This is a genomic window from Phreatobacter sp., assembly GCF_022843985.1.
In the GTDB taxonomy this organism is placed as follows: domain Bacteria; phylum Pseudomonadota; class Alphaproteobacteria; order Rhizobiales; family Phreatobacteraceae; genus Phreatobacter.
Genome location: NZ_JALHMP010000023.1, coordinates 1 through 55,324, shown reverse-complemented (window position 1 = coordinate 55,324; position 55,324 = coordinate 1). Strand labels below are relative to the sequence as shown.

The window sequence follows — 55,324 nt, the reverse complement described above, 5'->3', positions numbered from 1 at the left end:
AGCCATTGGGCGCTGTCACAGGCGGTGAAGCCCATGGCCTCGGTCGCCCCGTAATATTCGTGGATGATCGGCCCCCACCAGCCGATCATCTCCTCCTTCACCTGCGGCGGGCAGGGAGCGGCGGCATGAACGGCGATCTCCAGCGAGGAGAGATCGTAGCGGGCGCGCACCGCGATCGGCAGTTTCAGCATGCGCGAGAACATGGTTGGCACGAGCTGGCTGTGCGTGACGCGGTATTTCTCGACCAGCGCCAGATAGGCCTCCGGATCGAAATGTTCCATGACGATGACCGTACCGCCGCGGCGGATGGCGAGGCCGACGGCAGCCTGGGGCGCGGAGTGATAAAGCGGGGCCGGCGACAGGTAGATCATGCCGTCGCGGTAGCGCCAGAGCTTGTCGAGGAAGGTGTAGAGCGGCAGCGGTTCGGAGGGCAGGTTCTCGGGCAGCGGGCGCAGGATGCCCTTGGGCCGGCCGGTGGTGCCGGAGGAGTAGAGCATGGGCGTTCCGAGCCATTCGTCGGCGATCGGCGTTGCGGGATGATGCGCCACGGCGCTGGCGAAGTCGGAATGGGCCTTATCCGCGGGGTCGCCGTCGACGATGAGGCAGAGCGTCACGTTCGGACACTGTTTCAGCGCCTGCAGCGCGACGTCCTTCTTGGCGCGGGAGGTGATCAGCAGCTTCGATTCGCTGTTGTTCAGGATGTAGGCGAGTTCGTCTGCCAGCAGGTAGGAATTGATACAGGTGTAATAGAGACCGGCCCTTTCGCCCGCACTGCAGGCCTCAAGATAGCGGGCGTTGTTCTCCATGAAGATGGCGTAGTGGTCGAGGCGCTGCAGGCCGTGGGCGCGGAACAGATGGGCGAGGCGGTTGGCCCGCTCCTCGAACGCGCGGTAGGTGACGCTCTCGCCGGAGCCGGCCATGACGAAGGCGGCGCGCTCCGGGTGGGCCTTGGCATGATGCCCGGGATACATCTGTTCGCTCTCTGGCAGGGGGCTGATCGACGGGGGAAGAGGCGGCGCGGTGACCCGCGCCGCCAGGTCTCTCCTCAGGAGGTGCTCTCGTTGGACAGCACGCTGCCGAAGAGCTCGAAGCTCTCGCCCTTGACCCGGGCGAGCTGCACCGACTGGATCGGATAGAAGTCGGTCGGGCTGGTGTTGACCTTGATGCCGGGCAGCAGCAGCGGCGATTCGAAAGCCCTGAGGTTGGCGGCTTCCTTCATGACGTTCTCGCGCGTCAGGTTGTCGCCGGCCTGCTTCAGCGTCTGCAGCAGCGTATGGGCGACGGAGAATCCGAAGTTGTGGCCATCGTCGCGGATGTCGGCATTGGGCATGTACTTGGCCATGAAGGCCTTCCAGGCGACGACATCAGGCGAGTTCGCCCATTGCGGGTCATTGGCGTCCTTGCGGTAGAGAGCGACCATGATGCCCTGGGCATTGTCGATGCCGGCCGGCTTGAGGACCGAGCCGAAGGACGAGGAGACGTTGTTGAGATAGTGGACCGGCTTCCAGGCGATTTCGGCAGCCTTCTTGATCGCCTGCGCCGCGAATTTCGGCGTGGTGATGTTGAAGAACACGTCGGCGCCGGAATTCTTCAGCTGGATCATCTGGCTGTCGATGGTCGGGTCGGTGACCTCATAGGTCGAGAGCTGGACGATCCGTCGCTCGTTGGCGGGGCCGAGGCCCTGCTTGAAGCCGTTGAAGTAGTCCTTCCCGTAGTCGTCGTTCTGCATCAGAACGCCGATCTTGGCGTCGGGCTTGGTCGACAGGATGTGCTTGGCATAGATGGCGCCCTCGGTGACATAGTCCGGCTGCCAGCCCATGGTCCAGGGGAACTGGCGCGGATTGCCCCATTTGGAGGCGCCGGTGGCGACGAAGAGCTGGGGCACCTTGCGCTGGTTGAGATAGCGCTGGATCGCCGTGTTGGAGGGGGTGCCGAGCGGGTTGAAGACGAGCAGGACCTTGTCCTCTTCGACCAGCTTGCGGACCATCTCCACCGCTTTTGGCGGCGAATAGCCGTCGTCATAGGTGATGAAGGTGACCTTGCGGCCGTTGAGGCCGCCGGCGTCGTTGACCATCTTCATGACGGCTTCGGAGGTGCGGCCGATGACGCCATAGGCGGACGCATTGCCCGAATAGGGCATGATGTTGCCGATCTTGATCTCGCGATCATTGGCGCCCTCGTCGTAGCGTTTCTGGGCGATGGCGGGGGCGAAAACCGGCGTGACGGCGAGGGCGCCGAGGCCGGCGATGACCGTTCTGCGTTTCAACTCAGTCATGGGTTAGTCCTCCGGTGATTGCGCGGTCTTCTGGGCCGCTTGGCTTGGACAGCGTCTGCGAATGCACTGCGGTGGGATCAGGGCGGGGGTCACCCGCCCTTGTGTCGTCTGAGCCGCGCCCACAGGGCAGCGAGGCCTCCGGCAATGCCGCCGGGCATGACGTAGATCAGGACGATGAGGGTGATGCCGTAGAGCGTCCACGGCTGCAGCTCGAGCGGCAGGTGGATGGCCTGCGTCAGCTTCTTCGTCATGGCATCGGCATATTTTTCGATGAACTGGACGAAGATCCCGCCGATGACGGCTCCGGGAAGGGAGGCGACGCCGCCCACCACCGCGCCGACGAGGATGGCGATGGACAGTTCGAAGCGGAAACTGTCGGGCGACACGAACTCGAAGATGATGGCGTGCAGGGCGCCGGCGACGCCGACATAGAGGGCCGAGATGCCGAAGACCGTCGCCTTGTAGCGCGACGTGTCGATGCCCATCGTGCCGGCGGCGAGCGTATGGTCGCGGATCGCCACCATGGCCCGGCCGGGCCGCGAGTTCAGCAGGTTGCGGGCCATCCAGAACATGGCGACGGCGACGACCAGCACCACCAGATACATCCACTGGTCGCCCGACAATGGCAGCCCGAAAGGCGCGTCCGGCTTCAGCAGGTTGATGCCCATGACGCCGTTGGTCAGCGGCTCGAGGTGCTTGTATTTCAGCATCTGCGGCACGGCGATGGCGAGGCCGAAGGTCGCCAGCGCCAGATAATGGCCCTCGAGCCTGAGGGCCGGCAGGCCGAAGAGATAGCCGATCACGAAACAGATCAGCGCCGCCGCGGGCAGGGTCAGCCAGTAATTGACGCCGTAATGCTCGATCAGGATCGCCGCCGTATAGGCCCCGACGGCAAAGAAGGCGCCGTGGCCGAGGGAGATCTGGCCGTTGAAGCCGGTCAGCAGGTTCAGGCCGAGCACGGCGATCGCATAGACGATCATCAGACTGAGCTGCAGGAAGGTGAAGTTCGAGATGAAGCCGGACTTGCCGACCAGGAAGGGCAGGGCGGCGGCAACCAGCAGGAGACCGATGAGCAGGGTGCGCGTCAGGTTGCGGGAGGTCTCCGCGGCGACGGGCGCGGCCGTGGTGATGGCGGTCATGGCTACACCCTCCTGACGGTGGTGCGGCCGAACAGGCCGGCTGGCTTCAGGGTGAGGATGGTGATGACGATGATCAGCGCCACCGTGAGCTTCTCGCCATTGCCGACGATGTAGATGCCGAAGGTCTTCTCGGTGAGGTTGCCGAAATAGGCGACGAGGTTTTCGAGTACGCCGACAAGGAACCCGCCGAAGACCGCGCCGGCCGGATTGGAGATGCCGCCGACCAGCGCGCCGGCGAAGCCGTAGAGCAGGATGGAGGCCATCATGTTGGGCTCGAGATAGACGACCGGGGCGACCATGGCGCCGGCCACGGCGCCGACCGCCGCGGCCAGGCCCCAGCCCAGCGCCAGCATCCAGTCCACCTTGACGCCGACGAGCCGGGCCGAGACCGGGTTCTGCGCCGCCGCGCGCATGGCAAGGCCGAGGGGCGTGAAGCGGAAGAAGGCGAAGAGGGCGAAGAGCATCAGCAGCGAGACGAGGATCATCCCGATCTGGTGGGCGCCGATATAGCCGGAACCGGCAAAGGTCACGTTCGGGAAGGGCGAGGGGAAGTTCTTGATCGTGTGGCTCCAGATGCCGCCGGCCAGGGAATGGAAGATGGCCAGGAGGCCGATGAAGACGACGACGATGGAGAGCACCGAGGCATTGTGCAGCGGCCGCAGGATGACGCGTTCGATGGCGACGCCAAGCAGGAAGGAGAAGAGGATGGTGAAGCCGAGGGCCGGCCAGAACGGGAAGCCCCACTGGATGAACTGCCAGCAGATATAGGTCGAGAACATCGCCATCTCGCCCTGGGCGAAGTTCAGGTGATCCGTCGCAGTGAAGATCATCACCAGGGCCAGGGCGACGAGCGCGTAGATGGCGCCTGATGCGAGCCCCGATGCGATCTGCTGGATCAACTGTTCCATGCGTCGTCCTCTGTGCCTTCCAGCGCCTGGCTCAGTAGCCGAGATAGGATTTGCGGATGCCCTCGTCGTTCTTCAGTTCGGCCGAGGGTCCCGCCATCACGACAGTGCCGGTTTCCAGCACGTAGGCGTTCTCGGCGAGGTTCAGCGCCAGTGCCGCGTTCTGCTCGACGAGCAGCATGGAGACGCCGGCCTCCTCGTTGATCCGCCGCATGATCTGGAAGATTTCCTGGACGATGAGCGGGGCGAGGCCGAAGGAGGGTTCGTCCAGCAGCATCAGGCGCGGGCCCAGCATCAGGGCGCGGGAGATGGCGAGCATCTGCTGCTCGCCCCCCGACAGGGTGCCGGCCTGCTGGGCGATGCGTTCCTTCAGGCGGGGAAAGTAAGTGAAGACGAGGTCGAGATCGCGCCTGACCCCGGACTTGTCGCGCCGGCCGTAGCTGGCAATCTTGAGGTTTTCCTCGACGGACAGGCCGACGAAGGTGCCGCGCCCCTCGGGGACATGGGCGACGCCGAGGCGGGTGATGTCCTCGGTCGCCATCTTGTCGATGGGGCGGCCGTCGAAGACGATGCTCCCCTCGCGGCGGACGAGACCGCTGATCGCCCGCAGCGTCGTCGTCTTGCCGGCGCCATTGGCGCCGAGCAGGGTGGTGATGCCGCCCTGAGCGATAGAAAAGCTCAGCCCGTGCAGGGCTTCCGTCGCTCCGTAGTAGGCCCTGAGGCTGCTGATCTCGAGGAGGGGTGCCATGGGTCAGGCCCCCGTGCCGAGATAGGCGCGGATGACCTCGGGATCGCGCTGCACCTCGGCCGGCGTCCCGTCGGCGATCTTCTTGCCGAAGTCGATGGCCACCACCTTGTCGGAGACCGACATGACCAGGCTCATGTGATGCTCGACCAGCAGCGTGGTGACCTTCTGGATCTCGACGACGCGGCGGATCTGTTGCTTGAGGACCTCGATCTCCTCGTGGTTGAGGCCGGCGGCCGGTTCATCGAGGAGCAGAAGCTTGGGCCTAGCCGCGAGAGCGCGTGCGAGTTCGACGCGCTTGCGGATGGGAAAGGGCAAGGGGCCGGCCGGCAAGGCGGCGAAGGGCTCGAGGCCCATGAAGGCGACCAGTTCACGGGCGCGGTCCTCGATCGCCTTCTCCTCGGCCGCGACGCCGCTTACCCGCAACACGGAGCGCAGGAAGCCCGCATGGGTCTGGCTGTGGCAACCGACCTTGACGTTGTCGAGCACCGACATTCGGTCGAACAGCGCCACATTCTGGAAGGTGCGTCCCATGCCGATCGCTGCGATGGCGTGGCGCGGGGACTTCATGATCGAACGCCCCTGGAAGAGGATGTCGCCCTCGTTGGGGATGTAGAGGCGGCTCAGGCAGTTGAAGAGCGTCGTCTTGCCGGCGCCGTTCGGGCCGATGAGACCGACCACATGGCCGGCCTCCACGTCGAACGAGATGCCGTTCAGGGCGATGATGCCGCCGAAGCGGACGGAAATGTCACGGACGGCCAGAAGTGGCGTCCTGATGGAATCCGGATGGGCGTCGGCAAAGCCAACGGATGTCATGGGCCGCGATCCTCCCTGGAAGCCCTGCGCTTTTTGCGCTGCCGTTTTCGGCGGGACCCTGATCGTCGAAGCCAGTGTGGTCAGATATGCGCCGGGGCTGCAATGCCTGGCGCGGCACTTTGTCGCCTTACCTTGACGCAAAATGCAGCATTGCATTGCAAGGCAACGTAATGCCGCATCTGCAAAAACCTGAAAAATCATTCCGCTAGAGGACACCCAACGATCGGGGCGAGACGTCGACCTCTTCCCAAAGACGGAGGCGAATCCGCGGTGCGGCACAGGCCGAAGGTGGTCCGGCCTCAGCCGTCGGCGGCGAGAATCCGGTTGCGCAGGGTGCCGAGCCCTGCCACCGACAGTTCGATGACATCACCGTCGGCAAGGAACCGATCGTGTTCGAGGCCGCAGCCGCCGTTCACCGTTCCCGAGCCGAAGACCTCGCCCGGCCGCAGCGTTTCCGAGCGCGAGACATAGGTGATCATGTCCTCGAAGGAATGCAGCATCCCGGCCGTGCTGCTGTCGGTCCAGAGGGCACCGTTCACCCGCGCTGTGGCGGCGAGGCTGTAGGGGTCGGCGACCTCGTCGGCAGTGAGGATATAGGGGCCGAGGGCGTTGCCGGCGTCGAAGCTCTTGCCTTTGGCGGGGCCGAGCATGCCGGCCATTTCGGCGAGCTGCGCGTCGCGGGCCGAGAAGTCGTTGAAGATCGTGTAGCCGAAAATGTGCCCGCTGGCTTCGGCGACCGGGATATTGGAGCCACCGCCCCACAGGATCGCCGCGAATTCCAGCTCGTAGTCCATGAGCGTCGAATAGTCTGGCCAGTGGATGTCGGTGTCCGGGCCGACGATCGAGAACCGGTTGGTGAAATAATAGATCGGCCGCTCGCGATAGACCTTCGGCACCTCCGCATCGGGCTTCAGCGCCTTTGCGGCGGCCTCGTCGCCCCTCGCGCGCGCGATGATGCGGCGCATTCCCACCGGCGCGTCGAGAATGTGGCGGGGGAAGACGGAGAAGTCGCGCACCTGCGGCGGCACGGGGACCGGCGCCAGCAGGCGCACCCGCGACAGCGGCCGGGCGATGTCCTCGTCGATCTTGTGTGTCGCGGCGAGATGGCGCGCCTTGTCGAGAGCGCGCGGCCCCGCCTCGATCAGCGCCAGCATGGAGCGGAAGGCGGTGGCCGGGACGTGGTCGCGGTGGGCTGCCGTGGCGAGGTCGAGCACGTGCTCGTCGCCCTCGGGCCCGATGATGGCGCCGAGGCGTTCGCGGCCATGGGAACCGACGAAGGTGACGAGCTTCATGGGGTTTCAGTCCTCGAAGATGGCGACGGCCCGGCAGAATCCGGCCGAAGCCTTGTGGATCTTGAACGGGAAGCAGGCGATGGTGAAGCCGGTCGCCGGCAGACGATCGAGATTGGTCATCTTCTCGATATGGCCGTAGGCACGCACCATGCCGGCCCGGTGGCCTTCCCAGATGAGGCCGGCATCGCCCGTCTCGGCATATTTGCGCGCCGTGTGGACGAAGGGCGCGTCCCAGCTCCAGGCGTCGGTGCCGGTGATCCTGACGCCGCGTTCGGTCAGCCAGAGCGTCGCCTCGCGGCCCATGCCGCAGCCGCGGCCGACATAGTCCGGCTCGCCGTAGCGGGCGCCTGCGGCGGTGTTCACCACCACGATGTCGAGGGGCTGCAGCGTCACGCCGGTGCGGGTCAGTTCCTGTTCGACATCGTCGGCACTGGCCACATAGCCGTCGGGAAAGTGGCGGAAGTCGAGCTTCACGCCGCGCTGGAAACACCAGTCCAACGGCATTTCGTCGATGGTCCAGGCGGGTTTGCCACCGTCGGTGGTGGAGTGGAAATGGTAGGGTGCGTCGAGATGGGTGCCGTTATGTGTGGAGACGTTCAACTGCTCGACCGCCCAGCCTTCGCCGTCCGGCAGGTCGTCCCGGGTCAGGCCGGGAAAGAAGGGCAGGATCTGCGCGACCGACTGCCTGTGGTCGATATAGGTGATGGCAGGCAGGGCCGAGGGCGGGTCGGAGGCGATATCGGCGCGCAGGGCCACCGAGAGGTCGATGATGCGGCGGGGCAAGGTGAAATTCCTCCAGGGCTGGTCGTTCGGTCAATGGGAGTGGCCGTGCTCTGCGGCGGTGTCGGCTGCAAGGGCGCGCAGGCCCGCCGCGGCGAAGATGACGGCCCGCGCCAGCATGGCGTCGCTGTCGACGTCGCTGGCTGCGCCCGCCGACAGGCGGTCGGCGCGCCCGGTCGGCGCCATCTGGGTCAGGGCGGCGCCGACGATGAAGAGATAGCCCCAGGTGGCATTGGCGCGGTCGAGACCGGGCAGGGCGCCCATCAGCGCATCGATGAATCGTTCCGCCATGGGGTCGTAGCTGCGGGCGACGAGGCCCTTCTGCCACTCGCCCTCGGCCGTGCTGACCGCGAGGATGAGGCTGGCGAACCGTCCTCCGCCACCGCTCGGATCATGCCCGGCCTCGATGGTCGGGCGCAGCAGGGCCTCGACGATGTCCTCGACGCTCGGGCGCCCGCGTGCCGACATCACATCGAGGCGGGCGAGACGAATCCGGTTGATGGCGCCCGAGCGGCGCAGGAACATGGCCTCGAACAGGCCTTCCTTCGTCCTGTAATGGTAGTGGAGCAGCGCCTGGGCGACGCCAGCCGCCTCGGCGATGGCTCGCATCGAGGCGCCCTCGAAGCCGCGGGCCGCGAACAGGGTCTCGGCGGCGTCGAGGATCTCCTCCTTGGTCGTCACCTTGCCGGCCCCGATGGCGCGCGCGGCCATGTGCCCTCCCGCTGATCGCGCGATCAGTGAAGGCGATCCGGTCTTCCTGCTCAAGATCGGCCGAACAGGGGAGAGGAACCTCAACCCGTCTCGGCGTTGCGCTTGCGGGTTGCCGCAGCCTTTTTCGCGGATGCGGAGCGCTCGTCGGGGCTCCTGGAGGCGCTCCCCTTTGCGCCCTTGCTGCCGCCGCGCTTGGCGGAGACCTTGGTGTCGGCCTTGCCCCGGCCGGAGCCGGACCTGTTGCCGCCGCCGCTCTCCTTGTTGACCGTGGCCCAGGCGATGGCCTCCGCCCGCTTCTCCGAAGCGCCACGCTCCCGGTAGCTCGCCTCGATATGCTCGGCCTTGCGCTTCTGCTTGTCGGTATAGGCGGACTTGTCGCCCTGGGGCATCGACGCCTCCTGTTCGGGGGAATGTTCAAGGGCCAACCGCTGGGGCAGGCTCAAGGTTCCGCACATCTCCGGAGGCCCCATGTTCGCGACGGATGACACGCCGATCCCGCTGAGGATGGTCAAGGCCAACGGCATCGCCATGCGCATCGCCGAACTCGGCGAAGGCCCGCTCGTCCTGTTCTGTCATGGCTGGCCGGAGGGATGGGCCTCCTGGCGCCACCAGATGCGGGCGGTGGCGGCGGCCGGCTACCGGGCGGTGGCACCCGACATGCGCGGCTACGGCCATACCGCCGCGCCTCCGGAGATCGAGCGCTATTCTCTTCTCGACCTCGTCGCAGATCAGGTGGACCTGGTGAAGGTGCTGGGCGCGGACAGCGCGGTGATTGTCGGCCATGACTGGGGCGCGCCTGTCGCCTGGCACGCGGCGCTGCTGCGCCCCGACCTGTTCCGGGCCGTCGTCGGCATGAGCGTGCCGTGGACGCCGCCGGGCTATACGGACCTGCTCACCGCGTTGGAGAAACTCGGCATCCGCGATTTCTACATGCAGTATTTCCAGGCGCCGGGCGTTGCCGAGGCCGAGCTTGATCGTGACCCGGAGGACAGCCTCAAGCGCATCTATTTCGACGGGTTCGGCGAGCGCGCCGGCCGCCGCAAGTCGATGATCCGGCTGAAGACGCCCGGCGGCCTTATCGCCAATACCGATGCGCCGGGGGACCTGCCGGACTGGCTGCCGTCCTCGCACATGGCCTATATGGCCGGCCAGTTTGCCCATTCCGGCTTTCGCGGTGGTCTCAACTGGTACCGCAACCTCAAGCGCAACGCGGCGCTGACGGCGCCGTGGCGCGGACAGCCGATCCGGCAGCCGTCGCTGTTCATCGCCGGAACGAATGACGGGGTCATGCATTTTCCGGCGTCGAAGGCGCAGATCGAGTCCTATCCGTCGACCCTTCCGGGCTGCCGCGGCGTCCATCTCATCGAGGGCGCGGGCCACTGGATCCAGCAGGAGCGGGCCGACGCAGTCAGTGCGCTGCTGACGGGTTTCCTGAACGGGCTTAAGGACTGAGTATCCGCCGTCTCCAGAGGCCCTTTCACATCCGGGGTGACGCGCTCGACGAAGGATCGCCTTCCGTCGCCGTCATGCCCAGCACAAGGCCGGGCAGGACGTCATGCGGGCAGCCCGAGCAACACGAAGCCGCGGAAACCGCAGTCCATTACCGCGCCGGCACCAGCCGTTCCTTGCCGACGCCTTCCTGGCCGGCGATGGTCCAGGTGCCGTCGAGGGTGCCGTCGTCGTTGATCCGGTAAACGACGAGCCCGACGGATTCGCCGAGTTTGTAGGCAGCGGAAAGCACGTTGCCCTGGCGCATGCAGAAGCCTTCGGTGGGGGGCGTGTTGGCGATGGTCCAGCGGATGCCGCAATTGCCACCTGCCGTGCCACTGATCACAGCGACGCCGCTGTAGCGGCTGCCGTCGCCGTTGTCGCCGATGACCTGGTAGCGCCCGGTCAGTGGTTGCGCGGCGGCGGCGCCCAGCGTTGCCATCATGATTGCCGCGGTAGCGGCCAGCGTCTTTGTCAGCATCGTCACTCCCCAAGAATGGTCCGGCTTTCGCCAAAACGAGGGTATCAAGAGCATGATTGCCGGATCATGTCACAGGGGAGCGAGCGGATTTTTCGGCGTCTGCGGCTTGCGGCTTTCCCCGCCGCCCGCTATCTCGCGCTGATCACGCGACATCCATTTCGACGCGGCGCGGCACCGCCGGTGCACGCGGCACTCCAGGGACGCCCCACGCCATGGCTCGCCAGTTCGCCTACCACATGTCCGGCCTGACCAAGGCCTATCCGAACGGCAAGAAGGTCCTGGAGAACGTCCACCTGTCCTTCTACCCGGACGCCAAGATCGGCGTGCTGGGCGTCAACGGCGCCGGCAAGTCGACCCTGCTGCGCATCATGGCCGGCATGGACAAGGAATATACCGGCGAGGCCTGGGCCGCCGAGGGTGTCCGCGTCGGCTACCTGCCGCAGGAGCCGCAGCTCGATACCAGCCTCACCGTGCGCGAGAACGTCATGCTCGGCGTCGCCAAGAAGAAGGCGATCCTCGACCGCTACAACGAACTCGCCATGAATTATTCCGACGAGAGCGCCGACGAGATGGCGAGGCTCCAGGACGAGATCGAGGCGCAGGGCCTGTGGGACCTCGACAGCCAGGTCGACCAGGCCATGGATGCGCTGATCTGTCCGCCGGACGACTGGGCGGTGGACAAGCTGTCGGGCGGCGAGAAGCGCCGCGTCGCGCTCTGCCGCCTGCTGCTCGACCAGCCCGAAGTGCTGCTGCTCGACGAGCCCACGAACCATCTCGACGCGGAAACGACCGCCTGGCTGGAGGGCCACCTGCGCAGCTATCCCGGCGCCATCCTGATCGTCACCCACGACCGCTACTTCCTCGACAATGTCACCGGCTGGATCCTCGAACTCGACCGTGGCAAGGGCATTCCCTACGAGGGTAACTACTCGTCATGGCTGCAGCAAAAGCAGAAGCGCCTGGTCCAGGAGGGCCGCGAGGAGGAAACGCGGCTGAAGGCCTTGCAGCGTGAAGCCGAATGGATGGGCTCGTCGCCGAAGGCGCGGCAGGCCAAGAACAAGGCCCGCATCCAGCGCTACGACGAATTGGTCAAGAGGGCCGCGGAGGCCGGCCCGACCACGGCGCAGATCATCATTCCGATCGCCGAGCGGCTCGGTAACAATGTCATCGAGTTCAAGGAGCTATCGAAGGCCTTCGGCGACAAGCTGCTGATCGACAACCTGTCGTTCCGCCTGCCGCCGGGCGGCATCGTCGGTGTCATCGGCCCCAACGGCGCCGGCAAGACCACGCTGTTCCGCATGATCGCCGGTCAGGAGACGCCGGATGGCGGCGAGATCGTCGTCGCCGACAACGTCAAGCTCGGCTATGTCGACCAGTCGCGCGACGCGCTTGCCGACGGCAAGACGGTCTATGAGGAAATCTCCGGCGGCAACGAGATCCTCTATCTCGGCAAGCGCGAGATCAATGCCCGCGCCTATTGCGGCGCCTTCAACTTCAAGGGCGGCGACCAGCAGAAGAAGGTCGGCCAGTTGTCCGGCGGTGAGCGCAACCGCGTCCACCTCGCCAAGATCCTGCAGCGCGGCGCCAATGTCCTGCTGCTCGACGAGCCCACCAACGACCTTGATGTCGACACGCTCAGGGCGCTGGAGGAGGCGCTTGAGGACTATGCCGGCTGCGCCGTCATCATCAGCCATGACCGCATGTTCCTCGACCGCATCGCCACCCATATCCTCGCCTTCGAAGGCGACAGCCATGTCGAGTGGTTCGAGGGCAATTTCCAGGACTACGAGGAAGACAAGAAGCGCCGCCTCGGCACGGATTCGACCATTCCCAAGCGCATCCAGTACAAGAAGTTCGCGCGCTGATTGCCGCGCCTCAACGCCCGGTCTGTCCTTGGCCGCCCACACCTGACCCCTCGCACGACCAGCAGGGTCGGGGATCATGGGCAGCCCGGGGGCAGGGGGCCAGCTTTCACTCCGCCGCCAGATCCGCAGCGCCGATCCAGAACACCTCGCCCTCGCTCTCGGCCGAATCGAGCCAGAGGAAGGGCAGGTCGTATTCAGCCTCGAGGATGTCGCGCCCCGTGCCGATCTCGCAGAGCAGGCCGCCCTCGGGCGTCAGGTGGTCGCCGGCCGCCGCCAGGATGCGGCGGACGATATCGAGCCCGTCGGCGCCGCCGAGATGGGCGATGATCGGCTCGGCCCGGTATTCGGCCGGGAAGGCGTCCACTTCCGCCTGCGCGACATAGGGCGGATTGGCGATGATGAGGTCATAGCGTCGGCCGGCGAGCGGCCTGAACAGGTCGCCGGCGACAAGGCGGACGCGGTCCTCCATCTCGTGGTCGGCGACGTTGAGCTGCGCCACCGCGAGCGCCTCCTTCGACAGATCGACCGCATCGACGGCGGCGTTCGGATAGGCCATGGCGGCGAGGATGGCGAGGCAGCCCGAGCCGGTGCACAGGTCTAGCACGCGGGTGACATCGAAAGGATCGGGGATTGGTCCGGCGCCGTCCTGGGTCAGGGCGCCGGTCATCATCATCTCGCCGAGATAGGAGCGCGGCACGATCACCCGCTCGTCCACCCGGAAGGGCACGCCCTGGATATAGGCGCGTCCGACGAGGTAGGGCGCCGGCTTGCGGGTGGCGATACGGGCCTCGATCAACCCGATCAGCCGCTCGCGCTCGGGCCGCGTCAGACGCGCATCGAGCCAGGGGCCGAGTTCGTCCACCGGCAGGGACAGGCCCTCGAGCATCATGAAGGCGGCCTCGTCCAGGGCCGTGGTCGTGCCATGGCCATAGGTCAGCCGCGCCTGGGAGAAGCGCGTCACCGCATAGCGCACGAGATCACGCAGCGTCAGGAGTTCGTCGGCGGGCGAGAGGGCCGGGGCGCTGGGCATGGGAGACGTTCCGCAACGGGCGACAGCCTCGCCCTGCCGCCCTGCTAAAGGCTCGCCGGTCCGGCTTCAAGCCTCGTCGCTCCCGTGACAGAGTGGCGCGCGGCGATCACGAAACCGCCATCTGCCTTCGCATCGCCCAAGTCCGGGAGGAGGGTGCCGTGTCAGGGACGAAGGTCTTCTTGCGGATCACCCGCTTCGGAGGCATTCTGCCGCGGTGCACCCCGACCCGACAGGCGCTGCTTGCGCGCGCGGCGCCGATCTTCCCCGAGGGATGACGAGAGAGCGATTGTGACGATCAAGACCCCTTTTCGCGTCCTCGCGCTGGCGGTTGCCATCGCCACCGCCGCTGTTTCCACGGGCCATGCCCAGGCGCGCAACCAGACCTTCGAACCGCTGGGGGCGACGCCGGCGTTCCGCGATGCCCTGCGGGTCTCGGTCTACGGCAACGTGCTTGCGGCGCGTCTCGCATCAAACGTCCGTGATACTGCGGCCGCTTCCGTCTTTTGGCGGGCCGCACTTCGGCAGGATCCCCGCAACACCGAGATTCTCGAACGCGCATTCGTCACGACGCTGGCCGACGGCAACGTCGATGAGGCCAGCCCGCTCGCCGAAAGGCTGATCCAGATCGATCGCGGCCACCGCCTGGCGCGGCTGACCCTCGCCATGCGGGCGCTCAAGGCCAAGCAGTTCCAGACGGCGCGGATGCATCTGACGGCGGCGCCGCGGGCCAATGCCGACCTGACCTCGGCGCTGCTCATCGGCTGGACCCATCTGGGATCGGGCGACGCGCAGGCCGGCGTCGCGGTGCTTGACCGCCTCACCGGCGCCGACTGGTACAACCTCTTCAAGAACTTCCATGCCGGCCTCATTCTCGATGCCGCCGGGCGCCGCGTGGAAGCGGGCCGGCGCCTGGAGGAGGCTTACAAGCAGGATCCGACCATCCTGCGGATCGTCGACGCCTATGGCCGCTGGGCGTCGCGCGCCAGGTCGGCGGACGAGGCGCGGCAAATCTTCGCCGCCTATGACAAGGTCATTCCCAACCACCCGATCATCGCCGCCGCCCAAGAGCGGCTGAACGCGCCGGGCGGCACCCTGCCCGTGCTCGTCCGCACCAGCCAGGCGGGCGCCGCCGAGGTTCTCTACGGTCTCGGCTCGGCCCTGTCGCGCCAGGGCGGCGAGGACCTCGCCCTGATCTATCTGCAACTCGCCCGCTGGCTGGAGCCGCAGCAGGACATGGCGATCCTGTCGCTGGCCGATCTCTACGAGTTCATGAAGCTCCCCCGCCGCGCCATCGCCGTGTTCGAGGCCATGCCGGAGAATTCGCCGCTCTACCGCAACGCCCAGATCCAGCGGGCGCTGAATCTTGAGCAGATCGATCGGACCGACGAGGCGCGCAAAGCGCTGTCCGAACTCATCGCCCGCAATCCGCAGGACCTCGAGGCGCTGCAGGCGCTCGGCAATATCCAGCGGTCGCGCAAAATGTTCGGTGAAGCGGCCGAGACCTATTCCCGTGCGCTGGCCCTGATCACCGATCCCGGCCCGCAGCACTGGATCTACTTCTATTTCCGCGGCATCGCCTATGAGCGCACCAAGCAATGGGCGAAGGCCGAGGCCGATCTCAAGCGGGCGCTCGCGCTGATTCCGGAAAACAATGTGCGTGGCCGCGCGCAGGTGCTGAATTACCTCGGCTATTCCTGGGTCGACCAGGGCATCAACCTCCAGGAGGGCCTCGAACTCGTCCGCAAGGCTGTCGAGCTGACGCCAGAGGACGGCTATATCGTCGACAGCCTCGGCTGGGCCTATTATCGCTTGGGTCGCTATGAGGAGGCGGTGGTCGAGCTGGAGCGGGCGATCGAGCTGAGGCCGGAAGACCCGGTGATCAACGATCATCTGGGCGATGCCTATTGGAAGGCGGGTCGACACCTCGAAGCGCGTTTCCAGTGGAATCATGCCCGCGATCTCAAGCCGGAGCCGGACGACCTGCCGCGCATCCTCGACAAGATCGCCAACGGCCTCACCGACAGCCCGTTGCAGACCAGCCGCAACACCGGCGAGGCGCCGGCCCCGAAGCCGAACTGACCCCACGGCGCCGGCGTCATGCCGACCGCCTTCGTCGCGCGCGCGCCCGCCAAGGTGAACCTGACGCTTGCGGTCAGGGCACGGCGGCTGGACGGCTATCACGACCTCGAAAGCCTGGTGGTCTTCGCCCGGACGGGCGATGAGCTCAGGTTCGCCCCCGGTGGAGAGGCTTTCGGCCTGGTGGTGCGCGGCAGGACGGCGCAGGCCGCGGGACCCGGGGCGGACAATCTCGTGCTGAAGGCAGCGCGGCTGCTCGCCGCGCGCGTCCCTGGCCTGCCGACCGGACGTTTCACGCTGATCAAGCGGCTGCCGGTCGCCGCCGGCCTCGGCGGTGGTTCGTCGGATGCCGCCGCCGCCCTGCGCCTCCTCGCCCGCGCCGCAGGGATCGGCCTCGATGATCCCCGTCTCCTGGAGGCAGCCCGGCTGACCGGCTCCGACGTGTCGGTCTGCCTCGCACCATCCGCTCGCTTCATGCGCGGTATCGGACACGATCTCGGCCCGCCGCTGGTCCTGCCGCGGCTTGCCGCCCTGCTCGTCAACCCGCAGGTGGCGGTCCCGACCCCCGCCGTCTTCGCCCGGCTCGGCCTCGCGCCGGGGGCGATTCAGGACGCGGATCCGGCGAGGGTCATCGAGACCGGCCTGCCACCGGAGAAATCGGCTCTGGTGGCTCTCCTCGCTGCATCGCGCAACGATCTGGAGGCGCCGGCCCTGGCGCTTTCGCCGGTGATCGGCAAGGCGCTGGCGCTGCTCGTGGCCGATCCAGCCTGCCGGCTGGCGCGCATGTCGGGGTCCGGTGCGACGGTGTTCGGGCTCTACGACACTTGCCGTGCCGCGGCGGCCGCCGGCAAGGCGATCAGCGCCGTCCATCCGGACTGGTGGGTGAAACCGACCATGCTGGGGTGAGGCGACGACGGTGCCCCTCACCCGTCCCGATAGCGTCGCCAGCCGGCGGCCCGGAGTTCGCAGGCCGGGCAGGTGCCGCAGCCATGGCCCCAGTCATGCATCTGCGAGCGGTCGCCGAGATAGCAGGAATGGGAGTCCGTCCGGATCAGTTCGACCAGTGGTGTCCCGCCCAGCCGGTCCGCCAGCCGCCACGTCTCGGCCTTGTCGATGAACATCAGCGGCGTGTGCAGCACGAAGCGCTTTTCCATGCCGAGGTTCAGCGCCACCTGCAGCGCCTTGATCGTGTCGTCGCGGCAATCGGGATAGCCGGAATAGTCGGTCTCGCAGACGCCGGTGACGATGTGCCGGAGGCCGCGGCGATAGGCGAGGGCTGCGGCGAAGGTGAGGAAGACGAGGTTGCGGCCGGGCACGAAGGTGTTGGGCAGGCCCTGGTCGGTCATGGCGATGGCGACCGATCGCGTCAGGGCGGTATCGGAGACCTCGCCGAGCGCCGCAAGGCCAAGGGTATGGTCCGGCCCGAGGCGCGCCGCCCAGGCGGCCTTCACCGCGGGGAGCCCGTCGCGGATCGTTGCGCGGCAGGCGAGCTCGATCTGGTGGCGCTGGCCATAGTCGAAGCCGAGCGTCTCGACATGGGCGAAGCGCTCGAGCGCCCAGGCGAGGCAGGTGGCCGAATCCTGTCCGCCGGAAAACAGGACGAGGGCGCCGTCGCCGGTCATGGGAGCGGGTTCGTCGGTGACCGCCATCAATGGGCGCGGGAGATGCAGAAGTCGACGGCCTGGACGAGGGCGTCCTTCATCGCGCTGTCGGGGAACAGGGCGAGGGCATCCTTGGCCATGTCGCCATAGTGCCGGGCGCGTTCGATCGTATCGGCCAGCGCGCCGTGGCGCGCCATGAAGCCGGTGGCGGTCTCAAGGTCGCCGTCGGCGATGTTGCCCTCCACCAGCACCTTCTTCCAGAAGGCCCGCTCCTGTTCGGAGCCGCGCCGGAAGGCGAGGACGACGGGCAGGGTGATCTTGCCCTCGCGGAAATCGTCGCCGGTGTTCTTGCCGAGTTTCTGCGCCTTGCCGCCATAGTCGAGGGCGTCGTCGACGAGTTGGAAGGCGATGCCGAGATTCATGCCATAGGCGCGGGCGGCGGCCTGCTCGGCCTTGGGCTTTCCGGCGATGACCGGTCCGACTTCGCAGGCCGCGGCGAAGAGCTCGGCCGTCTTGCCGCGGATGACGGCGAGATATTCGTCCTCGGTGGTCGAGGTGTTCTTGGCGGCGGCGAGTTGCATCACCTCACCCTCGGCGATGACGGCGGCGGCGGTTGACAGGATGTCGAGGGCGCGCAGCGAGCCGACCTCGACCATCATCTTGAAGGCCTGGCCAAGCAGGAAGTCGCCGACCAGCACCGAGGCTTCATTGCCCCAGACCATGCGTGCCGCCGGCCGGCCACGTCGCATGTCGCTCTCGTCGACGACGTCGTCGTGCAGGAGCGTCGCGGTATGCATGAACTCGACCGCGGCGGCGAGTTTGACATGGCCATCACCCTGGTAGCCGGCGAGGGCGGCGGTCGCGAGAGTCAGCATGGGCCTCAGGCGTTTGCCTCCCGAGGAAATCAGGTGGTTCGCCACTTCCGGGATCATGGTGACCTCGGAACCGGTCCGCGACAGGATCATCGCATTGACCCGTTCCATGTCCGCCCGCGTGGCGCCCACCAATGCCTCGATGGAGGCCCTGTCCTTTTCGAAGGGGACAACGACTGCCACGCCATGCTCCACTGCCGGCCCGCAGGATGCGGGCAATTTCGTGACGGACAATAGGGTCGCGGCGTGGTCTTCTCAAGCGGCGCCCCCTTCACGAAAAGTCGCACGCGGCGAAGCAGAGGCCATCTTGGAAGAAATCATCCGCACCGCCGATCCGGTTCTCGTCAGCGCCGTGGAAGCGCTGCTGGCGGGGGAGGGGATCACCGTCTTCGTCGCCGACCGCCATATCTCGGCGATCGAGGCGCGGATCGCCGCTTTCCCGCTGCGGATTCTCGTCCCTGCCGCAGATGTCGCCCGCGCCCGGACGGCCATTGCCCAGGCCGGCTGGGGCGAAACGTTGAGGCAGGGGAATCCGTAATCAAGGGCTGTCGGAGATGTTTTTATGCATAGCGCGCATCAGAATTGAAAGATTCTAATCAGCGCACGTGTATGCAATAAGGCGCATATGACACTGCTCGTCGATCCCCTCTTCGAACCTACGGCCGACCGGATCCTCGGCGGGCGCGTGGAGATCACGCAGCCGCGTGTCGGCCATCGGGCCGGGCATGACGCCGTCCTCCTGGCAGCCGCCGTGCCGGCCGTGCCGGGAGACCGTATCCTCGATCTCGGCGCCGGCGTGGGCGCTGCCGCCTTCTGCGTCGCCACCCGCGTGCCGCAATGCTTCCTCACCCTGGTGGAGATCGATCCGGCGCTGGCGGCCCTCGCCGAGCAGAATGCCGCGGCCAATGGCTTCGGCAACCGCTCCCGTGTCATTGTCATGGATGCGCTGGCACGCGGGGCGCCGCGCGAGAAGGCCGGGCTGCTCGTCGGCGAGATCGACCGGGTCATCACCAATCCGCCGTTCCACGACGCGCCGCGCCACCGCGCCTCGCCGGGCGCTGCCAAGCGACTTGCCCATTCCGGTGGCGACGAGGTGCTCGCGGGTTTCCTGCGCACCGCTGTGGCGGTGCTGCGTCCTGGCGGGACGGTAACGCTCATTCACCGCGCCGACCGTCCGGAGGCCTTGCTGGCCGCCCTGAAGGGGCGGTTCGGCGGCATCACCATCCGGCCGATCCATCCCAAACCCGAAGCGCCCGCTGCCCGCCTCATCATCACCGGCACCAAGGGCTCGCGGGCGCCGGTCGCCATCCTGCCCGGGCTGGTGCTGCAGGACCGCTACGGACAGCCGACGGCGGAGGCCGAGGCGATCTTGCGGGAGGGACGAGGGCTTTAGGCGGGCTGCTGACGCGGCCTCCGCCGCACCCGGACAAAGCTCTTGCCAACACGCCGGCCTTGTTTCGGGCCTGCACGACGTGACCATTGCGCGTGACAGAATGCTTGCTGGCCCGGGGCGAGCCCGGGCACGACAAGCCGCTGCGGGGACGCCGGCCCGTCAGCCCTCGATCTTCGAGAAATCCGCGACGGTCGCCGTGGCGGCGCGCAGCTCCGCCAGGATCCTCAGCCGGTTCTCGCGCAGGGCGGGATCGGCGGCATTGACCGTCACCTTGTCGAAGAAGGCGTCGACCGCCGGGCGCAACTCGGCGAGGGCCTTCATCGCGCCTTCATAGTCCTCAAGCGCCACGTGGTCGCGGGCATGAGTGCTGGCGGACTGCAGGAGCGCGAAGAGTGCGCGCTCCTCGGGCTCGCCCTTGGCGTGGACGAGGGCGGCGTCGGGCGCGCCGTCATAGGCGCGGCCGTCCTTCTTCTCCTCGATGCGCAGGATGTTCATGGCCCGCTTGGTGCCGGCGAGGAGGTTTTTTCCGTCCTCGGTGCCGAGCAGGGCGGCGAGCGCCTCGACGCGGCGGACGACGAGCAGGAGGTCGTCATTGCCCTCGCCGGAGGCCAGCACGGCATCGACGAGGTCGTGGCGCTGGCCCTGGTCGCGGAGCAGAACCTTCAGGCGGTCGTGGAAGAAGGAGAGGAGGTCAGCAAGCTCGGTCGGGCCAATCTTGAGCACCTTGGAACGCTCGACAGCAGCTGTGGTCCCGAATTCGTCTGCTGCACCGGCCTCCAACGTCAACTCAATGGAGTGCCCCTCAGCAACGATCGCTTGGATCACGTGTTCAGGAGACGCGATGCCACTGGCTTGGACATCTCGAAGCGGCTTTCCCCCCAGCCGGTTGGTAAAGATCTGAGTCACTAACGTTAGGGCGGCTTCCTGCACAACCCGGCGGATTTTGAGGCTCGCGTTGTTCTCCGAGATCAACCTGATCACGCCCAGCGCTGCTCGGCGCAGCGCGAACGGATCCTTGCTCCCCGTCGGCTTCTCATCGATCGCCCAGAAGCCCACCAGCGTGTCCAACTTGTCGGCCAGCGCCACGGCGACGGCCACCTTGTCGGTCGGCACGCGGTCGGAAGGGCCCTGCGGCTTGTAGTGGTCCTCGATGGCGGCGGCGACGCTCTCGGGCTCGCCCTGCAGCAGCGCATATTTCCGGCCCATCAGGCCCTGCACCTCCGGGAATTCGCCGACCACCTCGGTCATGAGGTCGGCTTTCGCCAGTTCCGCCGCGCGCTCGGCAAGGTCGGGATCGGCGCCGACCAGCGGCGCGATGTGGCGGGCCAGCGCCTTGATGCGGTCGACGCGCTCGCCCTGCGTGCCCAGCTTCTCGTGGAAGACGACGTTCAGCGCGCGTAGCTTCGCCATGCGCTGGTCGAGCGGCTTGCCCTTGTCCTCGAAATCGGGGAGCGGCTTCCGGTCGGTCTGCCAGAAATAGAGCGCGTCGGAGAGGCGGGCGCGGATGACGCGCTCGTTGCCGGCGACGATGGCCTTTCCGCCGTCACTGGCCTCGAGATTGGCGGTGAGCACGAAGCGGTTGGCGAGGCGGCCCGTCCTGGGGTCGCGGACGACGAAGCACTTCTGGTTCGCCCGGATCGTGGCGCGGATGACCTCATCGGGGATCGCGAGGAAGCTCTCCTCGAAGGCCCCCATCAGCACCACCGGCCATTCGACGAGGCCGGCGACCTCGTTCAGCAGGCCCTCGTCCTCGACCAGTTCCAGCCCCTGGGCGAAGCAGAGATTGCGCGCGTCGGCGAGGATGCGGCGCTTGCGCTCCTCCGGGTCGGCGACGACGAAGGCCTTTTCCAGGCTCGTCAGATAATCGTCCATGCGCCGCACGCGGATGTCGCCGGGCGCCATGAAGCGATGGCCGCGCGTCACGTCGCCGGCGGTGATGCCGTCGATGGCGAAGCGGATGACCTCGGGGTCCTCCGTCTCCGGGCCGAAGGTGCAGAGGATGGATTGCAGCGGGCGCACCCAGCGCAGCGAGGACGAGGAGACCGACGCCGCGCCCCAGCGCATGGATTTCGGCCAGGGAAAGGCGCGGATGATCTCCGGCACGATGTCGGCGATCACCTCCGGCACCGGGCGGCCGGGCTTGGCGATGATGGCGATGTAGCTGTCGCCCTTCTTGGGATCGGACTGGATGGTCGCCTCATCGATCGAGGTGAGGCCGGCGCTCTTGAGGAAGCCCTGGATGGCGGCCTCGGGCGCGCCGACGCGCGGGCCCTTGCGCTCTTCCCGGACATCCGGTGAGGCGACGGGCAGGCCGTGGACGGAGAGCGCGATGCGGCGCGGCGTGACGATGACGCGTGCACCCTCGTAGAGACAGCCGCGTGCCACCAGCGCATCCGTCACCGCCTTCTTCAGATGCGCGGCGGCTTCGGCCTGCATGCGGGCGGGGATCTCTTCGGAGAGGAGTTCGAGGAGAAGGTCGGGCATGTCACTCACGCATCTGGAGAAGGCGCGACAGGACCCAGGGGATGTCGCCGCTCGCCCCCGAGACGTCGTCGATCAGCCAGCGGCCATTGTCATTCAGCATGTCGAAGGTGATGACCTGCGTCTCCGGCTGGTCAGCGAAGATCTTCAGCGTGACGGCAACCTTCGCCCGGCGCTCGTCGCGGCTGACGACCCGGTAGACGTTGCGGGTGTGGTAGTCGTCGTCGCTGTCCTGGCAGCCGCAGGCAAAGGCAAAGTCGAGGCCGGGCATGACCTCGTTCGCCCTGCGGCTGCGGGCCTGCTGCTCGGTGTAGAGGCGGCGCAGGCGCGGCGTCAGAAAGGGGTTCACCGAGGCGCGGCCGGGCTTGGCGTAGAAGGCGCGCAGCGCCGCGACGGGATCGGCGGGCGCGGGTGCCTGGGCCATGGCGGGCAGGGCCGACAGCACCAGGCCGGCGGCGAGCAGGCGGCGGTTCATCAGGATCATGCGGCGGCTCCACCCGCTTCGGTCTTCAACCAGGCGGCGCCGCAGGCCTTGGCCAGTTCGCGCACCCTCAGAATATAGCTCTGCCGCTCGGTGACCGAGATGACGCCGCGGGCGTCGAGCAGATTGAAGGCGTGGCCGGCCTTCAGGCACTGGTCATAGGCGGGCTGGACCATCAGGTGGCGCTCGCCGCTCTCGCCCTTGCCCAGCAGCACCCGGCATTCGGTCTCGGCCTCGGCGAAGCGGCGGAACAGGGCCGCGGTGTCGGCATGCTCGAAATTGTAGCGGGAATATTCCTGTTCGGCCTGCAGGAAGACCTCGCGGTAGGTGACCTTCTCGGCCCCTTCGCGGCCGTTGAAGTTCAGCTCCATGATGCTTTCGACGTTCTGCAGGTAGCAGGCGAGGCGTTCGAGACCGTAGGTGAGCTCGCCGGAGACGGGCGCGCATTCAATGCCGGCGACCTGCTGAAAGTAGGTGAACTGCGAGACCTCCATGCCGTCGCACCAGCATTCCCAACCGAGGCCCCAGGCGCCCAGAGTCGGGTTCTCCCAGTCGTCCTCGACGAAGCGGATGTCATGCAGCTTCGGGTCGAGGCCGATCGCCTCCAGCGAGCCGAGATAGAGCTCCTGCAGGTTGGCGGGGTTCGGCTTCAGGATCACCTGGAACTGGTAATAATGCTGCAGGCGGTTGGGGTTCTCGCCGTAGCGGCCGTCCTTGGGCCGGCGTGACGGCTGGACATAGGCGGCATTCCAGGGCCGGGGGCCGAGGGAGCGCAGCATGGTGCCGGGATGGGAGGTGCCGGCACCGACCTCCATGTCATAGGGCTGGAGAATGACGCAGCCCTTCTCCGCCCAGAAGGTCTGGAGCGCCAGAATCAGGCCCTGGAACGAGCGTTCGGGCCGCATGTGCGGAGGCAGGTGGGAAGAGGACATCGCGGTGCGGCCTGTCGGGACGAGCGGAGCCGACCCTTAATGACCGGGTGCGAGGGGGTCAACCGCCGTCAGAAGGGGCGGTATTCACCCGTGGCGGGATCGCGCCGCAGGCGGTGGCCCGGCTTCTGGGCGCGTACAGGCTTGAGCTGGGCCTGCAGGGACCTGCGCACGAGCACGTAGGTGGCGACCATGACGACCGCGACCGCGGCCCCCATCAGGACTGGCGGCATGATTCTCTCCCGCGGGCCTCAATGATGCGATGCACTATCACACAGGTCGATTCAGGCGGAATCGCGGCGACCATCGTGGCGTTCCTCAGTTGCAGGAGATCCGGCCGATGGTGACGCCCTCGAACAGTCCGCGGGCCTGGGGCGAAAGGTCCAGGCCGAAATCGGCCGGGGCCAGGGCGCCGCGTTCGGCCAGGGGGACGACTGCGCGGCGCAGGATGCTCGCCTCCGGCCGACGCCAGAAGGCGGGATCGGCGGCAGCGCCGGGGTCCACCGCCGTCCGCGACGGCATGAAGCCGGCGACGAAGAGGGTGATGTTGGCGGCGGCGAGATGGCGCAGGTGGCTGTCGCAGGGCGTATAGGCGAGCGCGCGCAGCTCGTTGGCGACCTTTGCCGCATGGTCGAGCACGGCCTGTCCGCTGCGGCGCGGGCCGATCGGCGGTGGCATCAGGCGCGCGCCGTCGACCTCGACATAGCCGTCGCGCTTGCGGAAGACGACCGGTCCGACAGGCGTGTAGGTGAGAGACACCGCGGCGGTGCCGATCAGCGGCATGCCCGTCGTCGCGGTGGTGGATTCGCGCACGCCCGGAACGAGTGACATGACGCGCGGTCCGGACTCCCCGGTCGCGACCGGGGCGGCAGGCAGCGGAGACCGCCACAGGGCCGAGACGGGGGGAAGGCCCGGCAGCGGTACCGTCCCCGAGCCGATGGCGAAGGCTATGAAGCCGAAGGCAGCTGCGCAGACCACCAGGAGCCATGTGGACACGCCGCCAGAGGCCTGCTCGGGCTCACGACCGGCAGGGCGCCCGCGATTCTTGCGGAAGTTCATTGCCACGTCGTCGGCCATGGACCCTCGCTTGGGGAGCGAAACAAACCGCATCGTTACCGACGAGGTGTGAGGGCTGGCTTAACGCCGGCGCGGCCTTTGACGAAAAAGCGTTCCGGTCCGGTTAACCGGCACGCAAGCATCGCAGCCAGGGCGGTCAGACCAGGGACCAGTCGAGCGTGATCTCGGTCTTGAGCAGTCTCGATATCGGGCAGCCCTCCTTGGCGCCCGTGGCGATGGCGGCGAAATCCTCCGGCGAGATGCCGGGGACATGGGCGGTGAGGGTCAGCGCGGATTTCGCCACCTTGAAGCCGGCACCGTCCTTTTCGAGCGACACAACGGCCTCGGTCTTCAGTTCCGTTGGCGTCAGGTCCTTGGCCTGCAGGGCGAAGGCGAGCGCCATGGTGAAGCAGCCGGCATGTGCCGCGGCGATGAGTTCCTCCGGGTTGGTCCCCTTCTCGTCGTCGAAACGGGTGGTGAAGGCATAGGCCGTGCTGTCCAGCACGCCCGACTGGGTGGTGAGCATGCCTTTGCCGTTGCGGCCCGTGCCGTGCCAGACGGCGCTTGCGGTTCGGTTCATCGGAAGCTCCTCGGGATCGACGGCGCAGCATGACGCATCGGGATGCAACCATCATGACGGCGGGCGGTTCCCTCGAGCCCCGGCGGCAGGCCGTCGCGGCGGGCGCGCTTCGGCGCTAGGATGGCGCCACGGATTCGCCGCAAGATGCGGCACACTGGACCCATGACCATGCGCGCTCTCCCCCTCGCCCTGACCGCCCTTCTGGCGATGCCGACCTTCGCGGCGGCCCAGGCGCCCGCTCAAGGCCAGCGCCTGCGCGGCGCCGACTTCGCCGGTTTCTGGGCGTCGCAGCCGGGCGGCCGTGCCGGCGTCGAGATCCGGGTCAGCGGCGCGACCATTGTCGCGCGCGAACTGTTCAACACCCAGGCTGCCGGGCGCTGCGGCACCGAGGGGCGCGGACGGTTGACCGGTTTTACGTCGCGGCTGAATTTCCGTGGCCGCTGCGCCGATGGCAGCCGGACCTCCGAGACCTGGTGCTCGGTGACGCTGGAGACCCGCGACCGCATCTCATCCCGCTGCGGCAACGGCCACCGGATGACGCTCCATCGGGTGAGGGGATAGCCTCCGCCGATCGGCCGGCCTCGCCAGAGGCGCGCGGCCGCTCTAGCCTCCGATGGCGCCGGGGCGCGACGCGGGGGAGAGGGTCATGCTGACGGGCGGATGCTATTGCGGCGCGCTGCGCTATGAGGCCGAGGGCGCACCGCTGTTCCGCGGCGAATGCCATTGCCGCGAATGCCAGACAATCTCCGGCGGGGCCGAGAACTATTTCATGGCGGTGCCGGTGGACGGCTATCGCTATGTGAAGGGGGAGCCGGCCCGCTTTGCCCGGCCGGACCTCGATAACCCCGTGACGCGCGAGTTCTGCGCCACCTGCGGGACGCATCTCGCCACGCGGTCGCCGCGCCGGAAGAACGCGGTGATCCTCAAGGTCGGCGGGCTGGACGATCCGTCCGTCTATGGCGGGCCGGAGGTGGTATTCTACACGTCCGAGGCGCCGCCCTTCCACCAGTTCCCCGAGGGGGTGCCGGCCTTCGAGAAGTTCCCGCCGCCGCGGTGAGGGGAGGCTCTGCGGCCGCACCCCGTCATGCCCGGGCTTGTCCCGGGCATCCACGAATTCTCACAGGGCGGTTTTCAAGTCGTGGATGGCCGGGACAAGCCCGGCCATGACGAGAGAGGGCGGAAAGCACCCGCGGTGGGTGCGCGAAGGAGGCGTCCTCACATTCCCGGATAGTTCGGACCGCCGCCGCCCTCGGGCGTCACCCAGTTGATGTTCTGGGCGGGGTCCTTGATGTCGCAGGTTTTGCAGTGGACGCAGTTCTGCGCGTTGATGACGAATTTCGGATCGGCCTTGGCCTCGGGGTCGGCATAGACCACTTCGTAGACGCCGGCCGGGCAGTAGAGCCGCGCCGGCTCGCCATATTTCGGCAGGTTCTGGGCGATCGGGATCGAGGCGTCCTTCAACGTCAGGTGGACCGGCTGGTCCTCCTCGTGATTGGTGTTCGAGATGAAGACGCTCGACAGCTTGTCGAAGGAGATGACGCCGTCGGGCTTGGGGTAGACGATGGGCTTGACCTGATCGATGGGCTTCAGCGTCTCGAAATCCGCCTTGCCGTGCTTCAGCGTGCCGAAGGGCGAGGTGCCGAAGATCGCGTTGATCCACATGTCGATGCCGCCGAGGACGACGCCGCCGATGGTGCCGAATTTCGACCAGAGCGGCTTGACGTTGCGGACGGTCCAGAGGTCCTTGCCGATGGCGCTGGAGCGCCAGCTTTCCTCGTAGGAGGCGAGTTCGTCATGGGCCCGGCCGGCCTTCAGTGCCTCGGTCAGGTGCTCGGCCGCCAGCATGCCGGAATGGATGGCGTTATGGGAGCCCTTGATGCGCGGCACGTTGACAAGGCCTGCCGCGCAGCCAATCAGCGCGCCGCCGGGGAAGGACAGTTTCGGCACCGACTGCCAGCCGCCCTCGGTGATGGCGCGGGCGCCGTAGGACAGGCGCTTGCCGCCTTCGAGGACCGGGCGGACCATCGGGTGCTGCTTGAAGCGCTGGAACTCGTCGAAGGGCGAGAGCGTCGGGTTCTCGTAGTTCAGGTGCACCACGAAGCCGACGTAAACCTGGTTGTCCTCGGCGTGATAGAGGAAGGAGCCGCCGCCGGTCTTCATGTCGAGCGGCCAGCCGAAAGAGTGCTGGACCATGCCGGGCTGGTGGTTCTCCGGCTTGACCTGCCAGATCTCCTTCAGGCCGATGCCGTATTTGCCGGGCTCGCGGCCTTCGTCGAGCTTGAAGCGCTTGATCAACTGCTTGGTCAGGTGGCCGCGGGCGCCCTCGGCAAAAAGCGTGTATTTGCCGCGCAGCTCCATGCCGCGGGTGAAACGGTCAGTGATCTCGCCATTGCGGGCGATCCCCATATCGCCGGTCGCGACGCCGGTCACCGCGCCCGTGTCGTCGAAGAGCACTTCGGCGGCGGCGAAGCCGGGATAGATCTCGACGCCCAGGGCCTCGGCCCGTGCCGCCAGCCACTTCGTCACATTGCCCAGCGAGCCGATGAAATTGCCGTGGTTGTTCATGAGCTTCGGCATGCCGAAATTCGGCAGGCGAAGGGCCCCGGCAGGGCCGAGGAAGTAGAACCGGTCGTCGGTGACCGGCTGCTTCAGCGGACGGTCGGGATCCTCGCGCCAGTCGGGCAGCAGGGCGTCGAGGCCGGCCGGGTCGATGACAGCGCCGGACAGGATATGGGCGCCGACCTCGGATCCCTTTTCCACGACGACGACGGCGCAGTTCTCGTCCAGTTGTTTGAGGCGAATGGCTGCCGAGAGGCCGGCCGGGCCGGCACCCACGATGACGACGTCATAGTCCATGCCCTCGCGCTCGGGCAGGTCCATCGCTTCGGCCATTGTGATCCCTCGTCATTCGGGGTCCGGGACGCCCCATGCAACTTTGGTCGATTTCTAAAGCACGGCTCACCGGCGATGACAACGCGTCGACCGGCCGAGGCGTGGCCGCCAGCGCCCCGCCGCCTTGGCCGTTAACCATTTGGTAACGTCCGTTAACGATGTCTTAACATCTCGCTTGAGCCGCAATCATTAACAGGAGATTAATGGCCCCGGGTCGCAGGGCAGTCATCGTTGGTTCAGGGGTTTCCACCCATGTTTCGCTTTGCGTCCTGGTTTTTGTTCGCAGCTCTCGGCATCGTCGGCCTGTCCGAAGGTGCCCTCGCCCAGCAGGGCGCCCGTCGCCTGGCATCGTTGCCGGCGGGGGCCGCCACGTCGGCGCCGATCGGATGGGTCCAGTTCTGCGGGGAAAACCCGTTGGAATGCGCCATGCGCTCACCGGCCGCCCGCACGGTCAATCTTACCTCCGCCGCCTTCGCGCAGCTCGCCCGGGTCAATCTCCAGGTCAACCGGGAGATCGAGCAGGTGACCGACATGGATCACTTCGGCGTCGAGGAATACTGGACCTATCCGGTCGCTGGCAAAGGCGACTGCGAGGATCTGGTTCTGGAGAAGAAGCGCCGCCTGACGGCCCTCGGGGTGCCGCGCGAGGCCATGCTGATCACCGTGGTGCGCGATCTCAACGGCGACGGCCACGCCATCCTCACCATCGTCACCGACCGCGGCGACTATGTGCTCGACAACTTCACCAACGAGGTGAAGCTGTGGCACGAGACCGGCTACCGCTTCATCAAGCGCCAGTCGCAGACCGATCCGAACCAGTGGGTTTCGCTGAATGGCGGCGCGGCCGGCCCGCAGCTGGTGGCCAATCCGCGCCGCTGAGCCTCTCCATCTCTTGGCGTCTCCCCGGCGGTCGCAGCGGGTGGAGACCGAAGGCCGGAGCGGGTCGCAGCGCTCCGGCCTTTCGCTTATGATGGGTCCATGACCCTGTCGCTGACCCCCGATGCCCTCGAGGCGCTGATCGTCTTCTACCGCGATGCGGGCGTCGACGTGGCCGTCGGCGAGGAGGCAGCCGACCGTTTCGCCGAGGCTGATGCCGAACTTGCGCGCCGCCGCGAAGCGCTTGCGGCGCGGCAGGAGGTGGTCCGGACGCCCGCCGTCGCGCGGCCGCAGACGGTCAGCGCCGCCGGGGCGCCACCCGCCCCGGATTCGGCCGTCGCCGCCGCCCGCGAGGCGGCCCGCTCGGCGGCAGGTCTCGATGAGCTGCGCGCCATCGTCGAGAGATTCGAGGGCTGCGCGCTGAAGGCGACGGCTTCGCGCACGGTCTTCGAGGACGGGGCGCGCGATGCCCGCGTCATGTTCGTCGGCGAGGCGCCGGGCCGCGAGGAGGACATGGAGGGCCGGCCCTTCGTCGGCAAGTCCGGCCAGTTGCTCGACCGCATGCTGGCCTCGGTCGGCCTCGACCGCCGGACCAATGCCTATATCGCCAACATCATCCCCTGGCGTCCTCCCGGCAACCGCACGCCGACGCCGCAGGAGATCGCCATCTGCGAGCCCTTCGTCCGCCGCCAGATCGAACTCAAGGCACCGGAGCTGCTGGTTTGCGTCGGCGCTCCCTCGACCGAGACGCTGCTCGGCCTCAAGGGCATCATGAAGGTGCGCGGCCGCCTGATGGGCTTCGAGGCCGGCGGCCGGACCATCCAGGCGATCGCCACGCTGCATCCGGCCTATCTGCTGCGCAGCCCCATCGCCAAGCGCCAAGCCTGGCGCGACATGCTGACCATCCGCCAGGCGCTTTGGCTTTGAACCGCCCGCCGGCATTGCGAGGACAGGGGGCCGCGCCTCGCACCGGCGCCGGACAAAGTCCAGCCCCCTGCCGCCGCCTCTGCACCATCCCCTGGCGGGGAACGGCACGCCCGGTCATTCCGCCGGCCTCTTGAGCGAACCGAAGGTCATGCGGTGATGAAGGCTGGGGCCATGGCGGGTGATCGCCTGGCGATGCGCTTTCGTGCCATAGCCCTTGTGGACCGCGAAGCCATAGGCCGGGTGGACGAGACCGACCTGGCGCATCAGCCGGTCGCGATGGACCTTGGCGAGAATGGAGGCCGCGGCGATCGACAGCACCAGCGCGTCACCGTCGACGATCGCCTCCCCCGAGACCCCGAGCGGCAGGGGTGGCACGTCGCGGCCGTCGACGAGGACGTGGCGCGCGGGAAGGGCGAGGGCGGCGACCGCCCGCGCCATGGCGTGCAGGGTCGCCTTGCGGATGTCGGTCGCATCGATACGTCCAGGTCCCGACGAGGCGATGGCGCAGGCGAGGGCGGAGGCGGTGATCGCCTCGTAGAGCGCTTCGCGGCGGTCTTCGTCGAGCACCTTGGAATCGGCGAGGCCGGTCGGGATGGAGTCCGGATCGAGGATCACTGCGGCAGCAACAACGGGGCCGGCTAGAGGACCGCGACCGGCCTCATCCACACCGGCGACAGGGGCAAATCCCTGCGCCAGCGCATGCGCCTCGAGGCGGAAGGAGGGAATCGGTCCGGCCATGAACCTGTCTTGCCAAATTGGCCGGCGGCGGCAAGCCACGGTGGCGGTCGGGGATGGTTCCGTGGCTTTTGTTCAGATTCAAGTCGATGGAAATATACGATTGATACCAAAGTGATAAGCGTGAGTTCTGAGGTTTGGATTCCGTCTGCGACAATCCGATTCAAGTCCTTCACGTGCCGATTCAGCACAACGGGAAGGCCGGCATCCCGGCGCTGCCGCGGGGGGAACGCGTCACGGCCGAATCCGCTATAAGCACCTTCTCAACCGGCGGACCTCACATGATCGGCAAGCTCAAGGGCACCATCGACAGCTACGGACCCGATTGGGTGATCGTCGACGTCCACGGCGTCGGCTATGTGGTTCATTGCTCGGCGCGCACCCTGCAGTCGCTGCCAGCGGCCGGCGAGGCTGCGGTGTTGTCCATCGAAACCATGGTGCGGGAGGACATGATCCGCCTCTACGGTTTCGCCAACGATCTCGAGCGCGAGTGGTTCCGCCTGCTGCTGGCCGTACAGGGGGTGGGCGCCAAGGTGGCGCTCTCGGTGCTCTCCACGCTCAAGGCCTCGGACCTCGCAACCGCCATCGCGCTGCGCGACAAGGCTGCGATCGGCCGGGCCAACGGCGTCGGCCCGAAGGTCGCCGAGCGCATCATCACCGAGCTCAAGGACAAGGCGCCGGGCTTCACCGACATCGACCCGACGCTGGCCAGGCTCGCCGGCGACGTTGACGAAAAGCGCGTCGCCGGCCCGGTCGCCGACGCCATCTCGGCGCTGACCAATCTCGGCTATGGTCCGCCGCAGGCTGCTGCCGCCATTGCCGCCGCGGCGAAGAAGGCGGGGGATGAGGCCAATACCCAGACGCTCATCCGCCTGGGCCTGAAGGAACTGAGTTCGTGAGCGATCCCGACCGCATCCTCTCGGCCGAGCGCCGCGACGACGATGCCGACACGCATCTGCGGCCGCAGCGGCTCGCCGAGTTCATCGGCCAGGCCCAGGCGCGCTCCAATCTCGAGGTCTTCATCTCGGCGGCCCGCTCGCGCGGCGAGGCGCTGGACCATGTCCTCTTCGTCGGTCCGCCGGGCCTCGGCAAGACGACGCTGGCGCAGATCCTGTCGAAGGAGCTCGGGGTGGGCTTTCGCGCCACCTCCGGCCCGGTCATCGCCAAGGCCGGCGACCTTGCGGCACAGCTGACCAATCTCGAAGAGCGCGACGTGCTGTTCATCGACGAGATCCACCGGCTCAATCCGGCGGTGGAGGAAATCCTCTATCCCGCCATGGAGGATTTCCAGCTCGACCTGATCATCGGCGAGGGACCGGCGGCGCGCTCGGTGAAGATCGACCTCGCCAAGTTCACCCTCGTCGGTGCAACCACACGCGCCGGCCTTCTCACCACGCCGCTGCGCGACCGCTTCGGCATCCCGATCCGCCTCGCCTTCTATACGGTGGAGGAGTTGGAACTGATCGTCACCCGCGGTGCCCGTGTGCTCGGTGTCGGCATGACCGCGGACGGGGCGAACGAGATCGCGCGGCGCGCGCGCGGGACGCCGCGCATCGCCGGCCGCCTGCTCCGGCGCGTGCGCGACTTCGCCATCTACCGGGATTCCGACACGATCACGCGGACCATCGCCGACGAGGCGCTGACCCGGCTCGAGGTGGACGATGCCGGGCTCGACGCCATGGACCGGCGCTATCTGAAGGCCATCGCGCTGAATTACGGTGGTGGGCCCGTCGGCATCGAGACCATGGCGGCGGCGCTCTCCGAGCCGCGCGACGCCATCGAGGAGATCATCGAGCCGTTTCTGATCCAGCAGGGCTTCCTGCAGCGCACGCCGCGCGGGCGCCTGCTCACCTCCGGCGCCTTCCGCCATCTCGGCCTCGCAGAGCCGGCCCGCGAAGGGGCACAATTCACGCTGTTCAAGGGGGACGAGGAGGTCTGACGTCTCGCTTCCGCCCTAACGGGCTCCCAGAGGGAGCCATGATCTGCGCAGAAAGGCATCCGGCATGACCGATGGCCACCATCTGGCCGGCCGCATCGACGGCGAGACCCATCACCTCGCTGTCCGCGTCTATTACGAGGACACCGATTTCTCCGGGGTCGTCTATCATGCGAGCTACCTGCGCTTCATGGAGCGCGGCCGCACCGATTTCCTGCGATTGCTCGGGGTGGCCCAGGGTGACCTGTTCGACCAGGCCAAGGAGGACGCCGGCGCCGGCTTCTTCTTCGTCGTCCGCTCGATGGGCATCGAGTTCCTGCGGCCGGCGCGGATCGACGACGTGCTGACCGTCGAGACCCGCACCGAGGTGGTGAAGGGGGCGACGCTCAATCTCGCGCAGCGGGTCCTGCGCGGAACCGAAGTGCTGGTGGAGGCGCAGGTGCGCGTCGCCTTTCTCGCCGGCGGCAGGCCGGTGCGCATTCCCGACGGGCTCCGCCGGGCGATGACGCCGAAGGCGAATGCCTGATGCGGCGCCGGCGGATCGAGAGCGGGTTCGCCCGTCGCCCCGGTGCGACTTTTGACCTCGCTGCCCCCGTCAAGGACTCCATCCTCGCCCGATCTTGCCGGAACCTCCGTGCCGATCACGTTCACGCCAGCGCGCTTGTTCCTGCCGATCGCGCGGGCTAAGCCCTCGCAGGCCGGTTCGACCGGCAGGTCAAGACCCACCCGCCGGCAGTCCGGCCTTGCCCTGATGCTGTGACGCTTCGTTTATGATGCAGTGCCGAAGATAACCTGACCTTAACCTTATCAATGGCTTGGTAGGCGACCACGCGGAAGCACGTTCCGCGCCACGGTCAAGACACATTCAGGGGCCATTTCGCCCCTCTACGGGTCGATTACGCGTCGATTGTTCGCAGTTGCCGCCGTCCATCCGGGTTTTCGACCAAGGCCGAAACGTTCGCGCGACCTCTAAGCCGCTCCGTCGCGAAAAAGGATCTGTGCCCATGACTCCCGCCGATGCCGCTGCGGTCGTCTCCCACGACGTTTCTCTCTGGGGCCTGTTCTGGGCCGCCCACTGGGTGGTCAAGGCCGTGATGCTCGGGCTCGTGGCCGCCTCCATCTGGGTGTGGGCGATCATCGTCGAGAAGATCATCATGTATCGCCGGACCAAGACGCAGATGGATCGTTTCGAGCAGGTCTTCTGGTCCGGCCAGAGCCTTGAGGAGCTGTATCGGTCCCTGTCGCAGCGCCCGACCACCGCGATGGCGGCGCTGTTCGTCGCAGCCATGCGCGAATGGAAGCGGAGCCACGAGACGGCGTCGCGGTCATTTGCCGGCCTGCAGCAGCGTCTCGACCGGGTGATGAACGTCACGATTCAGCGCGAGGTCGAGCGCCTCGAAGCGCGCCTCATGGTACTGGCCACCGTCGCCTCGGCCGGCCCGTTCATCGGCCTGTTCGGCACCGTCTGGGGCATCATGACGTCGTTCCAGGCCATCGCCGTGTCAAAGAACACCTCGCTTGCCGTCGTCGCCCCGGGCATTGCCGAAGCATTGTTCGCGACCGCCATCGGCCTCGTCGCCGCCATTCCCGCAACCATCGCCTATAACAAGCTCGCAGGCGAGGTGAACAAGATCGCCAGCCGCCTCGAGGGCTTCGCCGACGAGTTCTCCGCCATCCTGTCGCGTCAGATCGACCAGCAGGGCGGCGGCTACGACCAGCGCGCCGCGTAAGGAGCCAGCCATATGGGAGCCCAACTCGGAGGCGGCGGTGATGGACGTGGCGGCGGTCGTCGCCGGCGTCGCTCCCACGTCATGAACGAGATCAACATCACGCCCTTCGTGGACGTGATGCTGGTCCTCCTGGTGATCTTCATGATCGCAGCGCCGCTGATGACCGTATCGGTGCCGATCGACCTGCCACAGGCTTCGGCCCGCGCCATCCAGCAGGACAAGCCGCCAATTACCGTTTCGGTGCGCCAGAACGGCGAGATCTTCGTCGGCGACGACAAGGTCGATGCGGCCGGGCTGGTCGAGCGGGTCCGGACCCGCGCCCAGAACGGCGCCGAGGAGCGGATCTTCGTGCGCGGCGACGCGGCGGCCAACTACCAGGCCATCATGGACGTTCTGTCGCAGCTCAAGGGCGGCGGCTTCACCAGGGTGGCGCTGGTCGCCACCGAGCGCGCGTCGCGCTGAGGGCAGGGCAGGGACAGGCTGTGGCGCTCCACCCGCAGAAGGTCGGATACGGGATCTCGGTCGCGGGGCATGTGCTCCTCGTGGTCGCGGGTTTCGTCGGCTTCCTGACGTCGCCCACCAAGGTCGACGAGGGCGAGAGCGTGCCCGTCGAGATCGTCTCCGACGAGCCGGCCCAGTCGACGCGCGGCGACCGCCGCGGCGAGCAGACGCCGGTGCCGCAGCGCATCGTCGACCGCCAAGCCGCCGAGGAACGCCAGACACAGGATCCGGCGACGTTGCCGGTGGCGCGCGAGCGGGTGCAGAACACCGAATTGCCGCCGCCGCCGCCGCCCCGCCCGCCGATACCCGAGCCGAAGCCGGAAGAGGCTGCCGCGCCGCCCCCACCGCGCGCTGCCCAACTCGCGGCCGTCCAGCCCGCCATGCCCGTGCCGCCGCAGCCGATGCCGCGACCGACGCCGCCCGCTCCCGCCGCGGCGGAACAGCAGGAGGATGCCGCCGCCAGGGAGGCCGAACTCCAGGCCCAGCGCAAGCGCGAGGAGGACCAGCGCCGGCAGGAGCAGCAGCGCCAGGAGCAGGCGCGCCGCCAGCAGGAACAGCGGGAGCGTGAGCAGCGTGAGGCCCGCGAGCGGCAGGAACGCGAGCGCGTCGCCCGCGAAGCCCGCGAACGCCAGCAGCGGGAAGCCCGTGAGCGGGCCGAGCGCCAGCGCCAGGAACAGGCCAATGCGCGCCAGTTCGACGCCAATTCCATCGCCGCCCGGCTGGCCACCAGCCAGTCCCAGGAGAACGATCGCCGGCAGGCCTCCCGTACCGAGGCGACCGGCGCCACGGCGCCCGCCCGCACCGCCTCGCTCGGCACCGCGACGGGCGCCGCCTCGCGCATCACCGGCCGCGAGATCGATGCGATCCGCGCCTGGGCCGAGCGTTGCTGGGAAATTCCGATCGCGGCGCGCGAGGGCAACAGCCCCGCCGTGCGCCTGCGCGTCTCCTTCAATCCCGACGGGACCGTGACCGCGCGCCCCGAGGTGCAGAATCCGCGCGGCGATTCGAATTTCCAGGTGCTGGCCAATTCCGCCGTGCGCGCCGTCATGCGCTGCTCGGCGGAAGGTGGCGTGCGCCTGCCGCGCGAGCGCTACGACACGTGGCGCGAAGTCGTCCTCAATTTCGATCCCAAGGAAATGATGCGCTGACGGACGAGGCGCGCCGGGTTGTCGTCATGCTCTCGACCAACCGCCCTGCTAGCGCCATCTGAAGGCCCCAAGAGATCCGATCATGACCCTGCTTCTGAACCGCCGCACCATCCTTTCCGCCGGCACGGCGATCGCCGGGACGAGCCTGTTCTCGCCGTGGTCGCTGGCGCAGGGCGCGCCGCCGGTCATCGATATCCGGCGTGGCCAGGTGCAGCCCTTTCCCATTGTCGTTCCCAATCTCGGCGGCGACGGCGACATGGGCCGCAACATCTCCGGTGTGATCGAGAACAACCTGCGCCGGTCGGGCTTCTTCCGCATCATCGACAGGCAGGCCTACGGTAACGCCACACTCGATCCCGACCAGCCGCCCAACTTCGCGCAGTTCCGCCAGCTCGGAGCGGCGGCGGTCGTCACCGGCCGTGCCGGCCGCGGCGCCGACGGGCGCTCGCGCGTCGAGTTCCGCCTGTGGGACGTCGCTCAGGGCGGTCAGCTCCACGGCCAGCAATTCGCCACCCAGGAGGCCAACTGGCGGCGTATTGCCCATCTCGTTTCCGACCAGATCTTCGAACGCGTCACTGGCGAGAAGGGCCATTTCGACACCCGCATCGTCTTCGTCGACGAGACCGGTCCGAAGGACAGGCGGCAGAAGCGCCTCGCCATCATGGACCAGGACGGCGCCAATGTGCGCTATCTGACCCGTGGCGGTGACCTCGTTCTGACGCCGCGCTTTTCGCCGTCGAGCCAGGACATCACCTACATGGCCTATACCGGCGGCGAGCCGCGGGTCTATCTCCTCAATATCGAGACGGGCCAGCGCGAGCAGGTTGGCAATTTTCCCGGCATGACCTTCTCGCCGCGCTTTTCGCCGGACGGACAGCGCATCGCCCTGTCGCTGCAGCAGGGCTCGGGTTCCTCTCTCTACTCACTCGACCTGCGCTCGCGCGCGGCCGTGCGCCTGACCGACGGCGCGGCCATCGACACCTCTCCCTCCTATTCCCCGGACGGCCGGCAGATCGTCTTCGAAAGCGACCGTGGCGGCGGCCAGCAGCTCTATGTGATGGGCGCCGGCGGCGGCGCGGCCAACCGCATCTCCTTCGGCCAGGGCCGCTATTCCACTCCGGTCTGGTCGCCGCGCGGCGATTTCATCGCCTTCACCCGGCAGGGGGGTGGCCAGTTCGCCATCGGCGTCATCAAGCCGGACGGCACGGGCGAGCGCATCATCACCTCGGGCTTCCACAACGAGGGCCCGACCTTCTCGCCGAACGGCCTGTTCGTGATGTTCTTCCGTGAACAGGGGGCCGGCCCGCGGCTGTTCCAGGCCGACATCTTCGCGCGGTCCGAGGTCGTCGTGCCGACGCCGAGCTTCGCCTCGGATCCGGCCTGGAGCCCGACGCTGCGCTGAGCCCGCTGAACCTCAGCGCGGCCGCGGCGGGAAGCGATAGAGCGGCTGGCCGAGCGGCGCCTGCGGCCACAGGACGCCGCCACACATCTGGTCGAGCGCCACGAGCAGGGTGTGAGCCCGCTGGCGCGCCTCGTCGCCCGGCCCCATGCCCCTCAGGATATTGATCGCCGCGGCGTTGCGTCCGATCACGTGCAGCAGCTCCGCCTCGACACCGCGATAGCTCTCGGATGCCGGTTCCCCTTTACGGATCGCCTCTGCAACGTTGCGCCAGCCCGACCAGTCGAATCCTGCCGAGAGCAACGGCGGGCGGGACGGGTCCGGCTCGTCGCCCCGCGCGAAGCCGGCGAGGGTGTGCCGCACAAGGGCACGCTCGAGCGTCGCCAGCGCGGTTTCGGCGCCGACGGCCTCGGCCGGCCCGGCGAAGGACGCCAGGAGCACGCGGGCGCGATCGAGGCCAAGGATGCGGACCGTGCCGGCCAGGATGACGGCGCGGATCCGGTCCATGTCGGCGGCGGGGTCGATCCGCCGCTCGCGGATGCCCGCGACCAGCGGAGCGGCCACTTCGGCGGCGAGGCGAGGCTCGCCGGTCTGGTTGATCGCCGTGGCCAGGATCATGGCGCCGGGGGCGAGGCCGATCAGTTCGAGAACCTTGGCGAAATCTCCGGCTGTCTGCGGGCGCCCCCTGTCGATGAAATCAACGGCGGTCTGCAGATCCGCCGGAAGCGCATCGCGTTGGGGCCGCGGCATGCCGGGCAAGAGGCTGCCGCGCCAGACCGGAGCGAAAAGGTCAGCGAGAGCCCGCAGATCGGCGGGAGAATGCGGGGACCGGCGCAGCGTCGCGAGCCAGGCGTCCATGTCGCCCCTAATCGCCGTCAGGTCGAGCGCGAGGTGCCACAGGCCGTGGGCTTCAGCGCGGGCGGCGATGCGGATCTTGGCGGTGTCGTCGAGGTCTGACAGGGCGCTGGCGAGGGCGACCTGCAACTGCGGCATCGCCTGCGGCTGGGCCGAAGGCTCCGCGGCACGGCGCAAGATGTCGGCGAAGAGCCAGTCCTCGTCGCCGTCGACGACAAAGGCGCGCAACACCGACAGATGGGGCAGCGTCCGAAGGGCGGGCTGGGCGGAGGCTGCATAGGCGGCCCTGCGCTCCGCAGGCGGCAGCAGAGACAGGCGTAGTTCCGCGATGCGCTGTGGCGGTTTCGGCCGGGCCCCGAGGGCGTCGACCAGGCCGAGAGCAGCGCCCGGCGTGAGTTCGCCGTAACGGATCAGGAGATAGGCGGCGTCGTCGCTGAAACGGTCACGCCAGAAGCGACGCTCGCTCTTCGGATCGACGAGCAAGGCGTCGGCGGCGGCGACGATGTCGGGCGTGAAGCGGCAGGTGCGCGGATCAGCGGCGACCGCCGTCCCAGCCATGGCCAGGAACCCGACCAGAACGGACATGCGGGATAAGCGCCTCATGACCAGGGTCCTCCGGGCCGTGCTCCCCGGCAGCCTAGGCGCGTAGCGCGGGTGCCGGCAAGGGGAGCGACGTCCACTGGACTTGTCTGCATATGCAGATAAAATCATGCCATGGACCCTTCGGTACCGTTCCCGCCAGTCTTGTTGCCCTGCATCTGTTCCCGCGTTCGCCGGACGTCGCGGCGGGTGTCGCAGATCTACGACCATCATCTCGAACCCTTCGGCCTCACCATCAGCCAGTTCGGAATCCTCACGCAGATTCGCATCGCCGGTTCGCCGTCGATCGGTGACCTTGCCAAGCGGATGGTGATGGACCCGACGACCCTCACCCGCAGCGTGCGGCCGCTGCAGCAGCGCGGCCTCCTCTCCCTGACGCCCGATGCGCGGGATCGGCGGACGCGTCGCCTGTCGCTGACGGCAACGGGCTTCACCGCTCTGACTGTCGCCCTGCCGGGATGGGCTGCGGCGCAGGAAGAAGTCCGCGGAGCCCTCGGGGACGCGGCCAGCGCCTCCCTGGTGTCGCAACTCGACAAGGTGCTCGTCCGGCTGTCGCCACTGTGAGCCGCGGTTCGGCCGTCTCGAACCCTGCAGGAGCGGCTTCATGAGCGTCACCCCCACGCCAGCCGGCAATCCGATCCTCACTGCGCCGATCGTCACCACGATCCTCAGACTGTCGACCCCCAACATGATGGCGATGGTGGCGACTGCCGCCGTCGCCATCGCCGAGACCGCCTATGTGGGCCTGCTCGGAACGGCGGCCCTCGCCGGCATGGCCCTCGTCTTTCCCATGGTGATGCTGCAGCAGATGATGTCGGCCGGTGCCATGGGCGGCGGCGTGTCCTCGGCGGTCAGCCGGGCCCTGGGGGCAGGGGACGTCGTCCGCGCCCGTTCGCTCGCCTATCACACGGTGCTGATCGCGCTCGCCGGCGGACTTGGCATGAGCGCGCTGTTCCTGGCGATCGGCCCGGCGCTCTACCGGCTGCTCGGTGGGCGCGGCGCCGCGCTCGAGCAGGCGCTGGTCTATTCCAACGTCATCTTCGCAGGGATTCTCGCCGTCTGGCTGTGCAACCTTCTGGCCTCGGTGGTGCGCGGCATGGGCAACATGGCAGTGCCCTCGTCCACCCTCCTGGCCGTGGCGGCCATCCAGATCGTTGTCGGCGGGGGCCTCGGTCTCGGCCTCGGTCCGCTGCCGCGGCTCGGCATGGTCGGCGTCGGGCTCGGCCAGGTGATCGCCTATGGCCTCGGCGCGCTTTGGCTGCTGCGCTATCTGCGATCCGGCAAGGGACGTTTTGTCCTGCCGCTGTCGGGCCTGCCGGTGCGCTTCGACCACGCCGCCGACATTCTCAGGGTTGGCACGGTGGCGATGCTCGCGTCGTTCCAGTCGGTCCTGACCGTGCTCATCCTGACCCGGTTGGTGGCGACATTCGGCGAGGAGGCGCTGGCGGGCTACGGCATCGGGTCGCGGCTGGAATTCCTGCTCATCCCTGTGACCTTCGCCATCGGCGTGTCGCTGGTACCGATGGTCGGCATGGCAATCGGCTCGGGCAATGCGCCGAGGGCCCGCCGCGCCGCCTGGACCGGCGGTGCCATGGCCTTCGCGATCACCGGTACCGTCGGCTTCGCCGCCTGGCTGGTACCGGAGGCCTGGGCCCGGCTCTTCACCAGTGACCCCGCCGTGATCGCCGCGGCCCGTTCCTACCTGGTCTGGGCCGGGCCTGGCTTCGGCTTCTACGGCCTCGGCCTCTGCCTCTATTTCGCGGCGCAGGGCGCCGGCCGCGTCTTCGGCCCGGTGATGGCGGGAACGGCGCGGCTCGCCGTGATCGCCATCGGCGGATGGTGGCTCGCCGCGACGGGGCAGCCGGCCTGGACGATGTTCGCGCTCGTCGGCTTTGCCATGGTCGTCTACGGGCTTGTCACGATGGCGGTGATCTGGACGACCCGCTGGGGCCGCTGAGGCTGCAATCTGCGCGATGTGGCAATTCCGCCACATCCTCAGGGCACCTGCCCGCGGGGGGCAGGCTTCTCGCCAGCGCCACCCGCCTGCCACAGTCTCGTCACGCTCCGCCGCGATGCGGGAGAGATGCCGTCGCCGGTTCCGGCGTGCGGTGTCGGCGGCCAGCGTTCATTAACGGACGGTTGACCATCCCGGCGATTGGTCGGGCGGCGAGGCGTTAAGGCCTCACCGCCCGACCAATCGCTAATAAGCCTACCAATTCAGGATCATAACCGCCGGGACGTCGCACATGGAAAGGGTTAAGGTGAGCGCGATCACTCCATGGTCATCCTGTCCGGGAAGGTTCGCTTAACCGAATTCCTGATACAGGTTTGCGCACGTTTTAGGTCAAGGAGACCATCATGCTGACCATGGCTCTCGGCCGCAATCTGAAGTTTGCAGCCATCATGGCGTTCGGCCTCGCGCTCGGCGCCTGTGCCCAGAACCCCACCACCCAAGCTGGCGCCGGCGGCGCCGGTGCGGCCACCCCGGGCAGTGCCCAGGACTTCATCGTCAATGTCGGCGACCGCGTCTTCTTCGAGACCGATTCGTCCGAACTGACGCCCCAGGCCCGCGCCACGCTCGACAAGCAGTCGGTCTGGCTGAACCAGTACAGCCGCTATTCCTTCACGATCGAGGGTCATGCGGATGAGCGCGGCACCCGCGAGTACAATATTGCGCTCGGTGCCCGCCGGGCCCAGACCGTGCGCGACTATCTCGCCGCCCGCGGCATATCCTCGGCGCGCGTGCGCACGATCTCCTACGGCAAGGAGCGCCCGGTGGCGGTCTGCAACGATATCTCCTGCTGGTCGCAGAACCGCCGGTCGGTGACGGTCCTGTCCGGCGGCGCCGGTTCCTGATCGGCTCCCCTTCGGAACGCGGAGACGGCGCACGGGACCCCCGGGCGCCGTTTTTGCTTGAAATGGGCCCAGTTCTCGCCCAATTCCCCCCATGAACTCCCGCGTGCGAAGGGCTGAGGAACGGTATGATGATCGGACGGGTGAAAAAGACCTGGTTCCGCCTGGCAGGGGGAGCGGCGGCGGCCCTCGTGCTGGCACTTGCCGCGATGCCGGCGCAGGCCCAGACCGCGGCCGACCTGATGGACCGGATCCAGCGGCTCGAATCGCAGATCCGTTCGCTCAACGGGCAGCTTGAGCAGTCGCAGTTCCGCGTCCGCCAGATGGAAGACCAGCAACGGCGGATGCAGGCGGATATCGAATTCCGTCTCAATGAACTGGAAAATGCACGCGGTGGCGCCCGTCCGGCCCAGCCGCGGCCGCAACAGCAGCCGTCGCAGCAGCAACAGCCGCCGCAGCGGCGCAGCGACGTCTTCGATCCTGCCGAACAGCAGGGTGCCGCCGGCGCGCCCCGTGACCTGGGCGCGCTGCCACCCGGTGCCAATGCCGCGCCGCCGCGGACCGTGCAGGGGAGTGCGGCCGGAGGCGGTGCGGCACCGCTCGATCTCGGCCAGCTCGCCGGTCGGGCCGCGGCCGATCCTACGCTCGAACCGCCGCAGCCGCGCTCGACCATTCCGGGGGCCGTGGCCGCGCCCGGCACCGGCGCCACGCCGCCGGTCATCGCCGCCTCGCCGCGGGACGAGTACAATGCCGCCCTCGCGCTGCTGCAGCGGCGCGACTACGAGCAGGCCGAGATCGCCTTCCGCGGCTTTCTGCAGAACCATCCCCGCGACCGGCTGGTCGGTGACGCCACCCATCAGCTCGGGGAGGCGATGTTCCAGCGCCGCCAGTTCCGCGAGGCGGCCGAACAGTTCCTCAAGGTCTCGACCGACTATCCGCGCGCTGCGCGCGCGCCGTCGAGCCTGCTGCGCCTCGGCCAGTCGTTGAACGCGCTCGGCGAGCGCGAGGCCGCCTGTGCCGCCTATGCCGAGTTCAACCGCAAGTACCCGAACGCAAACGCCTCGACCAAGACGGCCGTCGTGAACGAGCAGCGCCGTGCCAACTGCTGAGTCCGAGGCGGCAGCGCCCCTCGACGACAACGAGATCCGCGACCTTCTCGGCCCCCTTTCAACCCAGACCGCCCTGCTGCTCGCCGTCTCGGGGGGGCCCGACTCGCTGGGGATGCTTGCCGCCTTCGTGCGCTGGCGCGATCTCGGCGGCGCGGTGCCGCCGCTCACTGTCGCCTGTGTCGATCACGGCCTGCGGCCGGAAGCCGCAGCCGAAGCGGCTGCCGTGGTGCGCGCCGCCGCGGGCGTCGGCCTGCCGGCGGTGGTCCTGCGCTGGGAGGGAGATAAGCCGGCCACCGGTCTGCAGGATGCGGCGCGGGAGGCCCGCTACCGGCTGCTTGGCGCCCATGCCCGCGGTTGCGGCGCCGACGCCGTGGTTGTCGCCCATCACCTGGAGGACCAGGCCGAGACCGTGCTGATGCGGCTCGTCCGGGGATCGGGCCCGCTCGGGATGAAGGGCATGGCGGCGGCCGGCGCCCGTGACGGGACCACGGTGCTGCGTCCCTTCCTGTGGGTACCCAAGGCGCGCCTCGCCGCGACCGCCCGGGCCGCGGGTCTCACGCCTGTCGATGATCCGTCCAACGGCGACAGGCACTTCGCCCGCGTGCGAATCCGGCAGATGATGCCGCTTCTGGCGGCAGAAGGGCTCGATTCGGAGCGTCTGGCGATTTTCGCGGGCCGGATGCGTATGATCGATGCGGCGCTCGCCCAGCATGCCGCGGCGCTCGACGCGGCCTCGCGCCAGCGCAGCGTCGTGCCGGGAACGGTCGTCTTCGACGGTGCCGGCTGGCTCGACAAGCCCTTCCTCGACGTCCAGCAAGTGATAGCGGCCGTGCTGCGGGAGGTCGCTCCCAAGGGCGCGCGCGAGCGGTTGGAGGCGCTCGAGGCGTTGACCGGCGCGGTGCTCGTGGCGATTGCGGAGGGCGGCCAGACGCGCCAGACGCTCCAGGGTGCCCTTGTGACCGTGACGGCCGGCGGGCGCGTCATTGTGGCACGGGAGCCGGCACGCCAGCCGCCCCGTAGGACAGGCTAAGGAAACGGTCGACCGCGACGGGGCACGGCTCGGTCAGCGTCACGCGTCGCGCCGGCTGCTCCTTGGCAAGACCCCCTCGCGCTCCTACATTGGGTCGGTAAGGGTTATGCCGCACCACGCATGAGCATGAGCATGGCTTGCGCGCCATTCGGCGCCTCGCGCGCGGCGAAACCCTAGGGATGGACACGCGATGAACTCCAATTTCCGCAATCTCGCCCTCTGGGTGATCATCGTCTTGTTGCTGCTCGCGCTGTTCACGCTGTTCCAGAGCCCGCAGCAACGGGTGGGTTCGTCCGACCTTCCCTTCTCGCAGTTCCTCAGTGAGGCCGATGCCGGCCGCGTCCGCGACGTGACCATCCAGGGACCGGAGCTGACCGGCCACTTCACCGATGGCCGGACCTTCCAGACCTATTCGCCGCCGTTCCCCGGCCTGACGCAGCGCCTGGTCGAGAAGGGCGTGCAGGTGCAGGCCCGCGCCCCGGGCGAGCAGGTGCCGTGGTTCGTGGCGCTGCTGGCCCAGTGGTTCCCGGTCCTTCTCCTGATCGGCCTGTGGATCTTCATGTCACGCCAGATCCAGGGCGCCGGAGGCAAGGCGATGGGCTTCGGCAAGTCGAAGGCCAAGCTCCTGACTGAGGCCCACGGCCGCGTCACCTTCGAGGATGTGGCGGGCATCGACGAGGCCAAGCAGGACCTGCAGGAGATCGTCGAGTTCCTGCGCGATCCGCAGAAGTTCCAGCGGCTCGGCGGCCGCATTCCGCGCGGCGTGCTGCTGGTCGGCCCGCCGGGCACGGGTAAGACCCTCACCGCCAAGGCGGTGGCGGGCGAAGCCAACGTGCCGTTCTTCACCATCTCCGGTTCGGACTTCGTCGAGATGTTCGTCGGCGTCGGCGCGAGCCGCGTCCGTGACATGTTCGAGCAGGCCAAGAAGAACGCGCCCTGCATCATCTTCATCGATGAGATCGACGCCGTCGGCCGCCATCGCGGCGCCGGCCTCGGCGGTGGCAATGACGAGCGGGAACAGACGCTCAACCAGTTGCTCGTCGAGATGGACGGCTTCGAGCCGAACGAGGGCATCATCATCATCGCGGCGACCAACCGCCCCGACGTGCTTGACCCGGCGCTGCTGCGTCCCGGCCGTTTCGACCGGCAGATTGTCGTCCCCAATCCGGACGTCAACGGCCGCGAGAAGATCCTGAAGGTTCATGCCCGCAAGGTGCCGCTGGCGCCGGACGTCGACCTGAAGATCATCGCCCGCGGCACGCCCGGCTTCTCCGGCGCCGACCTGATGAACCTCGTCAACGAGGGTGCCCTGCTGGCCGCTCGCCGCGGCAAGCGCATGGTCACCATGGCGGATCTGGAGGATGCCAAGGACAAGGTCATGATGGGCGCCGAGCGCCGGTCGATGGCGATGTCCGAGGAAGAGAAGAAGCTGACCGCCTATCACGAGGCCGGCCACGCCATCGTCGGCCTCAAGGTGCCGGCCGGCATGCCGGTGCACAAGGCGACGATCATCCCGCGCGGCCGTGCGCTCGGCATGGTCAAGTTCCTGCCCGAGGGCGACCGCTACTCGATGAAGTACAAGGAATACACCTCGCATCTCGCGGTCGCCATGGGCGGACGCGTGGCCGAGGAGCTAACCTTCGGCAAGGAAAACGTCACCTCCGGCGCCGTCGGCGACATCGACCAGGCGACCAAGATGGCGCGCGCCATGGTGACCCGCATGGGCTTCTCCGAGGAACTCGGCATGGTGGCCTATGGCGACAACCAGGAAGAGGTCTTCCTGGGCATGTCGATGGGTCGTCAGCAGAACATCTCCGAATCGACGGCCCAGAAGATCGACAAGGAAGTGAAGCGGCTCGTGCAGGAGGGTTACGAGGAGGCCAAGCGCATCCTCACCGAGAACCACGAGCAGTTCATCAAGGTCGCCGAGGCGCTGCTCGAATACGAGACGCTCTCCGGCGACGAGATCAAGGACCTGCTCGCCGGCAAGCCGCCGGTCCGAGACGCGGAGCCGGACAAGAACCAGACTCGCCATTCCGCCGTGCCTTCGGCCGGCAAGGGCCGCCGCCCGGCCAATGACGACGGGCTGGAGCCGCAGCCGCAGGCCTAAGGCCTTCGCACGGATCTGAACTGATGAAGGCGGGCAGCGATGCCCGCCTTCGTCGTTTCCGGGGTAGGCCACTCGTCGGGCGCTGGACTTCAAGGGCGCGATCGGAGGCCGAGTGGCCGGCACCTCCCCCCTCCGGCCGGCTTGAGCTTGGCGCCACCGCCACCCACACTGCCGCTCTCAACCGGGGCAGCCCATGACCATCACGCGCATCGAGCCCTTCATCCTGCACGTGCCGGTGACGGGCTCGTCGATCTCCGATTCGACCCATACGCTGTCCCACTGGGGCGTGGTCGGGTGCCGCATCCACACCCGGGACGGCCGCGTCGGCACCGGCTTCACGGGCACCCATGCCGACCTCGCCGGCGATCGCCTGATCGCCCGCTGCATCGGCACGTCCATCGCCGACCTCCTGGTGGGCGAGGACGAGCGCGACGTCACCCGGCTCTGGCAGAAAGTCGCGCGCCACCCGCCGCTGCAGTGGATCGGTCGCGCCGGCATCGCCCATCTCGCCCTCGGCGCCGTCGACGTGGCGCTCTGGGATCTCAAGGCCAGGGCCGCCGACATGCCGCTCTGGCGCCTGCTGGGCGGGGCCACATGCGAGCGACTGACCGCCTACAACACGGATATCGGCTGGCTTTCGCTCTCCGACGAGGACCTGCTCGCCGGGGCCCGCCGCGCCGTCGAGGAGGAGGGTTTCCGCGGCATCAAGGTCAAGGTCGGCTCGGACGAGGTCGGCCGCGACATCGACCGTCTCGCCGCCGTCCGCCGGGCCCTGGGCGGCCGCATCACTATTGCCACCGACGCCAATGGCCGCTGGGACCTGGCCACCTGCCTGCGCTTCACGCGGCGCGCCGCCGGCCTCGATCTCCTGTGGTTCGAGGAGCCGCTCTGGTACGACGACGTGGAGGGGCACGTGCGGCTGGCGGCTGACGGCGGCATTCCCGTGGCGCTGGGCGAGCAGCTCTATTCGGCGGAGGCCTTCTTCGACTTCATCCGCCGCGGCGCCATGCACTACGTTCAGCCGGACGTGGCGCGGCTGGCCGGCATCACCGAATATATCCGGGTCGCCGAGACCGCCCACGTTGCGAGACTGCCCGTCGTCGCCCATGCCGGCGATATGGGACAGGTCCATGCGCACCTGTCCTTCTGGCATCCGGCGACACAGTTCTTCGAGTATATTCCGTGGATCGCCGCCTGTTTTGAGGAGCCCGTGACCGTGCGGCACGGCGATCTCCTGCGGCCCGAAGCGCCGGGGGCTGGAACGGCCATCCGGCCGGAGGCCTTCGAGCGCCACGCGAAAACGCTGGACTAGCCGCCAAAACGTTATTCGAACGCTTGCTCCGCGCCGCGTCACCCGGCTAAGTCAGGGCTCGTGCATGTGAACGGGCGCCGCATTGGCGCCACAAGCGGGGCTCATGGCGTGACGCCTGTTCAAAAACCAGTGGTCACGACAAAGCCCCGTCCATCTCCCGTGAGCAAAACCCTCGCCCCTGTCCGCGCGCTCCTGGTGGCGCTGGTCTTCGCCTGCGGCCTGCCGTTCGCCGCAGGCGGGGCGCTGGCCGCCGAGTCCGTGGCCGTCACCGCGGGGTCGCCAGCGATCAATCTCGGCCGGGCCGTGACCTTTGTGCCGGGCGAGGGCGACCGCGTTTCGGTTCCGACGGCGCCGGGCAGCGACGGCATCGTCCGCCGCATGGAGGTCCGCCAGACTCGCACCGATTCGAGCGCAGTCTGGGCGGTGTTCACCCTCGCCAACGCCACCGACGAGCAGGTCGACCGGCTGATTGTCGTGCCGCATTACCGGCTGATCCGGTCCGGGCTCCTGCGGCCCGATCTCGGTGCCCAGCGGCTGGTGTCACTGACGCCGAGCCAGGGCTTCCGCCCCGAGCGGCAGACGGAAGTCGACCAGGACGTCTTCCTCATCACTCTCGATCCGGGAACGACGGTGACCTTCGTCGCCGAACTCCACGATCCCCGCATTCCGCAGATCACGCTGTGGCAGCCGGACGCCTTCAAGGAGCGCGAGAACTCCTTCACCCTCTATCGCGGCATCATTCTCGGGATATCCGGGCTGCTGGCGCTGTTCCTGACGATCCTTTTCGTCGTCAAGGGCTCGCTGATGTTCCCGGCCGCGGCCCTGCTCGCCTGGGCGGTGCTGGGCACGCTGGCGCTCGATTTCGGCTTCTGGACGCGGGTCATGGAACTGGGGCCGGCGGCGGTGGCCTTCTGGCGCGCGGTCGCGGAAGCGATCCTCTCCGCCACGCTGATGATCTTCCTTTTCGCCTATCTCGACCTCAACCGCTGGCATGTGCGCTACACGGTGCTGATGGCGGTGTGGCTCGCCTTCGCCGGCGGCATGGTGACGGTGGCCTGGTTCGATCCACCGATCGCCGCCGGCATCGCCCGGCTCGGCATCGGGGCGGTGACGATCCTCGGCACGATCATCCTCGTTTACCTGTCCTTCCTGCGCTACGACCGTGCCATCAACCTGCTGCCGACATGGGCCTTGTTCATGGTCTGGTCGGGCGCGGCGCTCCTGATGGTCTCCGGCCGCCTCAACAACGAGATCGCCGCGCCCGCCCTGCTCGGCGCGCTGGTCCTCCTCGTCATGCTGATCGGCTTCACCGTGATGCAGCACGCCTTTTCCGGTGCCGGCGTGCCGCGGGGCCTGGTCTCGGATACGGAGCGCAAGGCGCTGGCGCTCACCGGGGCCGGCGACATCATTTTCGACTGGGACGTCGGAACCAACCGCATCTGGGTCGGGCCGGAACTGGAGACGCAGCTCGGTCTGAAACGCGGGTCGCTGGAGGGCGCCGCCACCAAATTCGTCGAGGCGCTGCACCCCGCCGATCGCGACCGGATCCGCTCGACCCTCGATACGGTGGTGGAGCATCGCCGCGGCCGGCTGGTGGAGGAATTCCGCCTGCGCTCCGCCGACGGGCATTTCGTCTGGATCATGCTGCGCGCCCGTCCGGTGGTCGGCTCCGACGGCGAGGTGGTGCGCCTCGTCGGCACGCTCGCCGACATCACCGAATTCAAGGCGTCGGAAGAGCGGCTGCTGCACGACGCCGTCCATGACAATCTCACCGGCCTGCCCAACCGGGAGCTCTTCCTCGACCGGCTCGATGCCGCGCTGATGAGCAGCCACGGTGATGAGCCGCGCCGCCCGACCGTGCTCGTCCTCGACATCGACCGGTTCAAGCAGGTCAACGATTCCGTCGGGATCTCCGTCGGCGATTCGATCCTCCTCACCGTGTCGCGGCGCCTTGCCCGTCTGTTGAAACCCCAGGACACGCTGGCGCGACTCAACGGCGACCAGTTCGGCATCATCCTCGTCTCCGAACGCACGCCCGAGCGCATCACCGGATTCGCCGAGACCATCCGCAAGGCGCTGCGCGCGCCCATCGCCTTCAGCGAGCGTGAGATCTTCCTCACCGGCTCCATCGGCATCGCGCTCGCGGACGGCACGCAGCGGAAGCGCGATGACCTGCTGAAGGATGCCGAACTCGCCTCCTACCATGCGAAACGTCTCGGCGGTGACCGTATCGAAGTGTTCAAGCCGGCCCTGCGCGCTCACAAGAGCGACCGCCTGGCGCTGGAGAGCGACCTCAGGCGGGCGCTGGAGCGCGGCGAGATTGCCATCGTCTACCAGCCGGTCGTGCGCCTCGCCGACCGCACGCTGGCCGGGTTCGAGGCGCTGGTGCGCTGGGACCATCCGCGCCTCGGCCGCCTGCCGCCGGCCGATTTCATCGCCATCGCCGAGGAGACCGGCCTCATCGTCGAACTCGGGCTCTTTGTCATGGACCGGGCGGCGCGCCAGCTCGCCAACTGGCAGCAGCTCATGCCGCTGGAGCCGCCGCTCTTCACCGCCGTCAACGTCTCGAGCCGGCAATTGCTGCGCCATGACCTGCTGCAGGACCTCAAGGGCGTGCTCGCGCGCTCGACCGTGGCGCGCGGCTCTCTGAAGCTCGAACTGACCGAGAGCCTGGTCATGGAGAATCCCGAATATGCGGCGCAGATGCTGCACCGGATCCGCGAGCTCGGCGCCGGCCTGTCGCTCGACGATTTCGGCACCGGCTATTCCTCCCTCGCCTATCTGCAGCGCTTTCCCTTTGACACGATCAAGATCGACAAGAGCTTCGTGCGCGCCGACCAGCGCGGTATCCGGCCGGTGATCCTGCGCACCATCATCGCGCTCGGCCAGGATCTCGGCATGGAGGTTGTGGCGGAAGGGGCGGAGAGCGACGCCGACGCCGTGGAGCTGTTCCAGCTCGGCTGCGACTATGCGCAGGGCTTCGCCTTCGGTGAGCCGATGACCGCCGATCAGGCGACGAAGCTCCTGAAGGCGGCGCTGGCCCAGGCGGCGTGAGGGCCGAAAGGTCCTGCGGCGTTTCGCGGGGCCTCGCATGCAGGGGCGGTGGTTTCCTTTTGCCTGTGGTGGCGGCCTACTGTGCATCAGCCCAAACAGGAAACGCCCCATGACCTCGCGCAATCTCGGCCGCTCCGGCCTCAAGGTCTCGCCGATCTGTCTCGGCACCATGATGTTCGGCGGGCCGACGGACGAAAAGGATTCCGTTCGCATCATCGCCCGGGCCAAGGAGGCGGGTGTCAATTTCATCGATACGGCCGATGTCTATACCGAGGGCCGCTCGGAGGAGATCACCGGCCGCGCCATCAAGGCTGACCGTTCGCACTGGGTGCTGGCGACGAAGCTCGCCAACCCGACAGGACCCGGCCCCAACGACCGCGGCCTGTCGCGGCTCTACATGATGCGGGCGGTGGAGGCCTCGCTGAAGCGGCTCGGCACCGACGTCATCGACATCTACTACCTGCACAAGGAGGATCATTCGACGCCGCTGGAGGAAACCGTGCGGGCCATGGGCGACCTGATCCGGCAGGGCAAGATCCGCCACTACGGCGTCTCCAACCACCGCTCCTGGCGGATCGCCGAGATCTGCAACCTCGCCGACCGCATGGGCATCGACCGCCCCGTCGTCAGCCAGCCCTATTACAACGCCATGAACCGGATGCCCGAGGTGGAGCACCTGCCGGCCTGCGGCTTCTACGGCCTCGGCGTGGTGCCCTATTCGCCGCTCGCCCGCGGCATTCTCTCGGGCAAGTACGACCCCAAGGCACCGCCGCCCGAGGGCTCGCGCGCCGGGCGCGCCGATGCCCGCATGCTGCAGACGGAATGGCGCAAGGAATCGCTCGTCATCGCCCAGAAGCTGAAGGCCCATGCGGAGAAGCGCGGCATCACGCCGGGCCAGTTCGCCACCGCCTGGGTGCTGAACAATGCCTTCGTGACCGCCGCCATCGCCGGGCCGCGCACCATGGAGCAGTTCGAGGATTATCTCGGCGCGCCGGGATACGGGTTCACGAAGGCCGACGAGGCGCTGGTCGACCGGCTGGTGCCGGCGGGGCACCCCTCGACGCCCGGCTATACGGACCCGGCCTATCCGCTGGAGGGACGGGTGGCGCGGAGCGGGTGAGGGGTTCAGGCGAGGCCGAGGAAGACGGCGAGGGATCGGTTCACTGCTAGCAGCGTCTCGTCGTCCACACGTCCGAAGACCACTCCGAGCCGCTCCCGCCTGATTGTCATCGCCTTGTCGATCATGATCTGGGACGTCCGCGCGAGTCGGTTCGCAGCGTCGGGTTTGACGGTGACACGCAGGAGAGGTGCATCGACGAGAGTGGAAGAGACGAGGAGAACCGTCGCCGTCGCGACAGCATCGAATGCATCCGCCTGGATGACCAGAGCCGGCCGCGGTTTGCCAAAATCTCCAGCCAGCGCGACCGTCACCAGGTCACCGCGTCTCACTGTGCCCCCCGGTCCTCAAGGTCGGCAAGTGCCGCATCGAGGAACTCGTTCAACTGATGGTCGATTCCATCCGCCGCGGCGACCAGGGCGGCCTGGCGTCGGCACTCTGCGACAAAGTCTGGGCGGCGCGTGTCAGGGACCCAGATTTGAACCGGACGCAGACCTGCTGCGCGCATCGCGTCTCTGTGCTTGCGAACCCTCAAGCTGGTTGGTGTCACCACAGAGGTCCTTGTCAAGGTTGTTACATGTAACAATATGAGGCACGATGCCGTCCTGTCAACGGCGGGTGAGAGCCTCTAGCGCACCCCCGCGCTCACTCCGCAGCCCACCGGCGCCGTCTCGGGCGGCGGGCGGCGCTCCAGCCGGAAGGTGGTGCAGCCCTCGGCCTGGGTCACGCGGCCGGCGAGGACCGCCCCCGCACTGTCCAGCGTGCCGGTCAGCCCCACGGTCTCGTAGTCGCGCGGACGGACGATCCAGCGGCCACCGGCCAGCGTCAGGCGGCGGGTCGCCGGGTCATAGCGGCCGGTCTGGCTGAAACAGCCGGAGGGGACAGCGGGATTGCTCGGGTCGGCATAGAAATGGAACGTCGCCCGCACCTTCTCGGGGCTCGCCTCGTCAATGGTCAGCGTCAGGCCGGTGCGCCCCTGCAGGCAGGTATAGGTGCCGGTCCAGGTGCCGGTGATGTCGGCGGGCTGCCCGTCGGCCTGCTGCCCATTCGCGCCGGGCGGCGTATCGGCGCCGGTCTTGCCCTTGGTCTGGGCCAGCGCGTCCAAAGGGCCGGCGATCAGGCCGAGGCAGGCGAGGGCGAGGATGATCGGGCGCATCGCAACTCCGCAGGCTTGCCGGGTGGCCGGGGCTCGCACCGAGTTCGCCGCGATCGGTGCGCGCGGTCAAGCCCCGTCAGCCGGCCAGACGCATGCCGTCCTCGCGGGCGACGACGCGGTTGCGGCCGGTGCGCTTGGCCTCGTAGAGGCAGGCGTCGGCGCGGTCGATGAGGTGGTCGAGGTCGGCCCTGCCGCCGGCAATGGCCGAGATACCGATGCTGATGGAGACGTGAACCGTCTCGCCCGCGGCATGGATGGCGAGGCCGGCGATGCGGGCGCGCAGGCCCTCGGCGATGACAGCGGCGGATTGCAGGGTGGTGTTGGGAAGGAGGGCGGCGAATTCCTCGCCACCGATGCGTCCGAACGTGTCGGTGGGGCGCAGATGGGCGCGGATGGTCTCAGCCACCTTGACGAGGACCGCATCCCCGCCGGCATGGCCGACCGAGTCGTTGATGGACTTGAAGCGGTCGACGTCGATGACGAGCATGCACGCGGGCCAGTGGTCGCTCTCGCGCACCAGCCTGTCGGCCCGGTCCATGAAGGCTCGGCGGTTCGGCTGGCCGGTCAGAACGTCGGTCTCAGCGGCGCGGCGGTACCGTTCCTCGGCGCGGTCCTTGATCAGGGAGAGCTGCAGGAAGGAAATCAGCGTCACATGGACGAGGGATTCCACCATGATCAGCGTCACCAGCGGCGATGCGTTGATCTCGTTGGAGGCGGGAACCGTCGAGATCAGGGGCGGGATCATGCGGATGGTAAAGACGCAGCCATGGACCGTGAGCCAGAAAGCGGCGGGCTTGCGGGTGACGAGATGCTCGCCCTTCAATGTCCACAGCGCCGCGGCCGCTGCGAAAGAGGCGGCCGCGATGAAGCCGGAATTGACGATCAGCCGCCACTCGACACTCGAGATGAAGGCGGGCCAGAAGCTGAGTGCGAGCCACAGGACGGCCGGCGCCGCGACCAAGGCCCAGGCGATCTTGCGGCGGCAGAAGTCCATCGTGCCCTTGGCATTGAGACTGTAGGACAGGATAATCAGGGCATTGCCGATGACGACGGTGATCAGGTCCGGCACGAAGCCGCGCAGCGACACCATGGCCGTGCCGATGCCGCCCAGGATATTGGCGATACCCCAGGTCACCAAGCTACGGCTGTCGCCGTTCTGGCGCGACGACACCAAGAGCAGCGCCCCCGTCGTCAAGGCGATGATGACAATCGCCAAGGCAATGGTGCGAGGGCTGAGAAACTCGTGCACGGATGATCCTCGGGCGGCCACGGGTGAATGAGAGTGGTGCATCCGCCGGATGGGTTCAGATTGGCCCGGAATCCTTTGCGCCTTCGTTAAACCTTCGGGCCGATGGCGAGCGATCGACGCAGAAAGAAACGGGCTGGCCGAGGGGGCAGCCAGCCCGTCCTTCGCCGGCCTCTCCGTGTGGCTGGTTCAGTACCAGCGACACACGCGGAAGCCGCGACGGTTGATGAAACAGCGCCGGCGACGGCGGATCCACCGGCGCCGGCGACGGACCCAGGGGGGCGGACGGCGCCAGCGGCGACGCTGCATCTCCGCGGGCGCCGCGGCTTCCGCCGCGTCCTGCCGGAGCACCGACCTGACAGCGGCAAGGTGCGGACCTTCGGTCGACATGGCTGATGCAGCGCCGGCGAAACCGACGCTGGTGGTGGCGGTGACGGTGAGACCACCAACAAGGCCCATCAGGAAAACCCTGCGTTCCATCGCGCTTCCTCCGTGGTTGACTGGGGACCCCGCAGGTCAACACGGCGCCCGGCGATCGGTTCCTTCGGCGGTCGCCGATTTGTCGAACGGGCCGCCCTTGACGCTGCACCGCGCCGGCCCCACGACACGGCGATGACCAACCTCGCATCCCGGTTCGGCTCGCGCTTCTTCCGCCTGCTGCGGGACGAGATTGGACTCGTCATCGCCCTTGTGGTGATTGCCGGCGGGATCCTCGCCTTCCTTCGGCTGGCGGATGTCGTCGGTGAAGGGGAGAGTCAAGCCTTCGACAGGGCCCTGCTGCTGCTTTTTCGCGATCCTGCCAACCTCGCCCAGGGACCTGGGCCCGGCTGGCTGCCGGGAGTCATGCGGGACATCACCGCGCTCGGCGGGTTCGCTGTGCTTACCCTCATCGTCGTGGTGACGGCGGTCTATCTCGTGCTCGTCGGCAAGCGGGCGTCGGCGCTGTTCGTGGTGCTGGCTGTGATGGGCGGCACGCTGCTCAGCCACGGTTTGAAGATGTTCTTCGACCGGCCGCGCCCGGACCTCATCCCCCAGGCGCCGGTGGAACTTACCGCCAGCTTCCCAAGTGGCCATGCCATGATCTCGGCCGTGACCTATCTGACGCTCGGGGTGCTGCTGACGCGCCTCGACGCGCCGCGCCGTGTTCACGCCTATTTCCTGACCGTGGCGGTGTTGATGACGGTGATGATCGGCATCAGCCGCATCTATCTGGGCGTCCACTGGCCCACTGACGTCCTCGCCGGATGGTGCCTCGGCGCCGCGTGGGCCCTGTTCTGCTGGCTCGTAGCGCTCTGGCTGCAGCGGCGCGGGCAGATGGACAGGGCGAAAGATCGGGCGTGAGCGCCGGCCGAGGGGCGTCGGGCAGACAGGCTGACTGTCTGCAGCGGCGAATGGTAGGGCGCGCGCCTTTACACCGAGGACGTACCCGCCCGTTCACGGGTCGCCGATTTTGTGGCCGCGACAACCTGGTCCGGCTGGGTCTCGACGGCCTATGGGCGCCGAGGAGAAAGCCCGGCGCGAGGCCGGGCTTCCTGTTGCCAGGCGTGCTATCCTGGGAGCCTTTACCAGGCCGGACGGCGACAGACCCGCTCACCCCAGCGGTTGATAAAGCACCGGCGCGGCGGACCACCCCAGCCAGGGCCGCCCCAGCCCGGGCCGCCCCAGCCTCGGCGATAACCGCGGCCGGGCCTGAACCCGCCGCCACGGAACCCGCCGCGGAACCCGCCGCCGCCGCCGCGGAA

General features: G+C 67.9%; 55 protein-coding genes (1 of these 55 cut by a window edge). 27 read left to right on the top strand and 28 right to left on the bottom strand.

The genetic code is table 11. The annotated features are described in order from the left end of the window. The 10 genes from Q0C57_RS15625 to Q0C57_RS15580 all read right to left on the bottom strand — a co-directional run. A protein-coding gene (locus Q0C57_RS15625) for an AMP-binding protein (protein WP_296577412.1) crosses the window boundary here: on the bottom strand, positions 1–971 show its 5' portion. It extends 580 nt beyond the left edge of the window; the window shows 971 of its 1,551 coding nt (coding positions 1–971); it begins with the start codon at positions 969–971; its stop codon lies off the left edge, out of view. A gap of 74 nt (positions 972–1,045) precedes the next feature. After that, entirely contained in the window at positions 1,046–2,275 is a 1,230-nt protein-coding gene (locus Q0C57_RS15620) for an ABC transporter substrate-binding protein (RefSeq protein ID WP_296577410.1), read from the bottom strand. Positions 2,276–2,364: 89 nt separating this feature from the next. After that, entirely contained in the window at positions 2,365–3,414 is a 1,050-nt protein-coding gene (locus tag Q0C57_RS15615; protein WP_296577408.1) for a branched-chain amino acid ABC transporter permease, read from the bottom strand. Positions 3,415–3,416: 2 nt separating this feature from the next. Beyond that, positions 3,417–4,322, bottom strand: coding sequence for a branched-chain amino acid ABC transporter permease (locus Q0C57_RS15610; RefSeq protein ID WP_296577407.1), 906 nt, complete (start codon positions 4,320–4,322; stop codon positions 3,417–3,419). Between the two features lie 31 nt (positions 4,323–4,353). Next, complete coding sequence (locus Q0C57_RS15605; protein ID WP_296577404.1) at positions 4,354–5,067, bottom strand: ABC transporter ATP-binding protein; 714 nt, start codon at positions 5,065–5,067, stop codon at positions 4,354–4,356. Positions 5,068–5,070: 3 nt separating this feature from the next. Then, positions 5,071–5,880 (bottom strand): ABC transporter ATP-binding protein, encoded by an 810-nt coding sequence (locus tag Q0C57_RS15600; protein ID WP_296577402.1) that lies wholly within the window; start codon positions 5,878–5,880, stop codon positions 5,071–5,073. 299 nt (positions 5,881–6,179) lie between these two features. Beyond that, complete coding sequence (locus Q0C57_RS15595; protein ID WP_296577400.1) at positions 6,180–7,172, bottom strand: fumarylacetoacetate hydrolase family protein; 993 nt, start codon at positions 7,170–7,172, stop codon at positions 6,180–6,182. Between the two features lie 6 nt (positions 7,173–7,178). Further along, positions 7,179–7,955, bottom strand: a complete 777-nt coding sequence (locus tag Q0C57_RS15590; protein WP_296577398.1) for a cyclase family protein — start codon at positions 7,953–7,955, stop codon at positions 7,179–7,181. 30 nt (positions 7,956–7,985) lie between these two features. Beyond that, the gene (locus Q0C57_RS15585) at positions 7,986–8,663 is read right to left on the bottom strand and encodes a TetR/AcrR family transcriptional regulator (protein ID WP_296577395.1); all 678 of its coding nucleotides are present in this window, start codon (positions 8,661–8,663) and stop codon (positions 7,986–7,988) included. 80 nt (positions 8,664–8,743) lie between these two features. Beyond that, positions 8,744–9,052, bottom strand: coding sequence for a plasmid stabilization protein (locus Q0C57_RS15580; RefSeq protein WP_296577393.1), 309 nt, complete (start codon positions 9,050–9,052; stop codon positions 8,744–8,746). A 79-nt stretch (positions 9,053–9,131) separates the two neighbouring features. Here Q0C57_RS15580 and Q0C57_RS15575 point away from each other — a divergent pair, with 79 nt between their 5' ends. After that, positions 9,132–10,115 (top strand): alpha/beta hydrolase, encoded by a 984-nt coding sequence (locus Q0C57_RS15575; protein ID WP_296577391.1) that lies wholly within the window; start codon positions 9,132–9,134, stop codon positions 10,113–10,115. A gap of 148 nt (positions 10,116–10,263) precedes the next feature. Here the strand turns inward: Q0C57_RS15575 and Q0C57_RS15570 are convergent, their stop codons facing one another. Then, the gene (locus Q0C57_RS15570; protein ID WP_296577389.1) at positions 10,264–10,632 is read right to left on the bottom strand and encodes a hypothetical protein; all 369 of its coding nucleotides are present in this window, start codon (positions 10,630–10,632) and stop codon (positions 10,264–10,266) included. Positions 10,633–10,844: 212 nt separating this feature from the next. On the opposite strand from Q0C57_RS15570, the gene ettA reads away from it, so the two are divergent. Continuing rightward, the gene (ettA, locus tag Q0C57_RS15565) at positions 10,845–12,497 is read left to right on the top strand and encodes an energy-dependent translational throttle protein EttA (protein WP_296577387.1); all 1,653 of its coding nucleotides are present in this window, start codon (positions 10,845–10,847) and stop codon (positions 12,495–12,497) included. A 106-nt stretch (positions 12,498–12,603) separates the two neighbouring features. Here ettA and prmB read toward each other — a convergent pair whose 3' ends face one another. Further along, complete coding sequence (gene prmB, locus Q0C57_RS15560; RefSeq protein WP_296577386.1) at positions 12,604–13,527, bottom strand: 50S ribosomal protein L3 N(5)-glutamine methyltransferase; 924 nt, start codon at positions 13,525–13,527, stop codon at positions 12,604–12,606. 288 nt (positions 13,528–13,815) lie between these two features. On the opposite strand from prmB, the gene Q0C57_RS15555 reads away from it, so the two are divergent. Together Q0C57_RS15555 and Q0C57_RS15550 are read left to right on the top strand one after the other, a co-directional pair. Then, a complete protein-coding gene (locus tag Q0C57_RS15555) occupies positions 13,816–15,606 on the top strand; it encodes a tetratricopeptide repeat protein (protein WP_296577384.1) in 1,791 nt (596 codons plus the stop codon). 18 nt (positions 15,607–15,624) lie between these two features. Beyond that, positions 15,625–16,509 carry a 4-(cytidine 5'-diphospho)-2-C-methyl-D-erythritol kinase gene (locus tag Q0C57_RS15550; protein WP_296577382.1) on the top strand — a complete coding sequence of 295 codons (885 nt, stop codon included), beginning with the start codon at positions 15,625–15,627 and terminating at the stop codon, positions 16,507–16,509. A gap of 17 nt (positions 16,510–16,526) precedes the next feature. Here Q0C57_RS15550 and queC read toward each other — a convergent pair whose 3' ends face one another. Beyond that, positions 16,527–17,225: a 7-cyano-7-deazaguanine synthase QueC gene (queC, locus tag Q0C57_RS15545; RefSeq protein ID WP_296577380.1), complete on the bottom strand. Its 699-nt coding sequence runs from the start codon at positions 17,223–17,225 to the stop codon at positions 16,527–16,529. Positions 17,226–17,251: 26 nt separating this feature from the next. Beyond that, positions 17,252–18,259: a polyprenyl synthetase family protein gene (locus Q0C57_RS15540; RefSeq protein WP_296577378.1), complete on the bottom strand. Its 1,008-nt coding sequence runs from the start codon at positions 18,257–18,259 to the stop codon at positions 17,252–17,254. A gap of 124 nt (positions 18,260–18,383) precedes the next feature. Between Q0C57_RS15540 and Q0C57_RS15535 the strand changes: the two genes are divergently transcribed. Both Q0C57_RS15535 and Q0C57_RS15530 read left to right on the top strand, forming a co-directional pair. Next, a complete protein-coding gene (locus Q0C57_RS15535; RefSeq protein ID WP_296577377.1) occupies positions 18,384–18,614 on the top strand; it encodes a DUF2007 domain-containing protein in 231 nt (76 codons plus the stop codon). Between the two features lie 87 nt (positions 18,615–18,701). Further along, positions 18,702–19,469 carry a methyltransferase gene (locus Q0C57_RS15530; RefSeq protein ID WP_296577375.1) on the top strand — a complete coding sequence of 256 codons (768 nt, stop codon included), beginning with the start codon at positions 18,702–18,704 and terminating at the stop codon, positions 19,467–19,469. A 159-nt stretch (positions 19,470–19,628) separates the two neighbouring features. Here the strand turns inward: Q0C57_RS15530 and glyS are convergent, their stop codons facing one another. From glyS to Q0C57_RS15500, 6 genes are all read right to left on the bottom strand, one after another. Then, complete coding sequence (gene glyS, locus Q0C57_RS15525; RefSeq protein WP_296577373.1) at positions 19,629–21,953, bottom strand: glycine--tRNA ligase subunit beta; 2,325 nt, start codon at positions 21,951–21,953, stop codon at positions 19,629–19,631. Between the two features lies 1 nt (position 21,954). Then, positions 21,955–22,434, bottom strand: coding sequence for a DUF3828 domain-containing protein (locus Q0C57_RS15520; protein WP_296577371.1), 480 nt, complete (start codon positions 22,432–22,434; stop codon positions 21,955–21,957). Next, positions 22,431–23,363: a glycine--tRNA ligase subunit alpha gene (locus Q0C57_RS15515; protein ID WP_296577369.1), complete on the bottom strand. Its 933-nt coding sequence runs from the start codon at positions 23,361–23,363 to the stop codon at positions 22,431–22,433. Before Q0C57_RS15515 ends, Q0C57_RS15520 begins: the two co-directional genes overlap by 4 nt. 68 nt (positions 23,364–23,431) lie before the next feature. Then, positions 23,432–23,593: a hypothetical protein gene (locus tag Q0C57_RS15510; protein ID WP_296577367.1), complete on the bottom strand. Its 162-nt coding sequence runs from the start codon at positions 23,591–23,593 to the stop codon at positions 23,432–23,434. An 85-nt stretch (positions 23,594–23,678) separates the two neighbouring features. Then, positions 23,679–24,437, bottom strand: coding sequence for a hypothetical protein (locus Q0C57_RS15505; RefSeq protein ID WP_296577366.1), 759 nt, complete (start codon positions 24,435–24,437; stop codon positions 23,679–23,681). A 136-nt stretch (positions 24,438–24,573) separates the two neighbouring features. After that, positions 24,574–24,996 carry an OsmC family protein gene (locus Q0C57_RS15500; RefSeq protein WP_296577364.1) on the bottom strand — a complete coding sequence of 141 codons (423 nt, stop codon included), beginning with the start codon at positions 24,994–24,996 and terminating at the stop codon, positions 24,574–24,576. Positions 24,997–25,164: 168 nt separating this feature from the next. On the opposite strand from Q0C57_RS15500, the gene Q0C57_RS15495 reads away from it, so the two are divergent. Next, positions 25,165–25,557, top strand: a complete 393-nt coding sequence (locus tag Q0C57_RS15495) for a hypothetical protein (protein WP_296577362.1) — start codon at positions 25,165–25,167, stop codon at positions 25,555–25,557. An 85-nt stretch (positions 25,558–25,642) separates the two neighbouring features. Beyond that, a complete protein-coding gene (locus Q0C57_RS15490; RefSeq protein WP_296577360.1) occupies positions 25,643–26,053 on the top strand; it encodes a GFA family protein in 411 nt (136 codons plus the stop codon). A gap of 158 nt (positions 26,054–26,211) precedes the next feature. Here the strand turns inward: Q0C57_RS15490 and Q0C57_RS15485 are convergent, their stop codons facing one another. After that, positions 26,212–27,888, bottom strand: coding sequence for an electron transfer flavoprotein-ubiquinone oxidoreductase (locus tag Q0C57_RS15485; RefSeq protein ID WP_296577358.1), 1,677 nt, complete (start codon positions 27,886–27,888; stop codon positions 26,212–26,214). Between the two features lie 252 nt (positions 27,889–28,140). On the opposite strand from Q0C57_RS15485, the gene Q0C57_RS15480 reads away from it, so the two are divergent. Together Q0C57_RS15480 and Q0C57_RS15475 are read left to right on the top strand one after the other, a co-directional pair. After that, positions 28,141–28,767, top strand: coding sequence for a transglutaminase-like cysteine peptidase (locus tag Q0C57_RS15480; protein ID WP_296577356.1), 627 nt, complete (start codon positions 28,141–28,143; stop codon positions 28,765–28,767). A gap of 99 nt (positions 28,768–28,866) precedes the next feature. Beyond that, positions 28,867–29,691 carry a uracil-DNA glycosylase gene (locus Q0C57_RS15475; protein WP_296577354.1) on the top strand — a complete coding sequence of 275 codons (825 nt, stop codon included), beginning with the start codon at positions 28,867–28,869 and terminating at the stop codon, positions 29,689–29,691. Between the two features lie 114 nt (positions 29,692–29,805). Here Q0C57_RS15475 and Q0C57_RS15470 read toward each other — a convergent pair whose 3' ends face one another. Continuing rightward, entirely contained in the window at positions 29,806–30,429 is a 624-nt protein-coding gene (locus tag Q0C57_RS15470; RefSeq protein ID WP_296577352.1) for a ribonuclease HII, read from the bottom strand. A gap of 278 nt (positions 30,430–30,707) precedes the next feature. On the opposite strand from Q0C57_RS15470, the gene ruvA reads away from it, so the two are divergent. The 7 genes from ruvA (at position 30,708) to tolB (ending at position 37,143) form a co-directional block, all read left to right on the top strand. Then, positions 30,708–31,325, top strand: a complete 618-nt coding sequence (ruvA, locus tag Q0C57_RS15465) for a Holliday junction branch migration protein RuvA (RefSeq protein WP_296577351.1) — start codon at positions 30,708–30,710, stop codon at positions 31,323–31,325. Continuing rightward, positions 31,322–32,365, top strand: coding sequence for a Holliday junction branch migration DNA helicase RuvB (ruvB, locus tag Q0C57_RS15460; RefSeq protein WP_296577349.1), 1,044 nt, complete (start codon positions 31,322–31,324; stop codon positions 32,363–32,365). Before ruvA ends, ruvB begins: the two co-directional genes overlap by 4 nt. Positions 32,366–32,429: 64 nt before the next feature. Further along, complete coding sequence (gene ybgC / locus Q0C57_RS15455) at positions 32,430–32,888, top strand: tol-pal system-associated acyl-CoA thioesterase (RefSeq protein WP_296577347.1); 459 nt, start codon at positions 32,430–32,432, stop codon at positions 32,886–32,888. A 478-nt stretch (positions 32,889–33,366) separates the two neighbouring features. Further along, on the top strand, positions 33,367–34,092 hold the full coding sequence (tolQ, locus tag Q0C57_RS15450; protein ID WP_296577345.1) for a protein TolQ: 726 nt from the start codon (positions 33,367–33,369) through the stop codon (positions 34,090–34,092). Between the two features lie 12 nt (positions 34,093–34,104). Continuing rightward, positions 34,105–34,554 (top strand): protein TolR, encoded by a 450-nt coding sequence (tolR, locus tag Q0C57_RS15445; protein WP_296577343.1) that lies wholly within the window; start codon positions 34,105–34,107, stop codon positions 34,552–34,554. Positions 34,555–34,574: 20 nt separating this feature from the next. After that, positions 34,575–35,741 (top strand): cell envelope integrity protein TolA, encoded by a 1,167-nt coding sequence (gene tolA / locus Q0C57_RS15440; protein ID WP_296577341.1) that lies wholly within the window; start codon positions 34,575–34,577, stop codon positions 35,739–35,741. An 82-nt stretch (positions 35,742–35,823) separates the two neighbouring features. Continuing rightward, positions 35,824–37,143, top strand: coding sequence for a Tol-Pal system beta propeller repeat protein TolB (tolB, locus tag Q0C57_RS15435; protein WP_296577339.1), 1,320 nt, complete (start codon positions 35,824–35,826; stop codon positions 37,141–37,143). A gap of 12 nt (positions 37,144–37,155) precedes the next feature. Here the strand turns inward: tolB and Q0C57_RS15430 are convergent, their stop codons facing one another. Next, a complete protein-coding gene (locus Q0C57_RS15430) occupies positions 37,156–38,580 on the bottom strand; it encodes a hypothetical protein (protein ID WP_296577338.1) in 1,425 nt (474 codons plus the stop codon). Between the two features lie 204 nt (positions 38,581–38,784). On the opposite strand from Q0C57_RS15430, the gene Q0C57_RS15425 reads away from it, so the two are divergent. From Q0C57_RS15425 to Q0C57_RS15385, 9 genes are all read left to right on the top strand, one after another. After that, positions 38,785–39,159 carry a MarR family transcriptional regulator gene (locus tag Q0C57_RS15425; RefSeq protein ID WP_296577336.1) on the top strand — a complete coding sequence of 125 codons (375 nt, stop codon included), beginning with the start codon at positions 38,785–38,787 and terminating at the stop codon, positions 39,157–39,159. A gap of 40 nt (positions 39,160–39,199) precedes the next feature. Then, positions 39,200–40,552, top strand: coding sequence for an MATE family efflux transporter (locus tag Q0C57_RS15420; protein WP_296577334.1), 1,353 nt, complete (start codon positions 39,200–39,202; stop codon positions 40,550–40,552). Between the two features lie 401 nt (positions 40,553–40,953). Beyond that, positions 40,954–41,451, top strand: coding sequence for a peptidoglycan-associated lipoprotein Pal (gene pal, locus Q0C57_RS15415; protein ID WP_296577332.1), 498 nt, complete (start codon positions 40,954–40,956; stop codon positions 41,449–41,451). A 128-nt stretch (positions 41,452–41,579) separates the two neighbouring features. Next, positions 41,580–42,557 (top strand): tol-pal system protein YbgF, encoded by a 978-nt coding sequence (gene ybgF / locus Q0C57_RS15410; protein WP_296577330.1) that lies wholly within the window; start codon positions 41,580–41,582, stop codon positions 42,555–42,557. After that, on the top strand, positions 42,544–43,587 hold the full coding sequence (gene tilS / locus Q0C57_RS15405; protein WP_296577328.1) for a tRNA lysidine(34) synthetase TilS: 1,044 nt from the start codon (positions 42,544–42,546) through the stop codon (positions 43,585–43,587). The genes ybgF and tilS overlap by 14 nt, the downstream gene beginning before the upstream one ends. A gap of 190 nt (positions 43,588–43,777) precedes the next feature. Beyond that, complete coding sequence (gene ftsH / locus Q0C57_RS15400; RefSeq protein ID WP_296577326.1) at positions 43,778–45,697, top strand: ATP-dependent zinc metalloprotease FtsH; 1,920 nt, start codon at positions 43,778–43,780, stop codon at positions 45,695–45,697. 193 nt (positions 45,698–45,890) lie between these two features. Further along, positions 45,891–47,009, top strand: a complete 1,119-nt coding sequence (locus Q0C57_RS15395) for a mandelate racemase/muconate lactonizing enzyme family protein (protein ID WP_296577324.1) — start codon at positions 45,891–45,893, stop codon at positions 47,007–47,009. Positions 47,010–47,204: 195 nt separating this feature from the next. After that, on the top strand, positions 47,205–50,063 hold the full coding sequence (locus Q0C57_RS15390; protein ID WP_296577445.1) for an EAL domain-containing protein: 2,859 nt from the start codon (positions 47,205–47,207) through the stop codon (positions 50,061–50,063). Positions 50,064–50,172: 109 nt separating this feature from the next. Continuing rightward, a complete protein-coding gene (locus Q0C57_RS15385) occupies positions 50,173–51,183 on the top strand; it encodes an aldo/keto reductase (protein ID WP_296577322.1) in 1,011 nt (336 codons plus the stop codon). A gap of 5 nt (positions 51,184–51,188) precedes the next feature. Here Q0C57_RS15385 and Q0C57_RS15380 read toward each other — a convergent pair whose 3' ends face one another. From Q0C57_RS15380 to Q0C57_RS15360, 5 genes are all read right to left on the bottom strand, one after another. Further along, the gene (locus Q0C57_RS15380; RefSeq protein WP_296577321.1) at positions 51,189–51,512 is read right to left on the bottom strand and encodes a type II toxin-antitoxin system PemK/MazF family toxin; all 324 of its coding nucleotides are present in this window, start codon (positions 51,510–51,512) and stop codon (positions 51,189–51,191) included. Then, positions 51,509–51,733, bottom strand: coding sequence for an antitoxin MazE family protein (locus Q0C57_RS15375; RefSeq protein WP_296577320.1), 225 nt, complete (start codon positions 51,731–51,733; stop codon positions 51,509–51,511). The genes Q0C57_RS15380 and Q0C57_RS15375 overlap by 4 nt, the downstream gene beginning before the upstream one ends. A gap of 75 nt (positions 51,734–51,808) precedes the next feature. Then, entirely contained in the window at positions 51,809–52,336 is a 528-nt protein-coding gene (locus Q0C57_RS15370; protein WP_296577318.1) for a hypothetical protein, read from the bottom strand. Between the two features lie 76 nt (positions 52,337–52,412). After that, positions 52,413–53,585: a GGDEF domain-containing protein gene (locus Q0C57_RS15365; RefSeq protein WP_296577316.1), complete on the bottom strand. Its 1,173-nt coding sequence runs from the start codon at positions 53,583–53,585 to the stop codon at positions 52,413–52,415. A 186-nt stretch (positions 53,586–53,771) separates the two neighbouring features. Further along, positions 53,772–54,062, bottom strand: coding sequence for a hypothetical protein (locus Q0C57_RS15360; protein ID WP_296577314.1), 291 nt, complete (start codon positions 54,060–54,062; stop codon positions 53,772–53,774). Between the two features lie 132 nt (positions 54,063–54,194). Between Q0C57_RS15360 and Q0C57_RS15355 the strand changes: the two genes are divergently transcribed. Further along, positions 54,195–54,923 carry a phosphatase PAP2 family protein gene (locus Q0C57_RS15355; RefSeq protein WP_296577312.1) on the top strand — a complete coding sequence of 243 codons (729 nt, stop codon included), beginning with the start codon at positions 54,195–54,197 and terminating at the stop codon, positions 54,921–54,923. The last annotated feature ends 401 nt before the right edge of the window (positions 54,924–55,324 follow it).

What these genes read in the sequence shown, in the direction of transcription:
- Q0C57_RS15620 (WP_296577410.1), bottom strand. Translation starts at nt 2,275, where the DNA reads ATGACTGAGTTGAAACGCAGAACGGTCATCGCCGGCCTCGGCGCCCTC.
- ftsH (WP_296577326.1), top strand. Translation starts at nt 43,778, where the DNA reads ATGAACTCCAATTTCCGCAATCTCGCCCTCTGGGTGATCATCGTCTTG.
- Q0C57_RS15520 (WP_296577371.1), bottom strand. Translation starts at nt 22,434, where the DNA reads ATGATCCTGATGAACCGCCGCCTGCTCGCCGCCGGCCTGGTGCTGTCG.
- Q0C57_RS15585 (WP_296577395.1), bottom strand. Translation starts at nt 8,663, where the DNA reads ATGGCCGCGCGCGCCATCGGGGCCGGCAAGGTGACGACCAAGGAGGAG.
- Q0C57_RS15515 (WP_296577369.1), bottom strand. Translation starts at nt 23,363, where the DNA reads ATGTCCTCTTCCCACCTGCCTCCGCACATGCGGCCCGAACGCTCGTTC.
- glyS (WP_296577373.1), bottom strand. Translation starts at nt 21,953, where the DNA reads ATGCCCGACCTTCTCCTCGAACTCCTCTCCGAAGAGATCCCCGCCCGC.
- ettA (WP_296577387.1), top strand. Translation starts at nt 10,845, where the DNA reads ATGGCTCGCCAGTTCGCCTACCACATGTCCGGCCTGACCAAGGCCTAT.
- Q0C57_RS15610 (WP_296577407.1), bottom strand. Translation starts at nt 4,322, where the DNA reads ATGGAACAGTTGATCCAGCAGATCGCATCGGGGCTCGCATCAGGCGCC.
- Q0C57_RS15480 (WP_296577356.1), top strand. Translation starts at nt 28,141, where the DNA reads ATGTTTCGCTTTGCGTCCTGGTTTTTGTTCGCAGCTCTCGGCATCGTC.
- Q0C57_RS15485 (WP_296577358.1), bottom strand. Translation starts at nt 27,888, where the DNA reads ATGGCCGAAGCGATGGACCTGCCCGAGCGCGAGGGCATGGACTATGAC.
- ybgF (WP_296577330.1), top strand. Translation starts at nt 41,580, where the DNA reads ATGATCGGACGGGTGAAAAAGACCTGGTTCCGCCTGGCAGGGGGAGCG.
- prmB (WP_296577386.1), bottom strand. Translation starts at nt 13,527, where the DNA reads ATGCCCAGCGCCCCGGCCCTCTCGCCCGCCGACGAACTCCTGACGCTG.
- Q0C57_RS15570 (WP_296577389.1), bottom strand. Translation starts at nt 10,632, where the DNA reads ATGCTGACAAAGACGCTGGCCGCTACCGCGGCAATCATGATGGCAACG.
- Q0C57_RS15430 (WP_296577338.1), bottom strand. Translation starts at nt 38,580, where the DNA reads ATGTCCGTTCTGGTCGGGTTCCTGGCCATGGCTGGGACGGCGGTCGCC.
- Q0C57_RS15580 (WP_296577393.1), bottom strand. Translation starts at nt 9,052, where the DNA reads ATGCCCCAGGGCGACAAGTCCGCCTATACCGACAAGCAGAAGCGCAAG.
- Q0C57_RS15510 (WP_296577367.1), bottom strand. Translation starts at nt 23,593, where the DNA reads ATGCCGCCAGTCCTGATGGGGGCCGCGGTCGCGGTCGTCATGGTCGCC.
- Q0C57_RS15550 (WP_296577382.1), top strand. Translation starts at nt 15,625, where the DNA reads ATGCCGACCGCCTTCGTCGCGCGCGCGCCCGCCAAGGTGAACCTGACG.
- Q0C57_RS15530 (WP_296577375.1), top strand. Translation starts at nt 18,702, where the DNA reads ATGACACTGCTCGTCGATCCCCTCTTCGAACCTACGGCCGACCGGATC.
- Q0C57_RS15355 (WP_296577312.1), top strand. Translation starts at nt 54,195, where the DNA reads ATGACCAACCTCGCATCCCGGTTCGGCTCGCGCTTCTTCCGCCTGCTG.
- Q0C57_RS15605 (WP_296577404.1), bottom strand. Translation starts at nt 5,067, where the DNA reads ATGGCACCCCTCCTCGAGATCAGCAGCCTCAGGGCCTACTACGGAGCG.
- ruvA (WP_296577351.1), top strand. Translation starts at nt 30,708, where the DNA reads ATGATCGGCAAGCTCAAGGGCACCATCGACAGCTACGGACCCGATTGG.
- Q0C57_RS15500 (WP_296577364.1), bottom strand. Translation starts at nt 24,996, where the DNA reads ATGAACCGAACCGCAAGCGCCGTCTGGCACGGCACGGGCCGCAACGGC.
- pal (WP_296577332.1), top strand. Translation starts at nt 40,954, where the DNA reads ATGCTGACCATGGCTCTCGGCCGCAATCTGAAGTTTGCAGCCATCATG.
- Q0C57_RS15490 (WP_296577360.1), top strand. Translation starts at nt 25,643, where the DNA reads ATGCTGACGGGCGGATGCTATTGCGGCGCGCTGCGCTATGAGGCCGAG.
- tolB (WP_296577339.1), top strand. Translation starts at nt 35,824, where the DNA reads ATGACCCTGCTTCTGAACCGCCGCACCATCCTTTCCGCCGGCACGGCG.
- Q0C57_RS15600 (WP_296577402.1), bottom strand. Translation starts at nt 5,880, where the DNA reads ATGACATCCGTTGGCTTTGCCGACGCCCATCCGGATTCCATCAGGACG.
- ybgC (WP_296577347.1), top strand. Translation starts at nt 32,430, where the DNA reads ATGACCGATGGCCACCATCTGGCCGGCCGCATCGACGGCGAGACCCAT.
- Q0C57_RS15395 (WP_296577324.1), top strand. Translation starts at nt 45,891, where the DNA reads ATGACCATCACGCGCATCGAGCCCTTCATCCTGCACGTGCCGGTGACG.
- queC (WP_296577380.1), bottom strand. Translation starts at nt 17,225, where the DNA reads ATGACCGGCGACGGCGCCCTCGTCCTGTTTTCCGGCGGACAGGATTCG.
- Q0C57_RS15360 (WP_296577314.1), bottom strand. Translation starts at nt 54,062, where the DNA reads ATGGAACGCAGGGTTTTCCTGATGGGCCTTGTTGGTGGTCTCACCGTC.
- Q0C57_RS15615 (WP_296577408.1), bottom strand. Translation starts at nt 3,414, where the DNA reads ATGACCGCCATCACCACGGCCGCGCCCGTCGCCGCGGAGACCTCCCGC.
- Q0C57_RS15385 (WP_296577322.1), top strand. Translation starts at nt 50,173, where the DNA reads ATGACCTCGCGCAATCTCGGCCGCTCCGGCCTCAAGGTCTCGCCGATC.
- Q0C57_RS15595 (WP_296577400.1), bottom strand. Translation starts at nt 7,172, where the DNA reads ATGAAGCTCGTCACCTTCGTCGGTTCCCATGGCCGCGAACGCCTCGGC.
- tolQ (WP_296577345.1), top strand. Translation starts at nt 33,367, where the DNA reads ATGACTCCCGCCGATGCCGCTGCGGTCGTCTCCCACGACGTTTCTCTC.
- Q0C57_RS15575 (WP_296577391.1), top strand. Translation starts at nt 9,132, where the DNA reads ATGTTCGCGACGGATGACACGCCGATCCCGCTGAGGATGGTCAAGGCC.
- tolR (WP_296577343.1), top strand. Translation starts at nt 34,105, where the DNA reads ATGGGAGCCCAACTCGGAGGCGGCGGTGATGGACGTGGCGGCGGTCGT.
- Q0C57_RS15370 (WP_296577318.1), bottom strand. Translation starts at nt 52,336, where the DNA reads ATGCGCCCGATCATCCTCGCCCTCGCCTGCCTCGGCCTGATCGCCGGC.
- Q0C57_RS15420 (WP_296577334.1), top strand. Translation starts at nt 39,200, where the DNA reads ATGAGCGTCACCCCCACGCCAGCCGGCAATCCGATCCTCACTGCGCCG.
- Q0C57_RS15475 (WP_296577354.1), top strand. Translation starts at nt 28,867, where the DNA reads ATGACCCTGTCGCTGACCCCCGATGCCCTCGAGGCGCTGATCGTCTTC.
- Q0C57_RS15505 (WP_296577366.1), bottom strand. Translation starts at nt 24,437, where the DNA reads ATGGCCGACGACGTGGCAATGAACTTCCGCAAGAATCGCGGGCGCCCT.
- Q0C57_RS15495 (WP_296577362.1), top strand. Translation starts at nt 25,165, where the DNA reads ATGCGCGCTCTCCCCCTCGCCCTGACCGCCCTTCTGGCGATGCCGACC.
- Q0C57_RS15470 (WP_296577352.1), bottom strand. Translation starts at nt 30,429, where the DNA reads ATGGCCGGACCGATTCCCTCCTTCCGCCTCGAGGCGCATGCGCTGGCG.